Below are 56,260 nucleotides of genomic sequence, written 5' to 3'. Positions count from 1 at the left end.
TCGCTGCTCGACCAGGGGCACACCGCGACACAGACGGCGCTCCTCGCGGGCTTCCCGAGCTACGAGAGCCTGCGCCGGGTCTTCCTCCGCGAGGTGTCCATGAGCCCCGCCGCCTACCAGCGGCGTTTCCGCACGACGCGACGCGACGACTCCGGTCAGCGCCCGCACCGACGTGCAGAGGGCCCGGGACCTCAGCTGCCGCCCGCGGGGCGAGGACAATGTGCAGTACGAGCTTCTCCCGGGGAGCCGGAACTCTGAGAGTGAGGACGCTGAAGCCGAGCGAGCACAGCATCGGTGTGCTCGTGTTCGACGGCATGAAGATGCTGGATCTGTCCGGGCCCGCCGAGGTCTTCAGCGAAGCCGATCGGTACGGCGCCCGCTACCGGCTGACCATCGTGTCGGTCGGCGGGGGCCCGGTCGCCTCCTCCATCGGCGTCCGGGTGCCGGTCGACGCCGACGTCGCCCAAGCCTCGCCTTCGACACCCCGCTGGTGGTCGGGGGTGACCAGGTGCCCCAGGGCCCGGTGGACCCGGACCTCGCCGCCGCCGCGCGGAAACTGGCCTCCCAGGCCGGCCGGGTCGCCTCGATCCGCACCGGCACGTTCATCCTCGGCGCGGCGGGTCTGCTCGACGGCAGGCGTGCCACGACGCACTGGCATCACACCGAGCTGCCGGCCCGGCGCCGCCCCACGGCCCGGATAGAGCCCGACGCGCTCTTCGTCATGGAACGGAAGCTCCGAGCGAATACCGCGCGGGCAGTCGTCGGCCTCTCCGTGGGCGGACTCGGCGCGCTCCACTATGCGGGCCGGCACCCGGGCATGTTCCGCTACGCGGCCGGCTTCGGGCTCGTGCGGGCCGCCGGATGGGCGGCCCGCCTGAGGCCCCGAACCCTGTCACACCGCGCGTCGTTGGCCGCCCGCGTAGGGGCGGGGCTGCTACCACAGGTGCCATGAACGCAAGCCCGAAGCGGCGACGAGCCCGACCCCAGGTGGATCTCGTGCCGAGGGACAGGGTGCTCGCCCTCACCGACGGTGTGACGGCCATCGCCATGACGCTGCTCGTACTGGACATCGAGCTACCCGAGGGCCTCGACGGGGTCGAGTTGCGCCGGGCGCTGGACGACGTTCAGTCGCAGGTGGGCGCCTTCCTGCTGAGCGCGGTGGTGATCGCGCTGTTTTGGCGGGCCCACCATGCGGTGGTGCGGAACGCGGAGGGGATCGACCTGCACGCGTTCTGGCTCAATGTCGCGTTCCTTGTGCTGGTGTCCTTGATCCCGTTTCCCACCCACGTCCTGCAGACTTACGGCGACCGTTTCCTCGGTCCGGGTCTGTACGGGGCTGTCATCGGCGCGGCCGCACTGGTGCTGTACGGGCTCGACCTGCACGTCAGCCGTTCGGCGGGCGCGAACTGGCGCAGCGTCACGCTCCCCGCCCAGGCGATCGTGTTTCTGGCCTCGGTTGGGATTGCGCGCATCTCGCCCCTCGCCGCCATCTACAGCTGGGCTGCCAGCGTGCCTCTGTCCGTGCTGGCCGACCGAATTGCCGCACGTGCTCGCGAACGGCGCTGATCACAGCGTCCGCACGTCCGTGTAGGCAGGCGGCTGAGCGGGGGAAACGCCGGTGTGGTCAACGGGACGCGATGGGCACCGCCCCTACAGTCGGCTGATATGACGCCTGTGCCGAAGCACGTCGCCGACCCCGCCCGGCGGACGGCACTGACTGGGCTCGTAGTCGGCGCCGGGTCCGTGCTGGCGGCCGGCTGCACGCCTCTGGGCCATACCTCCGCGCAAGGGACCACCGGGAGTCCCACAAGGTCGGCCACCGGCTCCGCGGGCGGTGCCACACCCGGGGTGATGACCCTCTTCAAGGACCCGATGTTCAACTTCAACGCGCTTCTCGCCCTCGGCGGGTCCGGCCAGGGTTCCGGTGAAGTCGGTGAAGTGCTCACCGCGCTAAACGCGATCAACAAGGCCGGGCCCTCCGCACAGACGTATGTGGAGATCTTCGGGAAGCCGGCCGACCAGCTGTCGAAGGCGCCCAACCGACGGGCCGGAGCCGCCCCTCTCCCGGGGTGCGGCCCGGTCGCATCGCATCGCCGGAGCCCTGTCCCACCTCCCCGACGCTCTCCCTGGCGGGCCGGGGGTGCCGGTCACCGTCGACGGCACGATCGAGATCGAGGGCGGCACCAAGCCGGCCGCCGTGCTGCAGAGTCTGTCCCCGTTGTACGCCTGAACGTCAACGGGCGGCCGGCGCGGAAGCAGCGCGCCTGCCGCCCGACGGTTCACGGCCGGATCTCGTACACCACGTTGAACGGAGTCTCCGCGGCCCGGCGGAACCGGGTGAAGCCCGCCTCGGTGACCACCTCGCGGACCGCCGCCTCGCCGGCCTGCGCGCCCAGAGCGTAACCGCCCTGCTGAGACAGGGAGTTGGGCACGCACAGGAACGTGGAGCCGCTGTAGTACAGCCGGCCCACCGGGTTGAAGTTCTCCTCGACCCGGTCGGAGGCGAGCGGTTCCACCAGCAGCCACGTGCCGTCAGCGGCCAGCGCCTCGCGCACCCGCCGGGCCGCGCCGAGCGGGTCGCCCATGTCGTGCAGGCAGTCGAACATGGTCACCAGGTCGTAGTCCGTGCCGGTGAAAGTCTGCGCGGTGGCCACCTCGAAGGTGACCCGGTCGGCGACGCCGGCCTCGGCGGCCTTCTTGCGGGCCAGCGCGATCGACTCGCGGTGGTAGTCGGAACCGACGACCGTTGTCCGCGGGTAGGCCTCGGCCAGCAGCACCGACGACGAGCCGAGACCACAGCCCACGTCGGCGACCCGGGCCCCGGCGGTGAGCTTCGCGTCGACCCCGTGCAGCGCCGGGATCCAGTTCGGGATGAGCTCGGCCACGTAGCCGGGCCGGAAGAACGCGTCGACCCCGACGAACACGTCGTCGTCGTGTTCGTGCCAGCCGACGCCCTCGCCGGTGCAGAACGCCTCGGCGATACGGGGCTCGGCGCGCAGCATTCCCAGGGCGAAGCGGAACGCGGCGGCAACGTTGGGGCCGTTCGGGTCCGCCAGGCAGAATGCCTGCTCCTCGGTCAGCGCGAACCGGCCGGACGCCGGGTCGTATGCGACGTACCCTCCGGCGGCCTGGCCGCGCAGCCACTCGGTGAGGTAGCGCGGGTGGCAGTCGGTGCGTTCGGCGAACTCCTCGGGGGTCGCGGGGCCCTCGGCGAGTGCCTGGTAGAGGCCGAGCCGGTGGCCAATGGCGATCGAGCCGGCGGCCTCGGTCGCCCCCAGGTCGGTCACGAAGCGGCCCAGGAACTCGTTGATCTTCTCGTGGTCCATCTTTGCGCTCCCTTCCGGTCGGACCGGTTCGTGCCGGTCACATCAAGAAGGTTGGGCGCGCGTTCTGTCACGGCCCTCGCGCGGGCTACCGTCGCGCTAACACGCCCGATTCGTCGCTATCGTACGAGTGTGTCGGACACCGGGAGGTGCCATGACGGTCGGGCCGCTGCCGTCGTCGGTGCGGGTTGAGGTGCTCGGGCCGCTGCGTCTCCTCGTCGACGGCGCGCCCGTGGACGTACCCGGTCCGCGGCGGCGTGCGGTGCTCGCCCTGCTCGCGCTCGCCGAGGGGCGGACGGTGACGGTCGACCGACTGGTGGACGCGCTGTGGCCGTCCGGGGTGCCCGCTTCGGGGCGGCAGGCCCTGCACAACCACGTGTCCCGGCTGCGCGGGCACCTCGGTCCGGCGGCGGACCGGCTCATGACGGGGCGCGACGGCTACCGGCTCGCCCTCACACCCGGCGAACTGGACCTGGCACGGGCGCGGGCGCTGCTCGCGCGGGCGCGTGAGACGGCGGAGCGGGACCCGGCCGACGCGTGCGCACTGTTGCGGGAGGCGCACGGGCTGTGGCGCGGGCCGGTGCTCGCCGACCTCACCGACGTCGAGCCCGTCGCCGCCGCGGTCGAGGAGTGCGAGCAGCTGGGCCACGAGGTGACCGACGCGCTGATCGCCGCGGCCGTCGCCGCGGGGCAGGCTGAAAGCGTCGTGGGCCTCGCTGCCGCGTCGGCGGCCGCCGGCCCGCTGCGGGAGCCGGCGGTGCTGCTGCTCATGCGGGCGCTGGCGGCGACCGGGCAGGCACCGGAGGCCCTGCGGGTCGGGCGGGAGTTCCGGCGCCGGCTGATCGACGAGACCGGTCTCGATCCGTCATCCGCGCTGAACGATCTCGAGAAGGACATCGTGGGCGCCGGCGGGGCGCCCGTGCCCGCCCGGCCCGCAACACCGCTGATCGGCCGCGAGTCCGAGGTCGCCTCCCTGCACCGGCTGCTGGCGGCCGAGCGCCTGGTCACGCTCGTGGGGCCCGGCGGTGTCGGCAAGACCCGCGTCGCCCTTGAGGTCGCCCGGCAGAGCAGCACGGCGACGGTCCTGCATCTGGCACCGGTCACCGATGCCGCCGCCATCCCGCACGCACTGGCGGCGGCCCTGCAGCTGAAGGTCGACCACGGAGACGTCCTCACCGCGTGTGTATCCGTGCTGGGCGAACGCACCGGCCTGATGGTGATCGACAACTGCGAGCACCTGCTCGACGGGGTCCGGGACACGGTGGACGTGGTCCTCTCCTGCTGTCCCGGCACCACTGTGCTGGCTACCAGCCGCGAACCACTCGGCCTGGCCGCGGAACACGTCTGGCGGCTGCCGCCGCTCGCGCTGCCCCGCCCCAGCCGGGATCCCGCGAAGGCCGCGTCCGTGGCGCTCTTCCTGGACCGGGCCCGCCGGGTCCGCCCCGGCCCGCCTGCGACCAGGGAGGAAATGCATGCGGTCGCCGATATCGTGCAGCGTGTCGACGGGATTCCGCTGGCCATCGAACTGGCCGCCGGCCGGCTGTCCACGTTCTCGCTCGCCGACCTGCGCCAGCGCCTGGACCGCTCGCTCGACCTGCTCGGCGGCGGCAGTACCAGCGCGGAGTCCCGGCACCGGACCCTGCGCGCGACCATGGAGTGGTCGTACCGGCTCCTGGCGGAGGACGAACAACGGCTGTTTCGGCACCTGTCGGTCTTCGCCGACGGCGTGGACCTCGACACCGCCGAGCGGATCGCCGCCGACCTCGGCCTGGCGGGCGACCCCGGCAGCGCGCTGGCCCGCCTCGTCGACGCCTCCATGATCGATGCAAGCTTCGACGGGATCACCCGGTACCGCATGCTCGAGACGCTGCGGGCGTTCGGCCTGGACCGGCTCGCTGCCCTCGGCGAGGAGAAGGCGGCGGCCGAGCGGATGGTGCGCTGGGCCGTCGAGCTGACCGCGGGGATTTGCTCCGCCGTGATGACGCAGCGGGAGCCCGAGGCCGACGCTCTGCTGCGCCGTGAGCTGCCGAACCTGCGGGCCGCCTGGCGGCTGGTGCGCAGTCGGGGGTCCCTGGACGACGCCGTGGCGATGGTCGTCGGGCTCTTCGACGCGATCGCCTACCGTGATCTCGTCGAGATCCGGGACTGGGCGGAGGAACTGGCCGAGGATCCGGCGCTGGAGACTCATCCGGGCGCGAGCCGCGTCCTCGGGGCCGCAGGTGAGGCTGTCTACCACCGCGGCGACTATGTCCGTGCCGAACAGCTTGCCCAGGCCGGGGTGGAGAAATCGACCGAGGGCACGGCGCCCTGGCAGTGCCTGATGGTGCTGTCGGTGGCCGAGCTGGCGCGCGGCGACCACGATGCCGTGGTGGAGCACTCCCTGGCCGCCGGCGCACTCGTCGGCCCGCACCGGGAGAGCCTGGGGATCGCCGCCCTCGCGACGGCCTACGCCGGGGACGCGGACGCGGCGCGCCGACTCAACGATCAGGGGCGGGCCGGCGCGGTATCGCCCTCGATGCGCGCATGGGGCGCCTATGTCGCCGGAGAGATCGAGAACCTCGCGGGCCGCGGTGAACGCGCCGAACGGCACTACGTCGAGGCCATCGACCTGGCCCGCCTCTCGGGCGCGACATTCCTCGTCGGCGTCGCGACCGTCGGGCTGCTGTCGGTGCGGGCCGCGCAGGGCCGGGTCCGCGAGGCGCTGGACGGATACCGCGACGTCATCGGGTACTTCGCTGGCACCGGCAACTGGACCCACCTGTGGACCACCCTGCGCAACCTCGCCGACCTGCTGCGCCGACTCGGGGACGACGAGCCGGCGGAGCTGATCGACGCCGCGGCCGACCGGGCGCCGGACGCGCCGACGGCGGCCGGTTCCGGGCACACCGGGACGCGCCCTGGGCCGGTCCTCGGCCGGACCGCCCTCCTCGATGTGGCCCGGCAGGCCATCGACCGGAACCTCACCCGAGGACGGCAGGACGTTCCCTGAAGACTCATGAAGATCTTGTTGAGGGGCTGTCCGGCCGCAGGCCGGGCGGGCCCCGTATCCCCCTGGGGACCAGCAACGCAGAAAGCGGGGCCCTGGTTTACCCGGCTTGCAGCGCAGTCCGCGAGCCCACGACCTCAACAAGCGCGGATACCATTTCACCTCCAGCTCCCTGCGCGGCGGCGTCAGCCTCGGCTTCTGGGGCTGCAGCCGCCCCGCAACGAATGGTCGGCTCCCCCCGTCCCGCGTAGGAGAGCAAATCCCCGGCCCGAAGCCGGGGCCGAGGACTGAGCCTGACCCGTGGTGCGGGTGGAAGGAATGTGGGCCGTGGCCTTGACGGCGACGGCTGACCAGGAGGCGGCGAGGGAGGCTTTCGCCGCGGGCCAGGACTTGGCGTTGGTGGCCAGCGCCGGTACGGGTAAGACGTCGACGCTGCTGATGATGGGTTCGCGACGCGTAAACGGCGCTTGTACGGTGCCTTCAATAAGCCGATCGCGGAGGAGTTCAAGGGCCGGATCGGGCGGAACGTGGAGTGCCGTACGTTCCGTTCGCTGGCTCATCGGGCGGTAGGTCACCGGTTCCAGGGACGTCTTGACGCCTCTCGGCACAGCCATTGAAGCGTTCGGCGCAGTTTGGGGCTGGACCACGACCTGGCGGTGGGCAAGAGGCGGCTGAGGGCGACGACGCAGGCTCGGCTCGTGATGAAGTGGTCCGGCGCGTGGTCGTCTTTGCCTGGGGTGACGTTTACCTAGGGGCAGCGGGGGTTCGGGAGCCGGTGAAGGCCTTCGGCAGCCACCACCTTCAGCCCGCCGTCTCGATGGTGAAGTACGGGGTGGCGGCGGGAAAAGGTCGGGGCATGGCCGGTGCCGTCGTGAGGGATGCCTTCTATTCGGTCAAGTCGCCTGCCTGATCGGGGAGAAGAAACAGGGACGCGACTCTTTGATCTGCATGCGTCAACATGGCCTGCCGGGCGGAACATCATGTGGCGGCCTGGTAGGGCAATCCAACGGTGAGGGTGGGGTTCGTGGACCAGAGCGAAGACCAGATGTTGGCTGAGGAGCTTGCTGCTCTTGGCGCGGCGAGTGGGGGTAGTGGTGGTTTGGTCCGGGTTGTGGCCAAGCTGATGAGAAAGAACGTCCATGAGATCGACCTACTTGTACCCCCTGCCGTTCGATGATGCGGTGAAGCGCGTCTCCAGGGTGCTCGGGAGCGCGGGCCGAGCAGTCGAAACCGTGCCAGTTGGCTCTGACGAGGGCGAGACGATCCGCGTTGTAGCCAACGGCGGTGCTGGCGGTCTGAATCCTGTGATGGTGACGGCTCGGGTGCTGAAGGCCGATGAGGACAGCTCGGAGGTGTGGCTTCGTGCAGCTGCCAAAGAGGGTCTGATCAGGCAGCGAGCCGGGGAGAAGACCGCTGCTCGTCTTGCCGCCCTGCTGAGCGGGGCGACCGGAGCGGACAGTGCGGGCGGGTGAGCGGCGGGGTCGACGGCAGCCGAAATCATCTCAGGGCGACTGGCGCTTCCGGAGGCAGAGCCGGCGGCGCGAAGGCGAGTTGCGCGTCGAAGTGCTGCCGGGTCTTCAAACAGTGATGGAGCTGGCCGAGGAAGCGGTTGAGCAGGTGGCGCTCGGCGGCGTTGTGCCAGTCGCCGTGCTCGCGTCGGCGCCGGTAGTGGGCGTTCGCTCCGGGCGCGGCCTGGAGGGCTGAGAAGGCCCAGAGGGACCCGGCGTGCATGGAAGGCTCGCGACTTCCTGACGTCTGTACAGGCTGAGCACGGGTTGCCGGTGTCCAACCGGGCGATGGGCATGGTGCAGCTGGTGGTGAGCGAGCTGGTGACCAACGCCCGCCAATAGGCGCCGGGTCCGTGCCTGCTCAATCTGGAGATCAACGAGGGTGCCGCCCAGATCAGCGTGTGGGACAGCAGCACCACCCTGCCGTCGGTCCAGGCGGCCGACCCAGAACGGGTCGGTCAGCACGGCCTGGAGATCGTCATGGCGGTGTCCCAGACCTTCTGTGTCCACCAGGAGCCGGTGGGCAAGCGGATCACCGCGTCCGTTCCACTCGCCGACGACCCCAGCGGAGGCCCCGCCGGCCGCCAGGCCATGTGATCTTCAGCTGCGAGGTCCATTGGAACCGGCACCTGACTGATCACCCCGCTCGGCTTCGCCGCCCTTGTCGCCTCAACACCCAACGAACCTATGGGCCAGACCATGGGATCAGCCGAACTCGGCCGCGAACTCGGCGACGCGGGCGGCCCTCCGCTCGTCGCCGGCATCGCCGCCATTCCAACGCCCCTCACCGCCTACGCGGCCTTTGCCGTCCTGTTGGCAGCCGTTTCGCGCGGGGGCGAGGTCGGGAACTCCCCCTCACCGGTCAACAGAGAGCACACTCATCGACATTCTGCGGTCGCTTGCACTGAAGGACCGAAGCTTGTTCCTCGCAAACGATCACGAACTGCACACCAGGCTGCCCGAACGAGTGCCCTTGATCCTTCAGCTCCACGAGTGGCAGCAATCACACGATCTCGGTGATTCCATGCCGAGTGACCACGAGACCTTCCAGCGGATCGACGAAGTACTCGCCACCGGCCGTCCGTCTCGCTACCGACCTCTGGCCCCAACGAACACCCATTGGTCCGGCCTGGCCCGAAGCCGGAACACTGTGACGTGCAACCAGCCAATTGAGATGGCGTCTCAGCCGGATTCGCCGTGCGGAGTTCGACGAGGCCAGAAGCGGATGGCGTCTCAGGTCAGGTCACGACTCCCACGGAAATCGAGAAAGGATGCGGTGACCGTCGCACTGGACACATATCACGATCACAACCCGAGATCAATGAGGTCGCTAACCGAGACGGTGGTGGTGACGGTGGCGGTGTTCGTGTTGTTGTTGGTGGTGGTGTTGGTGTTGTTGTTCTCGTTGTTGATGACAATGGGCCTGTCGTCGCTGGGCTCCCCATCGAAGGCGCTGGCAGCCGAGGCGGATCCCGCGAGGAGGGCCACGGCAGCGAGGGTCATGACGGTACCCCGCTTCGTATTCTTGCGCATTTCATACCTCCGTTCGTTTCTTCCCTGTTGGAAGAACAAAACCGATGTTGCCCCGACGCCGAAGCAGGCACCACTTGCGATGGCCCCGGGCTCCCGAACTTCATCCGCATGGCCCTGTAGTGCAGGTAATGCGACACACCGATAGCCCCATGGAGTAAGGACGCACCAGTTTGCGCAACAGAGTTGCAAGCTCCGCCCCTCCCAGGGGTCCTTGCAGGCCAGCGGCGCCCTTTCTGCTACGGGGCGTCAAATCACCCAATTCCGTTCTGCATACCCAGGGATAGTGGCCAGGACCGTGTGGTGCTGGCTTGCACGGAGCTGTCGCTGATTGCCCCTACGGCGGTCAGCCGCACCCACGCGTCGACGTCACCGACGTGTTGGCGAAAGCGGTCCTCGCCCGCTGAGGTTCGGGTCCCGGCCCTGAGGTCACGTGGTGCCGTTGCGTAGTTCCTTGGCCAGCTGTCGCAGGCCGATGCGCCCCGTACCCTTGACCAGCACCACGTCCCCGGGCTCTAGAACCGATTCGAGCACCGCCCTGGCCTCGTGGCACCCGGGGACCAGGACGCTGTCCGCACCGTGGGAGCGCGCTGCTTGGTCCAGCCATCGTGCTGCTTCGTCCAGCCACGGGGGCTCCTGCCCTCCGACGACGATCAGTGCGGTGACTCCCAGCTCTGCGACCAGTCGGCCAATTTCGAAGTGTGCCTCTCTGGCGGCGTTGCCTAGATTGTGCATCGGGCCGAGGACCGCGATTGTGTCCCGGCCGTTCGCCATCGCGGCCAAGGCCTTCAGGGACGCCTGCACCGCTTCGGGTGTCGTGTTGAAGGCATCGTCGATGACGATGACACCGTCCTGTCGTTCGAACATCTCCATGCGGCCCGGGGACACTCCCTTGACGTCCCCGAGCGCGGTGGCGATCCGGTCGACCGACAGGCCGACGTGGCGCGCGATGGCGGCGCCGGTGAGCGCATTGGTGACAAAGTGCTCACCGACCAACTGAAGGACGACCGGTGCCGCCCCTTCAGGCGTGCACAGGGTGAAGTGAGCATGGCCGAACTCATCCAGGCGGACGCCCTCGGCTCGTACCTCGGCGTCCGGCGCACGGCCGACGAGAACCACCCGGGCCTCGGTGCGGTCGGCCATGCCGCGCACCAGGGGGTCGTCGGCATTGAGGACCGCTAGTCCGTCAGCGGGCAGGGCCTCAACCAGCTCACCTTTACTCCGGGCGATGGCCTGCTTGCTGCCGAACCGGCCAATATGGGCAGTGCCGACGTTGAGGACCGCGCCCACCGTCGGCCGGGCGATCTCAGCGAGGTACCGGATATCGCCGGGGCCGCCATGGCCCAACTCCAGCACCAGGTACTTGGTGGCGGGATCGGTCGAGATGATGGTCAGTGGTAGTCCGATGCGGTCGTTGCGGTTACCTGCAGTCGCCACCGTCGGTCCCACGTGTCCGAGCAGGTGAGCTGTCATGTCCTTCGTGCTGGTCTTGCCTGACGAGCCCGTCACCCCGATCACCATGGTCCTGGTGAGCCGACCGACCACGTATGCGGCCAGGGCTCCGAGAGCCGCCCGCGAATCCGGCACGACAATGGCAGGCTCCTCGGCCGGAAACTCAGTAAGTACCGCCACTGCGCCCGACCTGACAGCCAGGGCGGCGAACGGGTGGGAGTCGGCGGCCAGCGAGCCGTCAGGGCGTTCCACGGCCAGGGGAACGAACAGCCCCTTGCCGCTCTCTCCCGGGTCCACGCTGGGAGGCGCCGTAATCAGGGCATGGGGGTCCGGTACGTTGTGGAGTCTGCCGCCGACGACGGTCGCGACGTCTTGCAGGCTCATCGGGATCATGGCTGGTCTCCCATCGGGTCACGCCTGGTCTACTCGACTTTGGCGACCATTTCGGCATATTCCGTTCGGATGGTAGAGACCGCCTCCTGGGCGGTGCGCCGGACACACCGGCCTTAAGGCCGCAGGCAGGGCGACTTTTTGACGCCTGATAACGCCCAAGACGCCACCCGCTTATCGATCGCGGGGCTGGCCTGGTCGAACTGGAATGTTGATCGGGTGATTGTTCGAGCGCCGGCGCATACAGCAGGGCCTCCTGGTAATTCGGCGGTACGAACCGAACCGATCATCAGGAGGCCGTGTTGCAACTTCGACGCCGAGACGGTGTCAGTGATCAACACCGTGACCAGCACGGTGATCGACACCCTAACGGTCGGCGACGAACCGGCCAGGGTGACGCTGAGGTACTCCACCGCGCGGCGTTGAGCACCGGCCTGGCCTGCCGAGCGACTTGCCGGCCAGGATGAGCCGGGAGGCGGCCGGGCGTGAACGGTTCGCGCCGCAGCGCCAGGCCCGCGGCGAGTCATCCGCAGTGGACGGGCCGCCTGGCCACCGGAGCCGGCGTCAGTGGTGCTGCGGCTGTCGGGTGGGGCATCGCCCTGGCCGAGCGGGAGCCGCTCGAGTAGATAGCCCGCTGCCACCAGTACCAGGACGACGGCCAGCACAATCGACCAGATCTGCGGATGGACATACCTGGCGCCCGAGCCGGCTGCGAGGTCAGGAGCGGCGGTCCACTCCCACCGACGCCCTCCCCGCGCATCCGGCTGCATCCCTGGACCGTCCGCCTCGCCCCTGTCGCGCCGCCGGGGAAGAACCTGACTCTGCCGTCCGGCTGAGCCGCACCTGCGCGGACCGTCGGACGGCTGCAGACAGAACAGAGACCGCGGGGGTGTCAGCGCACCGTGAGCAAGACCGCGCGCCCGTGGTGGTTCATGTAGCTGAACAGCTCGGCGATGTGCTCGGGGTGAAGCTTGATGCAGCCCCAGGACTTGTAGTCCTGGACTCCGTCCCAGCGCTGCGGGCTGTCAGGACCGTTGCGCTGGCCCTGCTTCCTGTCCTTCGTCATCTCGCTGTGGATGAACAGGCCGGTGCGGATCGTGCCCTCGCCCGAACGGCACTTCGCGTTCGGCAGGCCGATGGCGTAGCCCTTGATGACCTTGTCGCGGTTGATCTCGAACGAGGTCGGCTCGTATGTGCCATCGGGAAGCCACCCGGCCTTGCGTGCGCAGTCGTTCCGGAAGCGCTTATTCTCGTCGCCTTCGTCGGCCGCTGTCCCCAGCCCGGAGCCTGCGCGGTACATGGTGACGAGCTTCTCCCCGTCGTAGACGTGCAGGACCGAGTTGGAAGGGTCCTTGGCGTTCTTCACGAACTCGAGCTTCACGCGGGACGCGGGCGCGCGGGAGTCCGGAGCGGCCTCGGCTCCAGCGGCCGGAGCGGTGCCCGCGACGAGCCCGGCCAGGGCAAGGGCAGAGGCAAAGGACCGCACAAGCACGTGATGTGAGGGCATGAAACTCCTTCAGGTCGTACGTGTGGTCATGGACCCAGGACCCGCGCCGACACGGGCGCTCACGCCTGATGATCTGCCGGAGGTAGACAGTACGACAGGAAACGGTCGATTATTTACACAGACGGGTGAATGCCGCGCAATGTAGGACCGATTCTCCGCAAAGCGACGACGTCGTCCCTTGACCACCCACCCGCTCATCACGCCACGTGACGATCAACAGGAGAAGCGCAACGGCTTCTCACCGCGCATCCGCGCTCGGCGAGCAGTGGTCGCACCTCTCCGATGGCCCGGTAATGGTGGGCGGTCCACGCCGAACCAGCAGGCCAGCACGTTATCGCTGAACCGGTCGCGGACCTGGGCCGCTCCCGGGTCGAGACGGTGCCGGTCACCGGCCGACATGGCCTCTCGCAGCCTTCGCCTTCAGGACGCCCGGGTGCCGGGGCCACCGGGTCGTCCACCGGTCCGTCGGCGCGCCATCACAGGCCGCCGACGAAGGGACGACGCCCGCGTCCGTGCCCGCCAGCAGGGTGATGTCTTCGGCGCGGTGGCCAGGGGTGGCCGTGCCGACGACCTCACCCGCCGCCTCCTTGGCCTGTACGGCCGTGGCCGAAGCCTCCTGCTTCGCTGTCTGCCCGGCCTGCTGAGCACGTCCGGTGCAGTGCGAATCGGACTTGAGTAGGGAGCGCGGTTGCGCCGTACGGCCGGCCGCCCAGACGTTGGAGAGCACCCGGCACGCGCGTGGGTGGTTGTGCTTCCCCGCGTGGGTTCTCAGCGCCACGCTTCCGGAGGGGCAGTTCGCTGCCGCTTGTTCGTTTTGCGCCCGGCCCTGGCTGCAGCCCAAACAGCCGAGCTGGCCAGGGGGCGAGTTCCGCTCCCCGGGCGGCGGACATCGGCATAAGCCTGCCGCTGGCCAGCTTCAACATGGATGGCGAACGGGCCGCATACCCACCTACGCCGCGTCCCTAGATGTCAGGACGTCTTCATGCGGCTTTGAGGGCTGCCAGGCGGGCTTCGATCTCAGCGCTGTCGCCCATGGCGTCGAGCTGTTCGAACTGGGCGTCCAGCGAGGACGCGGCCAGTTCCTCCTTGCCCATCACCCGTGCTTCTTCACGCCGTATCTTGTCCTCGAACCGACTCAGTTCGCTTGTTGGATCAAGGGCATCGATGCTCTTGACGGCGTCCATCATGCGGTTCTGTGCCTCCGCGGACTTGGCCCGCGCCACCAGCTGGTCACGCTTGCTCTGCAGTTCCCCGAGCTTGACCTGCATCTGGTCGAGCCCCGTCTTCAGCTTTTCCACGACGGCGGTGTGGGAGGCGATCGTCGGCTCGGCGACCTGTGCTTCCTTTTCGGCCTGCAGCTGCCTGCTAAGGGCCACCTTCGCCAGGCTGTCGAACTTGTCCGCCTCGGCGGTGCGTTGCGAGCCGCGCAGCTCGTCCGCCTTGCGGCTGGCAGCGAGCGCCTTGTGACCCCACTCCGTGGCGGCCTCCTTGTCCTCCCGGTAATCCTGCTCCATCAGACGCAGGTTGCCGATGGTGCTGGCCACCGCCTGCTCCGCTTCACTGATGTTGATGGTGTAGTCGCGGATCAGCTGGTCCAGCATCTTCTGCGGGTCCTCGGCCTGGTCGAGCAAGGCGTTGATGTTGGCCCGAGCGAGCTGTGCGACCCGCCCGAGGATGGTCAGCTTGGTCATGGCGTCTCTCCTTGGGAACTGCGAGGTGACAGATCAGCTGGTCAATGTCAGAAGAAGCCACCGCCCATCCGGCCGCGCGTTGCTCCACCCCCGAAGGTGACCGGCCCGCCGAAACCGCCCAGGACGATACCGCCGAGCATGGCGCCCGCGAGCCCCATCCCAGGGCCCGCAACTCCATACACAGCGGGCTCGTCGAGCATGTATCCCTCCACGTCCCGCTGCGCCAGCACCTGGGCCTCCTGGGCGAGCTCGTCCGCCCGCTGTGCTTCCGCCAGCGCACGGTGCGCATCACTGCCGCCCCCTCTACCGGAGAGCGATTCGGCCAGGGCCAGACGCCGCTGCGCCTCATTGAGCCGCGTGCGGGCCTCACTGCCGACGCCGCCGCGGTGCGTGATGATGTAGTCGCCGGCCTCGCCGATGCTGGAGCGCGCAGCCAGCAGCGCCCGCTCCAGCAGCGCGCTGCTGCGTCGCGTGCCCAGCTCGTTCTCCCGCGCCCCGGCAAGAGCCTCGTCGAGGCCGGCGTCGGCCTCTTCCACCCGCCGCAGCGCGTCGATGGGGTCGTACCGGCCCGCGTTCATGGCCTGGCGTACGGTGGTGGCCACGGTCTCGGCGCGGGCGATGCGCCCCTGCAGCGCGGCGGTTGGCACCTCCCTGGCGCCCTGCAGCAGGCCGCGTGCCTCCGCCAGATCCGTATCGGTCTCCGTCAGCGCCCCAGGCAGAGCCTCGGCCGCCTCGTGAAGTTCCCGCGCCCGCCTGTCGACGGCATCGATCAGCCGCCTCGCCTGTGCGACGGCCGCCTCCGCGGCCCGTACCCGGATCGCGGCCGCGCCGTTGTCGTTGCGTTCCACCGCCCTGCGGCCCTCGGGGAGGCTGTTTCTCGCGAACTCCAACCGGCTTTGCGCCTCGTGCAGATCGCGTTCGACGGGGGTGGTGGCCGAGGGAGTGTAGCGCTCCCGCATGGCAGCGACTGCGGCGTTCGCGCTCACCAGCCGCCCGCTCGCCTCCTCAGCGGCCGCCTCTGCTGCGGCCAGGGCATGGGGTGCGTTCCGTTCGAAGGCGCGCAAGCGGTCGAAGTCCTCCGACTCCGCGTCCAGCACGCGATTGGCTGCGGCGCACCTGACCATGATCTCGTCGAGCATCCGCCAGCGGGTCTCGTCGTCCTCCGGATAAGCGTCGTCCAGCTGCTGCCTCAGCCGGAAAGCCGCCGTGAGCTCTGCTTTCGCCTGCTCAAGAGCATGAGCGAACGGCCGGGTCGCTTCTTCACCGAATTGTGCGACGGCGAAGCCCAGCTCTTCCTGACTGGTGCGCACCGCGTCGTCGGTGTCCACCAGGGCCTTTCGTGCCTTCGCATCCAGTTCCGGCAGTGCGGCCGGCTGCTCAGGCCATCCGCCTTCCACATCCTGCGATGCCGTGCGGGCGGCCCTGCGCCTGACGCCTCGGACGAAGCTGAAGACGATGGCGAGAAAGACGGCGGCAAACAGAGCGAGCACGAACAGCGCAGCGCCTCCACGCTCACCGACCTCCTGGCCCTGGTCCGGGTCCGCGTTCCCGGGTGCGGCGTCAACCGCTGGCACCGGATCACCGGACAGCACCACGACCGCGTCATGCCCTTGCACTCCCCCGATCGAACCCGCCCAGGCACTCTGACGCAGCGCCGGCGCCCCAGCCCGCGCGTCGGTGACATGCATGGCAAGCCGGCTTCTCTCAGCCGTTTCCTGCACCCACGGCTGCACGAAGCGGCCGGAGAAATCGCGCCCATGAACGACGAGCCGGTCCAGCGCCCGACCCACCTGCTCGCCGTTGCCCAGCGCCCCCACACGGTCGATCATCTGCCCCTGCGAGAAGCCGACCGGGCCCTGGGCCACCGCTTCCTTCGCAGTCGGCATGACCAGCCACCACACCGCCATCAGCACGGCAAAAACGCATCCGGCACTGAGCCGTGTCAAATTTTTGACTCTATGCGGTGCAATGCCATCCTGCGATCGGGAGACTGCCGCGTGCGCCAGCCGACAGTCAGGCTGCCCCTTCACCAGACGCTCGGTCGATGGCCCGGCTCCTTCCAGGCCTCTTCCATAGCGCCGGCAAGCACCGACTCGCGGTCGCGTCCTGGAAACAGACCGCTGACCCAACCCCCGAATCGCCACGTCCAGCACCGAGGGGCACATCGAGATTTCGCTCGGCCCTCGCCCGCTGTGCCGACACCGCTGGACCGCAACACCAACCGCGCTGTGCGGCACAACGTGCGAGCCAAGCTGGGAAATCGAGACCGCAAACACAGGCATGCCGTCATGAATGGTCATCAGATGCCTTCGACCTGACTGGGCACGGCCGGAGAGTCGCAACTCCAGCCGGAGGGATGTCGGTCAGCCCACCTTCGCAACGCGGGTGACCAGCAATACGGTTTCCGGGTCATGCTCCAGCCGCGACGGAATCCCGTCGCGACGTACGAAGCACGAGGCTTCGCACGTCGCCGGAGACTGCTGCACCTGCGGCGAGCAGCTCACGCCACGGACGCCGGAAACTCTCACATGCCGGTGCTGCGACCGGTTGTACCAGCGGTGCCCCTGTGGTTCTGGCGCTCGCGGTTCTTCCGCCAGGGGATGAGCCCGGCCAGGCCGAGGAGACCGAAGAGGCCCCACAGTCCCTCATCGCCGTCGTCGTCCCTGTTGTCCTGCGCCTGAACGGTTGCAGTGGCCGCCGCGGGGCTCGCCTGCTCAGCGGCCTGGCTGAACGCCGCGCCCGCCGGGGCGAGGGCGAGAAGGACGGCGATGATAGCGGTGCCGGCGATTCTGCGCATTGCTGTCTCCTGTGGTCTCGGCAGTCGCTCTAACACCACCCGAAGTGCCCGATTAATCCTGTATCACTCTCTTTTGCCGACACATTTGCGCGGCTTTTAATTTCGCGTTTCAACGCTTCCAGCTTCAACATTCCGCGCAGACGAACAAATTCTTCTACGCGTCATCCGCGGTTCGATCGGACCCGTCTCTATAGCCTGGCCTACAGACTCACCTCCACCTCATACGCCGTCCGTACGGCTACACGGATGGCGACCAGCCACAGGCCAGGCGAACCGCCAGGGGGATGCAATCCTCGCACTGCCCCGCCGGCGCGCGAGACGGGACACCAGGCCCCCTACTCGCCGCCGAGCGCCTCTCCCCCGTCCAGGCCTCCGCCGAACCCAGGCCTGTACAACTGACTGCGCGCCGCGCCCCGGGAGCCGGCCACGACAACACTGCGCAGCCGCCCCCACTCAATTGCGCAGATACGCAGTCCCACCGAGCATGATTACGCATCCCTGCGCGGTCGGGTGCACAGTCCCCCGCTTCAAGCGCACCACGTCAGACATCCTGAGTTGAGCCGAGGCACGGTGACTGACACCCACGGGAGCGGACGACCTGCTGTTCTGCGGCGGCGAGGCACGGTGGTTGTCACCGGATCAGCACCCTTTACGACCAAACGGAAACCGATTCACCGGGCGAGTCGTCTTGGACAAGGAGCCGAGCGGATGGGATGTGAGGTGGAGCGAGCAGCCAACGGTAAGACGTCGACGGGAAAGGCAGCAGTGCCCCGGTTGGCGCGATGCTGGGCCGGGCAGGGGTGTCCGGGTGACGCCGGAAAGGGAGATGCAAGGCGCCAGTGGACCTGGACGCGGGGGCAGGTGCTGGCCGTGTTCGCGGTGCTCACGGCAGGGCTGCTGGCGTTCCACGGGGCGGTGCCCAACGCCGCGGGGCGTCTGGGCAGTTTGCTGGAAACCTTCCTGCCGTGGCTCGGCATGGTCGTCCTGGCGCAGCTCGGCCTGGCCCTGCTGCGTCGTTCAGCCACAGCACTGGTGGCCCTGCTCCTGCCCGTGGCCGCCTGGACCTATCTCTTCGGTGGGCTGCTCCTACCCATGGCGAAGTCCGGCCTGCACGACCTGGTCGTGGTGCAGCACAATGTCAGCGACGAGAACGCCGACCCGGCGGGCACTGCCCGTTCCCTGGCCGACGCCGAGCCCGATCTCATCGCGCTGCAGGAGCTGGTGCCTCCGGCGCTGCCGGTCTACGAGAAGACACTCGCTGCGGACTACCCGTACCACGCGGTCCGGGGCACCGTCGGGCTGTGGTCGAAGCATCCGCTCACCGATGCCCGGCTACTGAACATCAAGCCGCAGGAAATCGCGGAGCCCTGGAGTCGCGGGCTGCGGACCGTGGTCCATACGCCGCACGGCGATATCGCAGCGTACGTCGCACACCTGCCCTCGGTCCGCGTCCGAGCGAGCGGCCTGGCATCCTCCTGGCGCGACGAGAGCGCCGACTTGCTAGGCAAGGCCATCGCCGCCGAGCCGTTGAAGACGGTGATTCTGCTAGGCGACCTCAACGGCACGGTCGAGGACCGCGGGCTGGCCCCGCTGACCTCACGGATGAACGTCGCAGAGCGGGGCTTCGCCCTCAGCTTCCCCGCCGCCTTCCCGCTGGCCCGGATCGACCAGGTCATGGCCCGCTCGACAACCGTCGCCCACATCCGCACCCTGCCCGCCACCGGCAGCGACCATCTTCCGATCGCCGCGAGAATCACCCTGCGCTGAAGGAGTGGTCCCAGCGACAACAAACCTGCCGGCAGTTCTATCAGCGCCAGCGGATCTCTCGGCCTCGTCGAGGATCCGCTGCCGCGCGGACTCCGCGAGGCCGGGATGGCTTCGTTCGAGCAACATCCGTGCGTCCCGGAGGTTCAGCGGGGGCACGGCGAGCACGGGCAGCCCGGTGGGGTCGACGAAGCCGTTCCACCCGCTGCGCGCCGCCATGATGAACGCGACCCGGCAGCCGCCCAGTCGGCGGGCCACGAACATCAGAACCACGGCGCTGGACCGGTCGATCCAGTGGACGTCGTCCACCACGACGCACGGGGGCTCTCTTTTGGCCACCGCCTGCAGCAGGGCCAGAGCCGCTGCGGAAATCGCGAACCGGCCGGGTGTGGAGCCCTGGCGGATGGACAGCGCCTGCTCCAGCACTCCGCCCTGGAAGGCGGGGATACTGGGCAACTGGTCCAGCAGCGGGTGCAGAAGCTGATGCAGGGCGGAGAAGGCGAGGTCCTCCTCCGCCTCCACACCGGCCACCCGCAGCACGTTCACTCCATTGGCCTGTGCGGCGGTTGCCACGGCGTCCAGCAGCACGGTCTTCCCGACCCCCGGGTCGCCCAGGAGCAGCGTCCGAGCGCTGTCTGGAAGGCGAGCGTGTCCATGGCCAGGTCCCGGACGGTGCGGCACACCTGGCCGGTGCTGAGCCCCACCCCGGCGTTGTCGAAGGTGATGACGTCTCGTTCGGCGGTCAGGGCATCGACGAGCGCCGGGGCACGCGGGCTGGCCGAGCACAGGTGGCCCGAGCCGCCAGGGCACCGGTGCCGGCCGCGGGCACGGTCACCGCCACGCGGATCCGGCCCACCGACGCACTCCTGCCGGTGGTCCTGTCCGGTGGATCCACAGGTCGGCGAAAACTCCCGCTCAGCCTGCGGATGTCTTGCGATCACGCTGGGCGGTCACCCGCGCGAACGGCACGTCACTGGGCCCAACGGCCTACGGCCGTTAACCAGTCGATACCCGGGTTCAGCGACGCCGGGAACCTCCGCACCATCGTCTCGAAGCACTCTCGATCGGGTCATCGGCGGAGGAGGGCAGCGGTTCGACGGACCCTTGAACGCCGCTGTGCTCAGCGCTACGTCCCGCCGCTGTCCGGTGGCTCGTACGCTTCCCATTCCTTGTCCGTAAGGACGAGGAGTTGGTCGACGGAGCGGTGTGGCAGCAGTGGGCCGTGGTCTCCTGTCACCTTCAAGGCGGAGACCGCTGTGATGTGGCCGATGCGCAGGGCCCGATTCACGGGTTCGCCGCGCAGCAGGCCAGCGAGAAAACCTGCCGCGAAGGCGTCCCCCGCGCCGACAGGCTCGACCACGGCAACCCGCAGGGCCGGGACCGTTACGGCGCCCGAGGCGGTGAACGCCGTGGCCTCGCGGGAGCCGTCCTTGACGACGACGATCCGCGGTCCGGGCAGTAGCTCGCGTACGGTGGCGGCGGTCAGGTGCGCGCCCCACAGGTCCTGAGCCTCATCCAGTCCGACAAGGACGATGTCGGCACGCCTTGCGAGGTCGCGCAGCACCTCCGGGGCGGTGCCCTTGGGCCAGAGCGGGGCGCGATGGTTGACGTCGAAGCTGATCGCGTAAGGGCGTTCGGCAGCAGGGACGGCGAGGGCCCGGGTGACCAGCTCACGGCAGGACGCGGACAGGGCCGGAGTGATGCCGGTGAAGTGCACGAGGGCGGCGGTGCGCACCGCCTCGTGGTCGAGCACGTCGGGGCCGAGAGCGGACGCGGCTGAGCCCTTGCGATAGTAGTGAATGCGGGTGCCCGCGGGCGTCGGGTTCTTCAGCATCAGGCCCGTCGGACGGTCCGGGTCGGTGCGCACGTGGGCGACGTCGACCCCGGCGGCGGCCACGACGGCGCGTACCCGGGTCCCCAACGGGTCGTCGCCGAGAGCCGAGAGCCAGGTTGCCGGGATGCCGTGATCGGCGAGGTACATCGCCACGTTGGACTCGGCTCCCGCGACCGACAGGCTGAGGTGGTCGGCGTCGACGAGCGGCCCGGACGGGTCGGGGGCCAGAGCGGCCATGGTCTCGCCGACGCAGACCACGCGTCCTCGTGCCGGGCGCCAGGTGTCCATCACGCGAGGCCTCCCGCCACCGGCGCCAAGGGGTCGAGCCGGAAAGCCGGCGTCGGCGTGCCGGGCACATCGACGGGAACGGTGAAGACCGCGCCGTCATACGGACCGGGCGCGCCGAGGCCCACCGTGGCGGTGGTGACGTGCAGCAGCGTGCCTTCGAGGCAGACACCGGCAGGCTGTCTGGCGGGGAGGCGGACGACCCGGTCGAGGCTGCCGTGCGGGAGATACCGGCGGACCGTGCCCGTGCCCCAGACGGCACACCACAGGGCTCCCTCGGCGTCGACCGTCATACCGTCCGGGCTGCCCCCGTCCACGGTGAGGAAGTCCTCGGGGGTGCCCACCCGGCCGGTGTCGGGGTCGACCGGGTAGCGGCGGACGATCGCGTGGGCGCTGTCGGCCAGGTACATGGTGCGGCCGTCCTCGGTGAAGGCTGGGCCGTTGGGGATGGTGATGCCTTCCACGGCGGGGGTCACGGTGCCGTCGTGGTCGACGCGGTAGAGGGTGCCGGCGCCCTGGATGCCGTCGTAGGCCGTGCTGCCCGCCCAGAAGCGGCCGGAGGGGTCTGCGACCCCGTCGTTCATGCGCATGCTCGGTCCGGGGCGGCACTCGGGTGTGGCGAGCCATCGGGGGGTGCCGTCGGAAGCGAGGAGACATACGCCGGTGCCGGCGGCGGCGATCCACGTGCCGGGATGGTCTGCGACGGGTGCTACCGCGCCCAGCGGGACGGGGAGTCGGAGTATCTCGCGAAGCGGGCGGTGGGCATCGTCGGCGGTGGTGAGCAGGCGTCCCTCGAGGATGTCCACCAAGACGATGCCGTCGCCCGTCCAACGGATGCCCTCGCCAAGTTCGAGGCGGTCGGGGCCGGTTGGCAGAGGCTGTTGCCCGGTCATGCGGTGACCTCTTCGGCTGCGGCCCGGAAGGCGCGGGCGCGCTCACGCAGGGCGGTCAGGCTGCCGCCGTCTGCGGCATCGGCGACGAGCGGGGAGCCGACGCCGACGGCAGTGGCACCGGCAGCGAGGTAGGCGCGGGCGGCTTCAAGGTTCACGCCGCCGACGGGCACGAACGCCGCGTCGGGGAAGGGGGCGCGCAGGGCCTTGAGGTAGGCCGGTCCCCCGGCGTCGGCGGCCGGGAACAGCTTGAGCGCGTCGGCGCGCCGGGCTTGGGCAGTGATGATCTCGGTGGGGGTCATGACGCCTGCGAGGATCGGCAGGCCGAGGTCGCGTGCGGTGTCGGCGCCCGCTCCGAGACCGGGTGTGACGGCGAAGGCAGCGCCGGCATCGCGCGCGGCACGCGCGTCGTCGGCGGTCAGGACGGTACCCGCGCCGATCGGCCGGTGCGGCCCGAGTTCCGCGACGCTCCGTGCGATGACGCCGAGCGCGTCAGCGCCGCTGAGGGACACCTCGATCAGATCGATGCCCTCCTCGGCCAGTGCCAGTACGGTGCGCAGGGCGGCGTCCGGGTCACCTCCGCGCACGATGGCAACGAGACGGCGGTCGGCCAGGGTGGCTCGTAGGTCCACGGACAGGAAACTCCTTCGGTGTCGGTTCGCTGCTGTGGGGTGACCCGGTCGGGGGCGCCGAGTGCCGCTCGGCAGAGCAGCGGTCGGAGGGTCAGGGGCAGCGGCAGGTGGCGGTCAGAGTGAGCCGCCAGTGGACTTCGCCGGAGGCGGGGACGCATGCCGCGTCCCCCGGGCCGGCATCGGCGAGGTCGAAAGTGCGGCCGAGCATGGGCTCGACCCCGGTGCTGCGGTAGGGGGCCGCCGCGGGGAAGCCGCCGAGGTTGCGCCACAGGGCGATCGACACCGGCTGCCCCTCAGCCTCGACGGCGAGGGCGAGCCGGTCGGATCCGTCATGGACGCAGGCCCGGCCGTCCGCGACGATGGCACCGACGGCTGTGCCGTCATGGGGGCCGAACCGGTCAAGGCGCAGTCCGCGCGGTGCGGGCCAGTCGCCTTCCACCCAGGCAGCGCCGTCCGGCCAGGGGCCGTCGAGCAGGGGTGACGCCTCCGGGAAGACCCGGGTGGAGGTGCCCGCCCGGGCCCGGAGTTCGGCCCTCTCGGAGAGGTCGAGGAGCGCGTGGGCGGCCCACACGAAGCGGTAGCCGGGGTCGGCCAGGAGCGTGTAGTCCGCCTCAACGCCATCGGCGGTGGTCCGCACGGTGCGGGCGAGGGTGAACGCGTCGCACTCGACGTGCTCGGTGTCGCCGTCGCGTGTCCACTGCCGGGACCAGGCGTCGCCGTGATCGGGGGTGCCACGCACGGTGGGCACGCATTCCTCCAGGCCGCCCGCGTCCACGAAAGCATCGCCGGGTGCAACGCCCTGGCGTGCGGGGTCCGGGCGGTGCCACAGCCATTCGCGGTGGCCGTCACGCAGCGAGGTCCAGCGTCCGCCGTGTGCGGGGTCGGTCGTGAACACCAAGGGCATTGTCACCACTCCGTGAACGAGCCGTCGGGGTGCCGCCACACGGGGTTGCGCCAGGTGTGCCCGGTACGGTCGGCGGCGCGTACGGCGTTCTCGTCGATGGTGATGCCGAGGCCGGGCGCAGCACACCGGTGGGCCTGTCCGGCGGTGAACCGGAATGGCTCGGGGTCGACCACGTAGGAGAGCAGGTCGGCGTCCTTGTTGTAGTGGATGCCCCGGCTCTGCTCCTGGATCAGGAAGTTCGGTGTGGCGAAGGCGACTTGGAGGCTGGCCGCCAGGGCGATCGGGCCGAGCGGGCAGTGCGGGGCGAGCTGTGCGCCGTAGGTGTCGGCGAGGGAGGCGATGCGGTGGACCTCGGAGATACCGCCGGCGTGGGACAGGTCGGGCTGGGCGATGGCGACGCCGGCGGCGAGCGCGGGCAGGAACTCGGTGCGGGAGAAGAGGCGTTCGCCGGTGGCCAGCGGTACGGAGCTGGTGGCCACCAGTCCGCCCAGGAGGTGACCGTGTTCGGGAACGACGGGTTCCTCGACGAACAACGGGTGCAGCGGGGCGAGTTCGGTGAGCATGCGGCGGGCGCTCGCGGCGGTGAAGCGGCCGTGGAAGTCGACGGCGACGTCGCGGTCCGGGCCGAGGGCCGCGCGGGCGGCGGCCACGCGGGCGACGACGGCCGCCGTTTCGGTGACGGTGGCGACCGGTGAGGTCGGGCCCGCCGCGTTCATCTTGACCGCGGTGAAACCCGCCTCGACCTGTTCGGCGACCTGCTCGGTGAGCTGGGCGGGTTCGTCACCGCCGACCCAGGCGTAGACGCGCACGCTGTCGCGGACGGGGCCGCCCAGCAAGGCGTGCACGGGGGCGCCATAGGTCTTGCCGGCGATGTCCCACAGGGCCTGGTCGAGGCCGGCGACGGCGCTGGACAGGACCGGGCCGCCCCGGTAGAAACCGCCCTTGGTGAGCACCTGCCAGTGGTCTTCGATGCGCAACGGGTCCTGTCCCACCAGGTACTCCGCCAGCACCTCCACGGCGGACCGGACGACTTCGGCCCGTCCCTCCACGACGGGCTCGCCCCAGCCGACCACGCCGTCGTCGGTCTCCACGCGGCAGAACAGCCAGCGCGGCGGGACCAGGAAGGTCTCGATACGGGTGATCTTCACTGGGAGGTGGTGCCTTCCGTTTCGTCGGTGGTGTCGACCCGGTCCAGGTCACGGCCGGCCTGCTCCAGCAGGGCCCGCATGGCGGCCTCGGCGGCCAGCGGATCCTGGTCGCGCACGGCGTCCAGGACCGCTCGGTGGGCCGGGATGGGGTCTTCGCTGTGCGGGGAGCTGTGCACGATGCGGTCGCGGTGGGCGAGACCGTTCTCGATCACCATCTCCATGCGTTCGAGTAGCTCGTTGTGGGTGGCGGCCAGCAGCGCGCGGTGGAAGGCGAGGTCGGCGTCGACGGCGTGCGCGGGATCGGATCCGGTGCGATCCATCGCAGCGAGCGCGTCCTCGAGGGCAGCGAGGTCGGCGTCGGTGCGGCGCTCGGCGGCGAGGCGGACGGCGGCGGGCTCTATGATGGCGCGGACCTCGGCCAGATTTTGCAGCAGGGCCCGGTCGGCTTCGCCGGTGCGGCCGCCTTCGAACTGCCAGCGCAGTACGTCGGCGTCGAGCAGGTTCCAGTCGGCGCGGGCGCGGACGAAGGTGCCGCGTTTCTGGCGGGCGTCGACCATGCCCTTGGCGGCGAGCACCTTCAGGGACTCGCGCAGCGCGGTGAGACTGACGTCCAGCTCACTCTGGAGCGCCACCAGGTCGAGTGTGGCTCCCTCGGGGATCCGACCGCTCAGGATGCGGCGGGCGAGGGCCTCCACCGTCTGGCCGTGCACGCCGCGGCGGGCATAGGGCGTCATGTCGTACAGCCTTTCTGCTTCGTCTGCTGCCCGGGGTTCAGCGGGGCCCCCGAGGGCTTCGTCCGCGGCACGGCATGCGCGGTCATGCGGAGGCCTTCACGACACTCCAGCCGCCGTCCACGACGAGACTCGTGCCGGTGATGTAGGACGCCTCGTCGGCGGCGAGGAAGGCGATGGCCGCGGCCACCTCCTCAGGGGTGCCGAACCGCCGGGCGGCGGTCTCGGCAACGCTGCGCTCGCGCTCGTCCTCGGGCACCCTGTCCCAGGCCCCGGTCAGGATCGGTCCCGGTAGGACGGCGTTGACGCGCACCGCGGGCCCGTACTCGACGGCGAGCTGGCCGCACAGGGAGAGCAGGGCGCCCTTCGAGGCAGCGTAGGCGGGGTGGCCGGGGATGCCTCGGTGCGCGTGGACGGATGAGGTCAGCACCACCGCACCGCCCCGCGCCCGCAGATCGGGCAGCACCGCACGCAGGCCGAGGAAGCTGCCGGTCAGGTTGACGTCGAGCTGCCGCTGCCACGACGGCAGGGTCATCTCGTGGGCGGGCGTGACATCGACGGTGAACGCGTTGCTGACCAGGATGTCCACCGGCCCGAAGGCGCGGGCGGCGGCGACGACCGGCGCCCAGTCCTCCTCGGCCGCGACGTCGGCGGTCACGAACCGGGCTCTCCCGCCGTCCTTGGTGATCCGTTCCGCCACGGCCTCGCCGCGCTCCTCGGTGATGTCGGCGAGCACGACGGCGGCTCCCTCCTCGGCGAGGCGTGCGGCGGTCGCGGCTCCGATGCCGGAGGCCGCTCCGGTGACCACGGCCGTGCGGCCCGTGAAGCGGGCGCCGTGCCTTCGTGCGGACTGGTCCATCGTGGGGTCAGGCTCCTTCGTAGCTGACGGGGGGCGGCCGACGTGGCCGGCCGCGCGTTTACCGGCGGGCCAACACGACGAGGTGGGCATCGCGGTCCGCGGTCCAGGTGAACGGCAAACCGTAATGGAGCAGGTGGGCGCCGCTGTATTCGGTCTCGGTCTCCTCGTCCCAGTACACGGCGGCCGGGTCCAATCCGCTCAGCGGAAGCCGGGCGGGGCGGCCGGGCACCAGCGGGGCCCCGTCGAGCCGACCGGTGCTGAAGGCGGCGACGACGACGCGTGGGCCGTCGGGCTCGACGTACTGGACGCCGCAGGTCGGGTACTCGGGGGTGCGGAGCAGGCGGACCTCGCCGTGGTGGACCACGTCCCGGATCTCCTTGTAGCGGGCTATCCAGCGGGTGGCCTCGGTGCGCTGGTCCTCGCTCCAGGAGCGCAGGTCGGCGCCCACACCGAGGACGCCGCACATCGCCAGCACGAAACGGAAGGCGAGCGAGCGGGGGCGCGGGTCGAAGACGCCGGGTGCGTCGGTGACCCAGGAGCTCATGACGTGCGGGGCGTGGGCGTGCAGGAAGCCGTACTGGATGGAGAGCCGGTCCAGCGGGGCGGTGTTGTCGCTGGGCCAGACCACGTCGGTGCGGGCCAGAGTGGCGTGGTCGATGCGTCCGCCCCCGCCGGCGCAGCCCTCGATGGTGACGTGCGGATGGACAGCGCGCAGGTGGTCCAGGACGCGCAGGTATCCGGCGACGTGCCCGGCATCCAGGTCAAGCCGGTCGGCGGGTCCTGTGCCGGGTCGGCCGCGCTCGGTGGGCGGCCGGTTCATGTCCCACTTGAGATATTCGATGGGGTACTCGCTGAGCAGCCGGTCGAACGTGCCGATCACGAAGTCCTGCACGTCGCTCCGGCCGAGGTCCAGCAGGAACTGGTTGCGGACCAGCCGACGAGGGCGGTCATCGACACGGTAGACCCAGTCCGGGTGTTCGGCGTACAGACGGCTGTCGGGGCTGACCGCCTCCGGTTCGACCCAGAGACCAAAGCCGAGCCCGAGAGCGCGCACGTCGTCGATGAACCGGCCGAAGCCCTGAGGGAACTTCGCCGGGTCGGGGTGCCAGTCGCCCAAGCCGCCGGTGTCGTCGTCGCGCCCGATGAACCAACCGTCGTCCACGACGAACAGCTCGGCACCGATGTCGGCGGCCACCTTGGCGAGGTCGAGCTGGCCGGCGGCGTCGACGTCAAAGCCGGTGGCTTCCCAGGAGTTGTAAAGCACCTTGCGCGTGCGGTCCAGCCTCCCGCCGCTCAGGTGCCGCTCGTAGCGGTGCCAGACACGCGCGAGGCCGTCGAGCCCTTCCGGGCTGAAGGCACAGGCGAGGCTGGGTGTCACGAGTGTCTGACCGGCGGCCAGCAGTACGGCGCCCTCGTGCGGGACACGGCCGGCGCGGACGCGGACGGCGCCGCCGGGCTCGGCCTCGGCGGTGATGTGCCAGTTACCGGACCACTCCAGGGCGATGCCGTAGGTGGGAGTCGTGCCGTTGTCGGGCAGGGTCGCGTCCTGGACGGCGAGCCAGGGTGCGTAGGCGTGGCCGGGCACACCCTGGATGCTACCCATGGTGAACGTGCCGCGCTTCAAGTGGAGTTGGGTATGCGTGAACTCCTGTGACCACTGTCCGGTCAGGTAGGTGAGTCGGGCTCCGGAAGCGACGGGCACGTTGACGGCGCCCGAGTCCAACCGTTCCAGGCGCAGTTCGCCGTCGCCGGTGCAGGTCAGCTCGGTCCAGCGCAGGATGACGTCGGTGCCGGGCACGGTGGCGTAGCACAAGGTGATGCGCAGGCCGGCGACGTCGTCGGTGAACGCCAGCCGCAGCCCGTCCGCGTCCTGGGTGGCACCGGCGAACTCCCACCACACCCCGCGCTCGTGTCCGGAGTGCCCTACGACGAGGTCGGCACCGGTGAACGGGCGCTGGCCCTGCGGCACGTACTCGGCGGGGGCCGCGTCGGCGGGTGTGATGAAGTGAGTGCGGTGGGACCAGTCGAGGGCCGACGGCCCGGTCTCCACGCCGTGCGGTCCCCAGGCCTCGAGTTCGGCCCATGGACCGTCCGGCGACAGCCGGACGGTGTAGCTGGTGTGCTCCGTGCGGAGGATCCACCGTTCGTGGGAGGTCATCTCACCGCTCCAAGGTTGAGACCGGCCACGAAGTGGCGCTGGAAGCGCAGGAAGACGGCCACGGTGGGGGCGGCGGCGATGACGGAGCCGGCGGCGATCACGTTCCACATGGAAACGTACTGGCCCTGGAGACCGATGAGCGCGGCGGTGATCGGCATCTTGGTGTCGCTGCGCAGCACGGTGATCGCCCACAGCAAGTCGTTGAAGATCCAGGTGAACGACAGGGCGCTGAGCGCGGCGAGGGCGGGGCGGGTCAGCGGCAGGATGATCCGCCAGAAAATCTGCCAGGGCCCGGCTCCGTCCACGACGGCAGCCTGTTGGATCTCGTTCGGGATCGCCCGCATGAACCCGTGCAGGACGAAGACGTAGAAGCCGACGCCGAACCCGATCTGCACGCCGATCAGCGCCGGCAGCGTGTCGTAGACGCCCATCAGCTCGCTGAGCTTGGAGACGGGGATCAGCAGGATCTGCGGCGGGAGCAGGTTGCCGCCGAGCATGAGCAGGAGCAGGGTACGGCGCAGCGGCATCTCGTAGCGGCTGAGCCCGAACGCGGCCATCGCGGCGAGCGCCAGGGTGATCAGCACGCACGGAATGGTAACGATCAAGCTGTTGATCAGGGCGCGCTGCTGGCCGCCGTCGACCCAGGCCAGGCGGAAGTTGTCGAGGGTGAAGGAGTGCGGGAAGCTGCCGAGCCCGTTGGCGGCGATGTCGTCGAAGGAGCGCAGGCTGGTCACCATGACCAGGGCTATGGGGAGCAGCCAGAGCACAGACAGCAGTCCGGCACTGAGGTGAAATCCAGCGGTCGCGGCTCGTCTACGCTTCAGCGCGGTCGAGTTGGCGGACATCAGTCGGCCTCCCGGAAGGCGCGCACGAGGTAGGAGCAGATGACGCCGAACGCCAGCGCGAAGATGACGACGGCCAGCGCAGAGCCGTATCCGAGCCTCAGAGACTGGAAGGCGGTCGAGTACATGTAGGTGCTCAGCAGTTCGGACGAGTGGTAGGGGCCGCCGCGGGTCAGCGACCACACGACGTCGAAGGAGCGCAGCGAGTCGATGATGATGACCGACAGGACGACCGCGTTGACGCTGCGCAGTTGGGGCAGGGTGACGTGGCGGAAGCGCTGCCAGGCACTCGCGCCGTCGACCTTGGCGGCCTCGTACAGGGCGGGGTCGATGCCCTTGAGGCCGGCGAGGTACAGGACCATCACATAGCCGATTTGCCGCCACAGCGCGGGCACGATGACCGCGTACAGGGCGGTGTCCTGGTCGGCCAGCCAGGCGTGACGCAGGCTGCCGAGGCCGACGGACTCCAGGAGCTGGTTGAGGACCCCGTCGGGCTGGTAGATGGCCTGCCAGACCAGGGCGGTGGCGACCAGCGAGAACACGACGGGCAGGAAGAGGGCGGCGCGGTAGAAGCCGACGCCGCGCCGCTCCTGCTGGAGCAGCATCGCGGCGGCGAGGCCGAGCAGGGCGGACAGGCCGCCGAACAGCAACAGCCACAGGACGGTGTCGGTGGCGGCGGTCCAGAAGACCTCGTCGCCCGCCATCTCCCGGAAGTTGGCGAGCCCGATGAAACGGGGCGAGGAGACACCGTCCCAGGAGGTCAAGGCGAGGTAGAAGCCCTGGAGCGCGGGCCAGAACACCCACAGCGCCTCGGCGAGCAGCGGCACCAGGACGAACGCGAGGACGAGCGGTGGTACGCGGTGGAGGGGCCCCCGGCCGCGCCCACCGCTGGGCGTGACGGCCGGGGTCTTGCGTGCGGCGGTGAGCACTGCCACCTCAGGCACCCCAGATCTTCTGGGCGTCGCGCTGCCAGTCGGTGAGGATGGAGCCGATCGACTTGGGCCTGGCTATGAACTTCGTCAGCGCGGTGTCAGCGGTGGGCTGGAGGGCGTCGCTGGAGTCGCGGTTGAAGAACTGGGTGATCTCGGCCGACTCCTCGATGTGCTTGCGGCCCTTCTTCACCAGCGGGGTGCCCGAGTCCTTGGCGTCGGGGTTGCAGGGCAGAACGGTGCCCGAAGAGCCCTTGATGTAGATCTCCTGGGCCTCCGCGGTCGCGAGGTAACCCATCAGGTCGGCGACCCGCTCGGCACGACCGGTACGGGCGCTGGCGAAATAGCCGTCCACGGGAGCCTCCTCGACGAGCGGCACCTTGGAGTCGATGACCGGGAAGCGGAAGAAGTCGATGTCGTCGAGGGCGCCCTTGGGGGCCGCGTCGGCGAAGAAGGTGCCGATCAGCATCATGCCGGTGCGGCCGCTGAGCAGCGCGGTCGTGGCGTCCTGGAAGGCGATGGCGGTGCCGTTCGGGTCGAAGTACGGCAGCACCTCCTGCCAGCGGTCGAAGACCTTGCGGACCTCGGGGTCGTCGAAGCGGTGCCTGCCGGCGAGGAGTTCACGGTGATACTGGGCGCCGTTGATGCGGATGTTGAGGTAGTCGAACCAGGCAGAGGCCACCCAGGGGGTGTTGCCGCCGGCGCCGAGACCGATCGGCGCGACACCCTTGGACTTGAGCTTGTCGCACAGATCGAGAAACTCGTCCCAGGTCTTCGGCTCGCTCACGCCCCACTTGGCGAAGTTGGACTTCCGGTAGAACATGCCCCACCAGTAGTAGGTGGAAGGCACGAACACCTTCTTGCCGGAGCTCGACGTGCACAGCGAGTTCAGAGCCTTGGAGTAACGCTTGAGGTCGGACGAGGAGGCCCACAGGTCGTCGAGGTCGAGCAGCAGGTTCTTCTTGGCGTAGGCGTCCGCTACCGAGCCGGGGTACCAGGTGTAGACGTCCGGCGGGTTGGCGGAGGTCAGATACGTCGGCAGCTGGGTGCGGAAGGTCTCCGCGGCGACCGTGTTGAGGGTGACGCGTCCGGCGTCCTTCTTTCCGTAGGCGGCGATCAGGTCCTCCATCGCCGCCTTGGCCTGCGGCGCGGACAGGTTCGACTGGAGACTGACCGCGCCCGAGGAGGAGGACTTCGAGGACGAGGTCGAGGTGACGCAGCCGCTGAGCAGCGCGGCGGTGCCGGTGGCGCCGAGCCCGGCGAGGAAGCGCCTTCTGCTGGTGTGCGGGTTCAACATGGATGGCTCCCTGTGGATTCGCCGCGACGGGACGTGCGGACGGGACCCCAGCGGCGCCGTCGCGGCGAATCAAGGTTCGCGTGGCCCTGCGGCCACGTCAAGATAATTACTAATTAATGTGGGGACTGCCAGGTTTCGCGACAGCACCAGACGACCCTCGAACGCACGATGCGGGTCGACATCGAGGGCATCCCACAGCAACCGGTCGAGGGATCCGCCGGGCGACCTCGGCCGCCGCGCGGGCAACCAGCCCGCCGGCCGCCGATCAATCAGACGTTTCGCACCCGCTGTTCCGCGGCCCGCCGTGGACTCGCGCATCCGCGGCTGGATGCACCCTCTGTTCCGGCGGGTGCACCAAGGTCGCGGTGGGCGCCGGGGCCACGGTCCACCGCCGGGGCGGCTCGAGCTGACGGAGTCACGGTGGCAGCGGAGGCCACCACATGGACGGTCGTGAAGTCACGTGCCTCTCCCAGAAGTTCGGGAAGCAGAGCGTGTGACGGCGGGCCGCGCAGGGGCGAGGGCTCGCGGCGTCACGGCGACGACTGTGACACCCACCTGAAACCGTGTCAACATTTATTGGTAATTAAATATAAGTGGAGCGGAAGCCGCTCACCTCAGCTGCGGTCGAGCACGGCACGCACCTGACCGCTCCGCGCCGCGCATGCCTAATTTAGTAATTATTGTTGACGGGTGCCGGTGACGGCTGCAAGATCCTCGCAACCACCCCGCAGGCGAGCGGGCGTCGACTGGTCCTGGGTATACGACCGCCGCACCTTCGGCTGGGCAGCGGTACCGCAGACTCACGACCGGGACGGTTCACTCACAACCGGGACGGTTCAGCGCGCCTGATCGGACAGCGAAGGATCCGATGTGAAACGACATATCACGGTCTTGTTGGCTTTCCTGACCGGCCTGCTGGTCGTACAGGCACCCGCCTACGCCGCTCCCCCGGCCGGCGATGCCGCCGTCGCGGCGCCGGCGCCCCAGCAGATACTGAGCCCGACGCCCTACATGGGCTGGAACACCTACTATGCGCTGGGCGGTGATCCGACCGCTGCGGAGATCGAGTCCACAGCCGACTACCTGGTCAGCAGCGGACTGCGCGATGCCGGTTACCAGTACGTATGGATCGACGGCAACTGGGCTGCACCGACCCCGCGCAACTCGGCCGGGGACCTGGTGCCCAACCCCGACCAGTTCCCCGACGGGCTGAAGCCGCTGGTCGACTACATCCACTCCAAGGGTCTCAAGGCAGGCATCTACACCGACGCCGGCCCCTACATCCCGGGCAAGTGCGGACTCGGTAGCCACGGTTACTACCAGCGCGACGCGAACCAGTTCGCCGCCTGGGAATTCGACGCGGTCAAGGTGGACTACCTCTGCGGGATCGCCGCGGACCTCGACCCGAAGACCGTCTACACCGAGTTCGCCAAGGCATTGCGGAACAACGCCAGCGGACGCCCCATGATCTTCAACCTCTGCAACCCGGTCACGTCCCCGGACTGGGGCAACTACCCGCAGGAGCAGCAGTCGACGTACTCCTGGTCCTACGCGCCGGCGATCGCGCAGTCCTGGCGGACGTACACGGACGTCGGTTTCATCGGTGAGATCAAGTTCAAGGACGTGCTGCGGAACTACGACGCGAACGCACGGCACCCCGAGGCCGCCGGGCCTGGCCACTTCAACGACCCGGACTACCTCGGACCCGAACTGGGAATGAGCGACGAGGAGTTCCGTACGCAGATGACGCTCTGGTCGGTCGCGGCCGCTCCGCTGGTGATCGGCAGCGACATCCGCAAGCTCAGCCAGACCTCGCTCGGCATTCTCACGGACCGCGACGTGCTCTCCATCAACCAGGACAGCGCCGCTGTCCAGGCCGTACGCGTCGGCCCAGCCGGAACGACCGAAACCTGGGTGAAGCGGCTCGCGAACGGTGACCGTGCTGTGGTGCTGCTGAACCGCGGCGACAGCCCGGCGACCCTGACCACGACGGCGTCCTCCGTGGGCCTGTCCGGGAAGCGGTTCACCCTCAAGAACGCCTGGACCGACCAGGTCACCGAGAGCGCCGGCACCATCAGCGCCGCTGTCCCGGCCCATGGCGCGGCCCTGTTCCGTGTCGCCCGGGCAACGGGCAAGCCCGGCATTCCGCATGTCGTCGCCGGCCTGCCGCAGGTGACAGAGGTCGACGGTGACGCGGTTCCGGCCGGGGTCGCCCCGGTGGTCGCCGGCGGCGAACAAGCCCGGGTCAAGCTCACCGTGCGCAACGACAGTGCGCGGCCCGTCTTCCGACCACGGGTCGAGCTGACGGTGCCCGCCGGGTGGACAGCCCGCCCGATCGGCGAAACACCCACACCACTGAAGCCCAACCGTTCCGTGACCTTGACGTTCACGATCACCCTGCCGGATGTCGCCGCGCCGGGCAGCGCCACACTGTCCGCCACCACCTCCTACGAGGTGACCGGCAGCGGACGCCTGCGGCAGGAAACGGCTACGGCACTCGTGGTGGCACCCGCGCCGCCGCACGGCGACGTCGTCCTGTCCCACCACGACTGGATCAGCGCCACCAGCGGATGGATGACACCAACCATCGACCGAAGCGTCGGCGGATGGACGCCGATCAGCATGCTCGGCCAGATACACCCGACCGGCATCGGGGTCGCCTCACCCTCCACGATCCGCTACTACCTCGGCGACCGCTGCACCCGACTGACCACCACCGTCGGCATCGACGACGCGGTACGCAACGTCGGCCCGGAGGGCGGCACGTCGACCTTCCAGGTGCTCGGTGACGGCCAGGTGCTGTTCGACAGCGGTGTGGTCGGCCGCGACGACACCCGCCAGGCCGACATCGACCTGACCGGCGTCCGGGTCCTCGACCTGGTGGTCGGCGACGCCGGCGACGGCGGCTACAACGACCGGGCCAACTGGGCCGGTCTGAACGCCACCTGCTGACCCGGTGCGGCCGCACCCGGAGGAACGTCGCCCGGGTGCGGCCGCTTCACACCTGTGGCGACCGCTTGATGTCCTCGCTGCGGGTGTCGTACCACGCCCGGCCGGCATGGAACCCGTCATCGCGGCCGCTGTGTGGATGCCCCGCATCACCGCTCAAGGCCCCCTCGTCACCTCTCACGGCGCCGTCATCGACGAGGAAGCGCACCGTTCCATGGAATCAAGTGCCCCGGCCGGCCCCTGTCCCTGCTCCTGGCGGGCAGGGACAGGGTGTCCTGCAACGCAGGCCCCGCCACGCAAGCCAACGGGTGGTTGAGGCAGGCCACCCTCGCCACTCTGCGTCCCCCGCTCCCCGACACGAGCCTGAGTCCTGTCGCAGGGTGGGGGCGCAGCGAGTCAACCCTGCCCGGACAGGAGCTCGGGCTTCGACGCGACTGCTCGACGCTTGCGAGCGGCTGGCCGCCGAGCGCTGACTGGGTCAGTTGGATGCCGGAATGAACCTGGGTCGCCCGGATGCCTACCGGCGCATGATCGACCGCGGTTTCCGCACCTGGTTGCAGGGCGTGACCATGCAAAGGCCCAACGAACCCGGTTACAGCCACCCTGACGCGTATGTGATCGACGACTGGCGGTGAGACCACCGACGCGCTCGGTCCACCGGGGAGGCCCGGTGCTGTCAGAACCCGTGAACATTCCGAGCCAGTGGCGACGGCAAGGCACCTCCCGGACCACTGTCGAGGTGACGTCCGTTCTCGCGGACAAAGCCAAAGCCCCGGCTATCCAACCCGCCGTGGTGTCACGGAGCACCCGCGTTGGCCAGCGCGATCCGCACGTCGTGGCCCGCGGCCCGGGCCTCGGTCTCTGTCATGCCGACCCTGGCCAACTCGGGCGTGGTGAACAGGTTTCAGGGCACCAGGCGTCCCGTCGTCCGCCGGTCGCCGCCGGCGATGTTCGCCTTGACGATGCGGTAGTCGTCGAGCGAGACGTGCGTGAACTGGGGGCTGCCCGCGACGTCGCCCACCGCCCAGGTGCGCGCGGCCGACGTCGCCAGCCGGTCGTCGGCACACCTTCGCCGTGGTGACGCTGGAGCAGCTGCAGCGCGGGCACCTGGCGGCTTTGGCCGAGCAGCACCCGCGCCAGCGCGAGCACTACACCAGGGTGTTCGGTGACCCGCTGGACTGGGTGCGGCGCAGGCTCGGACATCGATCGGTGGTGACCGCGCTCGTCTATCTGCACACCCTGGCGGAGCTGGACATGGAAACCGGGATGGCGCTGGTTCCCGGCGGGTGGGACTTGCCGGTGGACGTGGTCGACGAGACGGCGGCGGTCGCATGAGCGCGCGGGAGCACCCGTCCCGGGGTTCGGGCGGCCCTGCCCGACGGCGACTACGACGTCCGCTCGGCGGTCTACCGCTCGCCCGGCGGCAGCGTGTGCGTGGACTTCGAGGGCGAGGACGGCCGGAGCCGCACCTTCGACTTCGCGGAATGCGAGCTGCCTGGCTGGCATGAGGATCTCGTGGTCGCGGTGGCCGCCCGGATCGGCCCCCACTGCGCACCACCTCCTCCGCCCTGGCGATGTGGAATCCGCTACAGCGGTTCCTGCGCACCCTCGCCGGGGTGGACGACGTGCCGCGGCGGCCGGAGCAGATGCGGGTAGAGCACGCCGAGTTCTTCGCCGACAGCGTCGCCGCGACCATGCAGGAGCTGTACGCATGGCGGTTCGTCGAGCATGTCGCGGACGTACTGCGGCTGATGTCGCCCACCGGCCGGGTGCCGAACACACTCGACGTCCTGCGGGTGCGCACCCCGGGGCAGCCTCGGCATGTGACCGGCCACTCGGAGGGTGAGCTACGGCGCCTGCTGGCCGCCGCCCGTGCGGACGTGGCCGCGATGCGCAAGCGGATCACACACGGGCGGGCTCTACTCGGACGATCACCAGCCTCGCCTTTATGGGCGAGAGCGACCCCGTGGGCACCATCGCCACCTGGATCATCGGCGGCCGCCCGCGCCGTCGCCGTCCTCGAACGCCTCCAGCCGCCCGCCACCGACCTGCTCCTGCGCAGCCTCTACCCGGCAGAGCGCATCCGGGCCTGAGCGATGACGCTGCGCTCCAGCAACGAGCTGAATAACCGCGTGATTACCTGGATCAACGCCTACTGCCATCACTACGGCCTCCGCGCGATCCCCGAGGTCAACGGCAAGCCCTGGAACCTGACCGCCCGGCAGTTCCGCCGCACCCTGGCCTGGTACATCGCCCGCCGCCCCGGCGGCGTCATCGCCGGAGCCGTCCAGTACCGCCACCTCGGCATCCAGATGGTCGAGGGCTACGCCGGCACCAGCGACTCCGGCTTCCGCGCCGAGGTCGAGGCCGAACAGTCCATGCGGCGCGGCGAACACCTTCTCGCCCTCACCACCGACCACCAGCAGGACCTGAGCGGCCCGGCCGCCCACGAGGCAGCCGCCCGGCTCGCCGACTTCCACCACCGCACCGGGTTCACCGGCTCCGTCGTCACCGACCCGGCCCGCCTGCGCCGCGTCCTGGCCCGCCACGACCCCGAGGTCTACCCCGGCCTACGTCACCTGCGTCTTCAACCCGGACAAGGCACTGTGCCGACCCCGCTCCGCCCCCGGAGGCCGAGCGGGTCCAGTCCCGCCGGCCCAGCGGCCGTAGCCGAGCAGGTGCAGGCGCGGTTTTTCCACGGACCGGGTTCCCGCGGTGGTGGCGGACCGCGCGGGCCGTGTAGGCCAGGGTGCCAGGTGAGACAAGGGGGGCGGAAGCCGGGAGCGCCCGACGGTGCCCGCGCGCCCCGGTGCGGCCATGTGTGGGCCGCACCGGGGCATCGTGACCGACGCGGTTCTGCCGCAGTTGGTGAGCGTCGACGATCGCGTCCACCACGGAGCCGATGCCGTCGTCGAACGTGGTCGTCGGGACCGCGGCGGAACCGGTGACGCCGACGAGTCCCCCGATCAGGGCGTGCGGATGTAGTTCAGCTCGTCGGTAGCCTCGTCGCCACGCGCGAGAATGTCCATGCCGATCTCGCTCATCGATCCGCCGACCGTACGTCCGGTGACCGTGCCTGCGATGGCGACGACGGACCTCTCCGGCCGACGGAAGTCGTGGACGACCACCTCGCAGAAGGACAAGCGTCGTGACGATGCCGTCGATGACAGGAGTCAGCGCCGCGATGATGGCGTCCTGCTTCTCAGCCGAGAGCAATTGCTCCAGATACCACAGGTATCCGGGCGAGAGCCTCGATCTCGATGCAGCCGCCGTACAGCATGTGCCGCCACTCCGACTCAACTCCGGCGGGGCCGCGGCGAGGTGAAGAACCGTGCGTACGCGGCGTTGAGCCGGGCGCCGTCGGCGACGTCGGTCAGATAGGCCACCTTGGTCCAGCGGCGGATGTCCGCGCTGGCGTGGGCGCAGAGGTCGTCCACGATGTAGATCCGGGTGCCGCCGGGCGACGCGGTGCGGATCATTGGTGCACAAGGTGGGATGCCGCACCGCCTGGTCCCAACTGCTCGCGCCGGGCGTGGAAGCGGCAAGGCGAAGACCGCGGACATTCGGTCCACGACGACCGCCGCTTCCGACTGCGGCCCACCGTTCAACCGCCGACCGGCTGTGAGGGATACCGGCCACCTCTGAAAGGTGGACAGTGAACCGCAGCGATTGTCGTGCCACTGTGCCTGGGCGGACGGCGACACAGCAGTTCCGATCCCAGTGCCGCCACGAACCGAATCGGCCAGCGGTTTCCTGCCGGGCCCTCCTGCATACCTGGCCATGTCCGGCGGCAGGATCAGTCACCGGAGGTGGGCCGGTCGTTGATGAAGGAGCACAGCAGAGCGTTGACGAGGCCGGGGCGGGTGGCGAAGGCGAAGTGGTCGGCGCCGGGGAGTTCGGCCAGACGGGCGTGGGGGATGGTCTGGCGCAGGTGGAGGGAGACTCCCGAGGGGACTTCCTGGCCTCTGGTGCTGCTCATCAACAGGGTGGGAGCGGTGATGGCGGGGAGCAGGTGGCGGTCGTCGTCCCGTGAGATGTTGTCGAAGAAGCCGAGCAGGGTCTCGACTCCCGCGTTGTAGCTCATCTCGCGGAACCGGGAGCCGAGTTCCGTGGCGCGAGTGGTGTCGACGTCGGCGAAGACCAGGCCGGGGTCGAGGACGGCGTCGGTGATGCCCTCGATGCCGCCGTCGCGGGCGGCGTCGGTGAAGTGGGCGATGGCGGCGTCGTCGAAGCCGTGGGGCCAGTCGTCGCCGCGGCGGAACTTGGGGGAGCCGTTGAGGACGGCGAGCTTGCCGAGCAGGTCGGGGTGCTGGGCGGCGAATCGCAGTGCGACGTGCCCTGCCGATGCGAAGCCGACCACGGTGGGCTTCTCCAGGCGGAGGTGGGTGATGAGGGCCGCGAGGTCGGCGGTGTACAGGGCGGTGACGCTCTCCACGCCGGGGGGTAGTTTGTCGGAGGCTCCGTAGCCGCGCAGGTCGAGGAAGACGTTGCGAGCGTGGGGGTCGAAGAACTCCTGCTGGGCGGCCCAGGAGCGGGAGTCCAAAGGCAGGCCGTGCACCCAGACGATGGGGCGGCTGCCGGTACCGGTCTCGTAGAAGGCGATCCTGCCTCCCTCTACGTCGAGGTGGCGGGCCTGGTCGAAGCTGAGCGGAGGCATGGTGGCGTGCTCCTGGCGTCGGGCGGGAGGTGCCGGGCGGCACCTCCCGCTGCGGGTGGTCACAGCCCGGTCGGGTAGGTGACGTTGTCCAGGCCGGGGACGGTCACCTTGGCGGGGTTGTTGTCGGCGGCGACGAGCTGGCTGACGGCGTAGTCCGTGACGGAGCCGGACAGGAGCTGGCGCGGGTCCTCCATGACCATTCGGAGGCGGGTGGTCATGGCGCGCCAGTCGTCGGGGCCGTGGATGACGGGCATCTCGCTGATCTCGGTGACGGACGGGTCGGAGATGTCGGGGACGGCGAGACGGCCGGGGGCGTAGCGGGGAAGCCCGGGGAACATCAGGTCGCCCAGTTCGACGGTGGCGCGGGTGTTGGACCAGATCTGGCGCAGGGGCTGTTCCAGGGCCGCCACCTTCGACAGGTCTCCGTCCAGCGGCGTGGTGAAGGTGGGGGCGTGGGGCGCCATGTAGAGGCGTTCGAGGGGGAGCTGGTAGCCGGAGGCGCCCAGGAGCATGGTGGCGACGCTGGAGGTGTTCCAGGTGACACCGGCGGTGGGGCGACCCTGCTTGCCGGCGATGACCACCATGGCCCGGCTCCAGTCGATCTGCTGCTCGCGGAACCAGTGGATGATGCGGCGGGAGATGTCCAGTCCGGTGAGGAAGAACGTGGCGATCATCATGTGGTTGACGGTTCCGTGCCCCTCGGCCGTGCCCTTTTCCAGGTAGTGGGTGCGCAGGGCGGTGGCGTTGAGGTGGGTTTCGTCCTCCAGGGCCGCGCTGAGGAAGCCGTCGGTGACGGCGAAGGTGTAGTCGGCCATGTCGGCGATGGCCTGCTCGCGGCCGCGGTACGTCTCGACGGCGATGGTGTCGCGCCACAGTTCGGCACTGTTGGCCTCGCGGCTGCGCCGCACCTCGGTCAGCAGCCGCTCTGTTTCGTTGCGCCAGCCGGGATCCGCGTACTTCTCCCGCAGCTGTACGAGGGTGGCGACGGCGGGGCCGAGGTGGGAGACGCCGGCGAGTTCCTTGAAGCCCTTGGTGGAGAAGCGGAAGCCCTCGACCGTGGGGGGCTTGCCACCGCCGGGGTAGAGCGCGAAGTCGGTGCCGGTGGCGACGATCAGGGGTGCGTCGGCTGTGTCGGCGGCGGCGGTACGGGTGAGGTGGGCGCCGATGCTGGTGGGGCCGGCCGTGTAGGTGGTGAACAGGTCGACGAGCTCGGGGCTTTCGTTGGCGGCCATGGCGGTTCCTTGTCGTGGAGCGGTGCGGAGCAAAGGGGCGGGGTTCAGGGGGTGAAGCGGTAGAGGACGGTGCGGGCGGCGAAGCGCACGTCGGCGGTGAGACTGTGGGAGACCGCGATCAGCAGCCCCTCCTCGTCGTCGTGGATGACGGCGACGTCGGTGGCGCCCGTGGTGGGGAAGGTCTCCGTGCGCACCAGCTGCCCGTCGCGCCACTGGTAGATCTCGGAGTCGAGGTCGGTGGTCGGGTCGGCCGGAGTGCCCAGGACGAAGTTCACGCGCACGACGTACAAGGTCCCGTCCGGGGTCGGCACGACGGCGAACTCGCGCGCTCCCAGCCCGTGCAGCGTCTGATGGACGACGAAGCGGGAGCCGTCCCAGCGCAGCAGCTGCGACTCGCTCTGCAGCCGGGCCACCAGCAGGAAGAAGTCGCCGTCGATGGCGAAGTGCACGAACGCGCGGCCGTGCCGGTCGGCCAGCTCCTGGTGGGGCTGGAACTTCTCTCCGTCGAAGCGGTAGAGCACCGACGGACCGACGTGCTCCGCGTGCGCCAGGAAGTGCTGGCCGTCGACTGCGAAGGCATGCCAGTTGTAGGCCCACTGGGAGTCGATGTCCTGGAAGTGGACGAAGCGTTCACCGTCCCAGACGAATATCGGGGAGGGCAGGTTGTCGTCCTCCTGCCCGGGGATGACCACTCCCTGGGCCAGGGCCAGGAAGTGACGGTCCTCGATCGTGAAGTGCTTCCACTGCTTGGCGGCGAAGCTGTCGAAGGACTGGAACTCGACGAAGGAGCTGCCGTCCCATTCGAGGACACGTGAGGTGGCGGCGAACTGATAAGGGCCTTTACCGGTACGGATGCTTGCCACGGCGAGGAAGGAGCGGTCGCCGATGCGGAAGAACTCCGCGTCCTCGCCGCCCGGCAACGGCACGCGTTGGAACGGCTCGTACCCCTGGTCGCCTCGCTTGAGCAGCAGCAGGTCGGTGTCGCTGTCTCCCCCGTTCATGTCCACCGGTGTGCCTGGCACGTCATAGGCGAGCTGGGGAATGGCGAGCAGACGCAGTCCGTCCAGGTCGAAGGGCTCTACGCCCCGGGCGCCCGAGGTGGGGATGGACTGGAACTCGGTGAGGTGTGTGCTGGGCATGGTTGTCGGGCCTCTCCGCAGGAAGTACGGGTGGTGGGTGCGTTGACCGGGCGCAGTCCGTGTCGACGTGTCGCCCCGGCGGCTGCCGTTGGGCCGGGTCACCCGGGAAGGTCCGCCGACGGCAGGGCGAAGTTGTTGTCGAAGACGTGGTCGGGGTCGTAGCGAGACTTGAGGACCATGAGCCGGTCGAGCACCGCTCCGGGGAAGGCGTCCTGCAGCTGTCGTCGTCCGGTGCCCGTTTCGAAGCTCAGGTAGAGCCCCTTCAGGTGCGGGTGGAGCCGTTTCCAGTGCCGGTCCAGGTCCTTGCGCCCCGCCGGCACGGTGGCGGCCATCAGCGAGAAGTTCTGCGTGCGGTGCGCGTAGGCCATCGCCGTCGAGGGCGTGTCGTTGACCGCTCCGCCGACGGACCGCAGCTGCACCATGGGTGCCCCTCCGGCCACCAGTACCGATGTGATGGCCGCGGCGGCGGGGTCGGTGATGTGCTCCAGCAGGCCGGACCGCGACACCGTGAGTGGCTGCTGCGCGTGCTGCGTCGCGTGCGTGGCCGGCAGCAGCTGGTGGTAGGGAGTGACGAAGGCCTGGTTCCGCAGCACGGGTCCGGCGGACAGCACGGGTGCGAGCGCCTCACGCGCAGTCTCGGTGTCCGCCCCCGCGTGCACGGTCATCGCCTGGGCGACGGGCTGTCCACCGGGGCCCGACATGAGCGTCAGGAAGCTGGTGACTGTTCGGGGCGCCGCCTCGACGGCGGCCCCCCACCGGGTCAGGAACGCGGCTGTGTCCCCGGCGTCGAAAACGGTGACCGCGGCGATCACGTCGCCCACCGGCTTCGCCTGGAACTCGAACGCCGTCGCGACCCCGAAGTTGGCTCCCGCGCCGCGTACGGCCCAGAACAGGTCCGGGTCGTGTTCGGCGTCGGTACGCACCACGGAGCCGTCGGCCAGGACGAGTTCGGCGGCGCGCATGTGGTCGATGGTGAGGCCGTGCAGGCGGGACATGAGGCCGATCCCGCCGGTGGTGGCCAGCCCGCCGACTCCGACGTCTCCGGTGTCTCCGGAGGAAAGGGCCAGGCCGTGGGGCGCGAGCTGGGCGGCGACGTCTCCCCAGCGTGCTCCCGCCTCCACGCGTACCAGCCCGGATCGGGCGTCGAGCACCTTCACGGCATTGAGTGCGAAGAGGTCGACGACGATGCCGCCGTCGTTGGTGGAGCGGCCGCTGATGCCGTGGCCGCCGCTGCGTACGGTGAGGGGAAGCCGTGCGGTGCGGGCGTGGGCCAGGGCGGCTGCGATGTCCTCATGATCGCGAACGCGTATCACGGCGGCCGGTGATCCGGTGCGGGTGTAGGTGTGCCGCACGGTGTCGTAGTCGCCGTCGCCCGGCCGGATCGCGACCGCGGCCAGACTGTCGGGCAGGGGCAGCCGAGACGCCGGCGGTGAGCTGTCGATGGTACGCATGGATGCCTCCGCGGTCTCCGTACGGGGACGGGGATCCGCACGTGTCCTTTACTGGGGTGGGGTGGTCCGCACGCCGTGGGCGCGGGTGATCAGGTACTGCAGCGGGGCGTCGGTGTACGGGCTGCTGCGGGCGACGAGCCGGCCCGCGTGCCTGCCGAGGTCCTCGGCGCTGAACCAACCGGGGTTGTCCGCGCCGATCGCGGCCCGCGGGCGGGTACGCATGGGGCCGATGATCAGCTCGTACACGCGCGGGCCCCTACCGCCCAGTTCCGCGTCCAGTGAGCGCACCAGCGACTTCTTCGCCGCGTTCGTGGCTCCCACTAGGGCGGCGAACGGATAAGGGATGTCCGCGCTGAAACCGCTCAGATGCACCAGCGCCCCGTCCCGGGACAGCAGGGGGGTGAGCGCGCGCAGCGCGTGGAAATGGCTCGTCAGGTTCGACGCGATCATTTCCTCCCACTCACGGTCGGAGATGTCGAGGACGCCGGTGCGTTCTGGGCTCCCCCAGTCGCCGATCGAGACGACGGCGCCGTCCAGCGCGCCGTAGGGCGACAACTGTGCGCGCACCTTCTCGCTGTCGGGATCGCCGACATCTACGGTTCGGGTGATCAGGGTGCCGGGCCCGGCTTCCTTCACGTAGTCGGCGAGGCCGGACAGTCGCTCCTCGCTGCGACCGGTGGCCACGACGGTGGCTCCCTGGCGAAGCAGCGCGAGGGTCATTCCCTCGCCGATGCCACCGGTCGCGCCCGCCACCAGAACGGTCCGCCCGGACAGCAGCCGGTCCTCCTGTATGTCGCTCATGGGGCGATCTCCTCTCTGTGTGGCAGGCCGAGACCCGCTGTGGGATGGGTGTGGTGACTGGCCGGTACTCGCGGTGCTCGCGTCGACAGCCTCAGGCGGCCGTGGCGGCGCGCTTGCCCAGTTCGACGGCGTTGAAGAAGGAGCGAGCGCTCATGGCCATGGCCGGCACGTTCTCCTGCATCAGGCGCATGCGGTGCGGAGCGTCGTGGAACTGGGGGTCGAGCTGGAATTCGGCGGCCAGGGAGAACCAGGTCACCGGGACGGCACCGGCCTGGACCATGCGCTGGATCGCCGCGTTGTGGGCCTCGAGCGAGGGGCTGGCGGAGGCGTCGACCGCCACGTGCACGCGGTAGCCCTCACGCAGGCCGCCGAGCACGGTCTGCAGCACGCACCCGTCGGTGGCGATGCCGCCGATCACCAGGTTCTGGCGGCCCTCCGCCCGGACCGCCTCGGCGAACGACTCGTCGAGGAAGGAGTTGAAGTCGACCGCGCGCTCGATGACCGGCTGGTCGCCGAGGGCCTCCAGCAGTTCCGGGTACAGCGGGCCGGACGGCTTGCTGGACTGGCCGTTGGTCACCACCAGGCCGCTTCCGTACCACTTCGCGGTCTTCGCCAGGCCCACGACGTTGTTGATGTGCTCCGCGAGGTCATGGGAGCGCAGGAGGTTCGCGAAACCGACGGCGTAGTCGACGAGGACGACGGTGGTGTTGGCCGGGGTGAGGGACTCAGGTGCCATGACTGGCCTTCTTTCTCTTGTGGTGAACGGCAGCGACGGTTCGGCTGCCGAGCAGACCGAGCGAGCCGAAGCCCACTCACTGATGACCGATTGGTCATTAGTGAAGGTAGTGCTTCGGGCCCCTAATGTCCAGGTGGTCACTTAAAAAGTTTGCCGGCTCGGGGTAAATGGGGCGGACAGGCGTAAATAGGCAGGCAGATCACCCCGTGTCTAATGACCAATGGGTCAGCACATTGGTGACCTTGTGTACACTTACGGGATGGACACGCCACCCACGAACCCCGTCGACCAGGGCGCTGCTCCGGTCAAGAAGCGCAGGCGGGACCCGGAAGCAAGCCGGGCCGCGATCCTCGAAGCCGCCCGGGCCGCCTTCGCCGAGCGCGGCTACGCCAGGACGACCGTCCGCGACGTCGCGCGCCGAGCCGGAGTGACCCACGGCCTTGTCCTTCGGCACTTCACATCCAAGGAACAGTTGTTCCTCGCCGCGGTCCCCAGCCCCCGCACGCTCATGGCGGAAGTGGCCGGCGACCCCAAGACCTTGCCGACGCGCATCGCCCGGTCCTACGTCCGGCGCATGGCCGAGAGTGGAGGCAGCGACCCGTTCGTGGCCATGTTGCGTGCGGTGGCCTCGGAGGAGGAGACCGCCAAACGGTTGTTCACCGCGATGCAGCAGGAGAGTCTGGAGATGTACCGGCAGGTGATTCCCGGCCCCGAACTGGAGGAGCGTGTGGCGTCTGTGGGCGCCTATCTCATCGGGGTGACGTTCTCCCGGTACGTCTTCAGGAGCGGGCCGCTGGCCGAGATGTCGGACGAACAGCTCGTCCGGCACCTCATCCCCAACCTGCGCAGCGTCCTGCTGGACTGACGACGGGTACCGCCCTGAGCACCTTCGCGTCCGCGAGGAGGCCCGCGCGGCGGGGCTGCCGTCGTCACCGCGGTGGAGCTGTCCAAGCGCCTCACGGCCGCGAAGAAGGCCCCGGAACGGGCCTGGCTGGGCCGAGGTGTCGGCGGTGGTCCTGCAGCAGTCCCTGCGGGACCTGGACACCGCGTATCGGAACTTCTTGGACGGCTTGAAGGGGCAAGCGCCCGCGCGTGGGTGCTCCCCGCTTCGAGTTGAAGCGGGACAACCGGCAGGTGATCCGGTTCACCGCCAACGCCGCCTGGCGGATCACCCCGGGCGGAAAGCTGCGCCTGCCGAAGATCGGGGACGTCCCCGTCCGCTGGTCCCGCACGCTGCCCTCGATCCCGGCCACCGTGACCGTCGTCAAGGACGCGGCCGGCCGGTACTTCACGAGTTCCGTCGTCGAGACGGACGCCACCGAGGTTCTGCCTCAGACGACGCCCGAGATCGGTATCGACCTCCGGGCTCGGGCAATTCGCCGTCCTCTCCGACGGCACCAAGGTCGACAGCCCGCGTTGCCTGCGCCGGGCCAACAAGCGCCTGCGCAAGGCGCAGCGGGACCTCTCCCCAGGCGGAAGGGCTCCAGCAACCGGGACAAGGCCCGACTGAAGGTCGCCCGCGCACACGCGCGGGCCGCCGACGCGCGCCGCGAGTTGCACCACCAGCTCTCGACGAGGATCATCCGCGAGAACGAAGCGGTTGCCGTCGAGGACCTGGCGGTGAAAGGACTCGCGCCCACGCGGCTCGCGAAGTCCGTGCACGACGCCGGATGGTCGGCGTTCGTCGGAATGCCGGAGTACAAGGCCGCCCGGTACGGGCACACCTCCATCCGGATCGGCCGCTTCGAGCCCACCAGTCAGGTGTGCTCCGCGTGTGGCGTCAAGGACGGCCCCAAGCCCCACAGCGTCCGCGAGTGGACGTGCAAGGCATACGGGGCCGTCCTGGACCGGGACATCCACGCGGCGGTCAATGTCACCAAGGCCGCCGGACTGGCGGTGTCAGCCTGTGGAGCGCAGGTAAGACGGGCACCCGTGCCCCCACCGCGCAGCGAAGCAGGAACCCACCCGAAGCGACCCACACGGCTTGTGCAGGGGCAGGCGGGAATCCCGGGCCTTCAGTGCTCCGGCCGTAGATCGTTAGTGCCCTGGCCTTGGGCTGTCTGCCACTGGCGGAAACTCAGGTGGCCTCAGCGCACGATCTGGGTAGAGTCGGGCGATGCCCGAGCTGAAGCGGCTGCATGCCGGCCACGCCCCGGCGGTCCTGGCCTTCGAGCTGGCGAACCGTACCTACTTCGCTGCCTCCATCCCCGACCGCGGCGACGACTTCTTCGACCAGTTCACCGACCGGTACAACGCCTTGCTGGCCGAGCAGGAGGCCGGCATCTGCGCCTTCTACGTGCTCGTCGCCGAGGAAGGCTCGTTACTCGGCAGGTTCAACCTGTACGACTTGGAGGACGGCACTGCCAGACTCGGCTACCGGGTCGCGGAGCAGGTCGCCGGCCGCGGCGTGGCGACCACGACCGTCCGGGAGCTGTGCCGGAAGGCGACAGGGGTGCACGGCCTGCGCACACTGCGGGCGGCCACCTCCCACGACAACGCCGCGTCCCAGAAAGTCTTGACCAAGGCCGGGTTCGTCCCGGTTGGCCCTGCCACCCCGGCCGATCTCGGCGGCAAGTCAGGCACCTGGTACCAGCGCGACCTCCAGCCATAGAACTTGGTCTTGCTCGTGGGTCGGCTGCGGGAAGGCTGCGGCCACCGCTGATCACCGGTGTGGGAGATCAACGATCTTGCGGTGGCCGCAGGTCACAACGTAGACACTGCCCGCTGGCAGGAAGCGTTCGAGGGCCTGATGAGCCGGATAGCCGACCGGTTCGTCCGGGTCGAAACCCGGCGTCGGGTACGGGAGCTGGCGCTGGGGCTGCTGTCGGACCTGCCACGCGAAACTGCTGGAGCATCGCCGAGTGGGCCGGAGAGGCCACCCCGGACGGCATGCAGCACCTGCTCGGCCGGGCTCATGGGACGCCGACGCCGTGCGCGATGACGTGCGCGAGTACGTCCCGGAGCTTCTACACGACGAGGGCGCAGCGTTGGTGGTCGACGAGACCGGGGACGTGAGGAAGGGCACGCACACCGTCGGCGTCCAGCGCCAGTACACCGGCACCGCCGGGAGGATCGAAAACGCGCAAGTCGCTGTCACTCGTCTACGCGGGACTGCGCGGGCACGCGGCGGTGGACCGGGGGCTGTACATCCCGCACTCCTGGACGCGCGACCCAGATCGATGCCGAGCCGCGGGCCTGGACGAGGACACCGTCTTCGCGGCCAAGCCGGAGCCGGCCGCCCGCATGATCGGCCGATTTCTCGATGCCGGGCACCGCGCCGGCTGGGTCGCGGCAGACGAAGTCTACGGCGGCAACCCAAAGCTGCGCTCCGCGCTGGAAAAGTGCCAGGTCGGCTATGTGCTCGCCGTCGCCTGCTCACATGAAGCCACCACCGGCGCGGGGAAGTTCCGCGCGGATGCCCTGGCCGCGCAGGTGCCCAAACCGGCCTGGCAGAAGCTGTCGGCCGGGGCCGGTGCCAAGGGGCACCGCTTCTACGACTGGGTCGTCATCGACCTGGCCGAACCCCGGCCCGGCAGCCGCCAGCTGCTGATCCGCCGCAGCCGCACCACCGGTGAACTCGCCTACTACCGCTGCTTCTCACCCGCCCCCGTGCCCCTGACCGCCCTGGTCCGCGTCGCTGTATCAAGGTGGCGGGCGGAGGAGACCTTCCAGTCCGGAAAGGGCCTGGCCGGACTCGACGAGCACCAAGTCCGCCGCTACACCTTCTGGTCCCGCTGGGTCACCCTGACCATGCTCGCTCACGCCTTCCTCACCGATGTCCGCGCCGACGAACACGCCCGGCACCCCGCACCTGACGGGCTCATCCCGCTCACCCGCAACGAGATCCAGCGACGGTTCATCACCTTGGTCGTCCGGCCCGTGCGCGAGGTAGCCACCGGTTCGCCTGGCCCGCCTGGCGACGCCGCCACCAGGCCGGGCCCAAGCCAGCCATGACCGACGACAAGCCGCGAATCAGATATGAAGATCACGATCTACGGCTGGAGTACTCAGGCCCGGGAGGATGTCAAGGCTGGAGTATGGAAAACGTCCCGTCCTGTGCCGGCGTGAGTAGCCGCGGTCAGGAGATTCCGTATCAGCGCTGGATCGCGAGAGCTTCGCTCCCCAGGGACCTCAACGCCTGCATGGCCTCGCGCTCCATTCGTGAGACATCGCCGAGGATGGTGCCTGCCTGCACGAGGCACTGCGCATTGCCTGATTCACCGGCTTTCGTGATCAGTGCTGCGGCTTCTGTCCATAGGATGGCTGCCTCGGTGTACAGCCGGTAGCCGGTGCGCAGGTGGCTGCTGTCGAGCAGTTGAGTGCATTCGGCGAGGAAGTCACGGTAGAGGTTTCGGAACAGGGCGCCGCCGGTGCCGGCCTTCTCCATCAAGAGGGCGGCCTGCGGTAGGTCCCGCTGCGGGTTGTCGGTCCGTTGGAGCCATGTGCGCACCAGCTTGCCGGCCTTCTCGATGCCCCGGTGGCCGAGGTTGGCGATGGGCGGGTTGAGGAACGCGTCGGCGCAGGTGGTGATGGCGGGGATGATGTGGGCCTGTGGCGAGGGCACTTTGCCAGGAGCGGTGAGGGTGAAGGAGCGGTGCTTGGCAGCCATCGGGCCGCGCGCTGCCCTGGCCTGGGCGAGGCTGGTCAGGCTGGTGGATACCTTTCCGCCTTGCTGGTCGGTGTCCACCAGAAAGGCGTCGTGGTCGTCGTATCCGTACATGGCGACGACGTGACCGCCGAAGTGCACCTTCGACCCGAAGTAGTCCAGGTAGTAGCTGTCGAGCTGCAGTCCGACGGGGTGGCCGGCGCCGACGGGTGCCGCCACGTTCTCCCAGGCCCTGCGCGGGGAGGTGGTCTCCTGGACCACAAGCTCGAGCCCGAGTCGGCCGGCCAGGTTTCTGGTGAGGTCGAAGGGCTTGACCCGTCCCCCGAGGAAGGGGAAGCCCATGTTCTTGCTGTCCCAGTAGACGAAGGACAGACCGGAGCCGAGGCCGAAGAGCATGGGCTCGGACAGATCGAGTCCCTGGTGCCGCAGTAGCACCCCCAGAGCTGTCGTCTCGCAGTGCTGCGTACCGCGGGCCTCAATGGCGATTACCGTGGCCATGCCATGCCTTCCTGGACGGTGATGATGGGCGGTAGTTGTTCCTGCGTTCCGGACCGGGGCCTGTCTGCACCAATGATTCCGGAGGATTTGCGGGGTCAGAGCGGAGCGTGGTGATGCGCGTTCCGGTTCGGTGACGGGCCGGAAGCGCGGCGGGGTGGGTGTCTCTCACTCGGAGCTCCTGTGCCGGGCTGGAGGACCCGCAGGCCGGCTGGGGTTCCGCGTCATGTGGCAGGGCGGGAGCCGGGAGTGTGGCAAAAGGTGCGGCGGAAGACGTCGATGAAGGTGCTGGCGGATGACCAGCCGCATCGGTGGGCGACTGTGGTGACCGGAGTGTCGTCGGCCAGGAGGATAAACGGCGGCGGGGGTCTCGGTCGGTGTAGAGGGCAGTGAGGACCACTCCGGCGCCGGCTCCGCCTGCCGACCTCCGCTCTAGGCACGTGATGGCCAACTGGGTCATGGAACGGCCGGCATCGTCTTCGACCCGGGCGACGTCAGAGGCAGGCTGCGAGCGCAGGCGAGGCTGATGGGCGTGGCGAACCGCGCCAGCGACAAGCTCGCTGACGAAGCGGATCTCCTGGGGGCCCGAGCCCAAGTTCATCCGGAGCCTTTGCGGCCCTGCGGAATGTACGGCAGTGAGGTACAGCAACCGCCCCACGATCACCCGTCGTGTCGGACAGCTTTGCCGATTGCGGCACACCTTTGCCCAGGCGCGGGGAGTCCCTGTGGTCCAGTGGCCACTCCCCCAGGGGCTCTCGCCCGGCTGCGGGGACCGTAGGACCAGGCGGCTGGCGGTTGGTCAGGCCGGATTGGCGCGACCGCTCTGCGGATCCCGGTTTCAGCGGTGTGTGCCGTGTCACGCACCCCAAAAGCCACCTAAGTTGTCTGCATCACAGCGCAAATGTCCATTTAGCGTCCATGCTCGAAACGGATGTCGGGTCCCGAAGTAGGACTCAACGGCATCTACTTGGGCGCAGATCCCAAAGTGACCCATGGCACAGCACTCGTGAGTGCGTTCCCCCGGCTTCCCCTCGGAAGGTGCACCCTTATGGCCGCTTTTCTCTGTCCTCCCGCCGTGATACACGGCGAGCACGCCGTGAAGACCAGCCAGATCGTGTCAGAGGTGCGCGACCGGCACCCGCACGCGGCGTGGGCGCCCCGGATCGACGGCATCGCGGCCAGTACGGGCATCGAGACCCGCGGGTGGATGCTGCCGCTGGAGGCCGCCGTCGCGCCCGGCAACGGCAGTGGCCTGCGGGCTGTCGGCATCGAGCCGGCCCAAGAGGCGCTGGCGCGCGAAGGGTTCACCCAGCAGGACGTGGACCGCGTGATCGCCGCCCTCGAGACCATACCCGCGCCGCAGACCATCCAGGAGCGCACCGCGCCGGCCTGGGAGGCCGTGCAGTCCTACGCGGAGCGTGCGGCGCGCGGGGCCCTGCAGACTGCCGGGCTGGACGCCGCAGACGTCGACTGTCTGATTACCAGTCACTCCACCACACCCGCACTGCCGGGTCTGGACATAGCCCTGGCCAACAAGCTTCCGCTCCGCAACGATGTGACGCTGCTGCCGGCCACGCAGTGGGCCTGCATCGCGGGCACCCGCTCCCTGGCACTGGCGGCGGATCTCGTGGCCGCGGACCCCGACCGGGTGGTCCTGGTCGTCATCGCGGAGGCGCTCAGCACGACCTACCAGCCCGCAGACGACACCCTCGAGTCCCTGATCGTCCGGTTGCTGTTCGCGGACACCGCGGTCGCCGCGGTGGTCACCGGTCGCCCGAGGCGCGAGTCGGTGCTGCGGCTGGACGCTGCCTGGCACCACACCCTGCCCGGCACCCAGGACCTGCACCGCCTGGAGACACGGGCGGACGGCAACCACTTCGTGATGGACCGGCGCGGGCCGCGCGCCGTACAGGAGACGGTCACCGCGATGTGGGAGTGGCTGCGTGTCCGCTACCAGGACGACCCCAACTCCTGGCACCCCGACGTCCTGCTCGCGCACCCCGGGGGGACCCGGGTGCTGGAGTACATGGAGCAGACGATGCCCGACGCATGGCCGCCGGGGCTGCTGGACTACAGCCGGGACAGCTACACCAGCGGCAACCGCGGAGGCGCCGCCGTGTTCGACATCCTGCGGCGGGCCCATGACGCCGGGCAGCAGAAGCCCGGCAATCGCGCCGTTCTGTACGCGGCGGCACCCGGCCTCACCGCCACCGCCTTGGAAGGGGAGTGGCTGTAGAGCGAGGCCGCGCCACCCGTACCGGCAGATGGGCCGCCCCCATCATCGGTCACGCCGCCGCTACCGCGGAGGCGCCGCCCGCACCCTCGCCGCGCCCTGTACGCCGGCCCCGCCCCCGTACGCCGGCCGCGTCCTCGAGGCGTAGCAGCGTCATCTCGCGACTTCCGCCCAGACCACCTTGCCGGTGTCCGTCCACCGCACCCCCCACCGGGTGGTGAGTCTGTGCACGATGTGCAGGCCACGACCGCCGTCGTCGAGCAGGCCACCCCGCCGCAGGCGTGGCCTGCCGTTGCCGGTGTCGCCCACCTCGCACAAGAGGCCGTGACCCGCCCTGATCAGCCGGACCGTGATGGGGCCGGTGGCGAAGTTCACCGCGTTCGTGACCAGTTCGCTGACCAGCAGCAGCACCTTGTCCCGGGTGCCGTCCCTGGTGCGCCATTGCCCCAGCAGCGCGGAGACCTGCGCGCGGGCACGGGCCGGGGCGTCGTCGCGGGCGGGCAGCCGCCAGGTCGCGGTGTCCCCCTTGCGGTACCCGATCATCCGAGCGAGCAGCAGGGTCACATCGTCGCGCTGGCGCACCGGTGCCAGCGCGGAGACGACGTGGCGTGCGGCCTGCTGCAGGGTGTCCCAGGGGTGCACCGTGGACACTGCGTCCGCCAGCCTGCCGATGCCTTCGTCGATCGGCACGGCGGGATCCTCCACCAGGCCGTCGGTGTAGAGGGCGAGCAGGGAGCCCGGGGGTGCTCGGAACGTGAGCACGTCGAGCGGTTCCCGCAGGGCGAACTCGGCGCCCAGGCCGGGATGGGGCCGGACCGCGAGCGGGCCTGCGTGCCCGTCCGGGGAGACCAGGACCGGGGGGAGGTGGCCGGCGCTGGACAGTGTCACGTGGTGGCTGACCGGGTCGTAGAGGGCGATGCAGCAGGTCGACCCGAGGGCGCTGTAGCCGGCCGTCAGCCCGGACTCCGCGTCGTCCAGCAGCGTCACGGTCTTGTCCAGGTGCTCGAGTACCTCGTCGGGGGCGAGCCCTGCGGACAGGAGCGCGCGGGCCTCCATGCTCAGCTGGCCCATGGTTGCCGCAGCTCCCAGCCCGTGCCCGACGACGTCGCCGACCACCAGCGCGGTGCGGCCGTCCGGCAGCGGGAAGCTGTTCACCCAGTCGCCGCCGACGCCCGCGCTGTCGGGGGTGGCAGGGTGGTAGACGCTCGCGATCTCGATCGTGTCGCCGCCGGTCCGGGGCAGGAGCCGCCGCTGCAAGGCCAGTACCTGCGTGTGCTCGCGCTGGTGCTGACGGGCGAGGTCGACGTGGTGGGCGGTCCTGGCCACCAGTTCCTGCAGGTCGAGCAGCTCGCTGTCGCGGAAGGGGCAGTCCGCCCGCCGCCAGACCTCCGCCACTCCCAGTACGACGGGCGGCACGGCGTCCAGGACCAGCGGTATGCACGCCACAGCTGCCGACCGGTCACCAGGCACCAGGGCCCGCACGAGTCGTGGACTGCCGAGTACCCGTTCGACCACCTCCCGGTCTGGTATCACGATGGTCTGTGGGGCATCGTCCCGTAGTACCGCCTGCGCCAGCAGGCGACTGGCGTCGCTGGGAAGATCGTCGCCCGGAGTCACGTAGCCCTCGGGCCACGCCCGGTCCGGTACCAGGGCCGCCCGCCGGAGTCGAATGCGTCCCTGCGCCTGCCCGGTGACTCCCTCGCCCGTCCACACGGCGAAGTCGAGGTCGACGGCGGCGACGTCTCCCCAGGCCAACAGAGACTCCGCCAGCGACTGCGCGGTTTCGCCGATGTCCAGCGAGGTGCCGATCGCAGTCTCGGCGGCGTACAGGTGCAGCCTCCTGGCCATGGCGATCAGGGAGACTGTCAGGCCCTCCGCAGGCGCCGCGGCGGGCAGGATGCTCATCGAGACCACCAGCTCCGATCCGTCGCCGCGCCGCAGGCGCTGGATCCGGGCGACATGCGCCTCACCGGTCTCCACGACCTGCCGCAACCGCCGTGTGACCGTCGGTACGTCGCCGGGGGGCAGAAGATCGACGAACGGCCTCCCGGCCACGGCGTCCAGGCCCGCGAACACGGGGGCGTCCAGATTACAGCGGGTGACTGTCAGATCCCTGTCCAGGTTGACCGCGCCGAGGATCTGCTCCTGACGGCCGGCTGCCGGGTCGTCGGGTACGCGTTGGCGCACGGTGGGGCCCTGCGCGTCGGCAGGACTGGCGGCCGCGGCATCTCCGCCGGGCGGGATGTACCGCCCCAGGGCGCTGCTGACCATGTCGAACGCCGAAGGGGACGAGGGGTGGGGTGTGGAGTCCATGCGGCTCTCTCGGCAATCCCCGGCGCAGCGCCGGGGCCGTACTCGGACTCGTGCGACGGGGCCCCGGAGATCCCTGCCCGCACACCTCATTGAATAACAGCGGGGATCGCTTCGCCCACACCAGCGAATCCCGCGGTGAACGCGGACCGAAGTCTGGCTCGCGTACACCGGCACCCGACGACGGCGTCGGGCTGAGGGTCGATCGCCGTGGCAGCGCCGGTCAGGGTCAGGCCTTCCGCCAGGAACGCAGCCTCTCGGCGACGCCGTACGAGTCCAGCCGCAGCGCCCGGATGTCGTAGATCAGTTCCCGCCAGAGCTCGAACTTCGTGTCGACGCGTTCTCCGGAGGCCTCGAGGTAGGCGAGGGCGATGCCGTATCCGTACACCTCATTGCGCGCCGGGAGCGGGCGTAGCAGCACGCACTCCTCCAGCATGACCGCAGCCCGCCAGAAGGCGTCGGGATGGTGCTGATCGTGCCGGGGCGGGTCGACCCGGTGGCGCTGGGCCAGGCCGACGAGGATAGAGAAGTCGTTGACGGTCAGGTCGTCCCGGAGGATTTCTTCCTGGCGCTCGAGGAACCATCGGTAGTCGACGTACACGACGGGAGGCACAGGTCAGGCCGCCCGCGAGGTGTCGTGCGCGCCGGACGGCAGCCCGCCGAACTCGGCATCGAAGGCGTCCATGACGCCGGGCTCGCTGATCGCACGGCGGAACGCGGCGGTCGCCGTCTGCAGGGCCCGCTCCTGTTCCTTCTCCGCAGCCACCTTGGCAAGGTAGGCCTTCACCGACAGACCTTCGGCAGCGGCGAGGCCCTGCAGGGTGTCCCTGGTGCTCGTGTCGACCTTGACAGTGGTTTCAGCCATACCCGCAAGTATCCCGCACGGTATACGCGCCGCGCTACCCGCTTGTGAGTGCATGCGCCGCTTCCCTGCTCACGGGCGGCACCAAGAGATCACATCCAGGGTGCTACTCGTGCGCGCTGGGAGGTGCACTGAGAGGTACGGCCAGGGGGTGCGCGGCTTGTGCGTCTTCTTCGCGGTCGATCTTCCATACCTCTTACGCGCAGGCGGTCGAGGACACGGTGAAGGCAGCTCGCGCTGGAGATGCTCGACGAGTTCGCCGCCCTGCGATTAGGGCCCGCGGTGCTGGTCGCGGACACCCGCTACGGCGCGAACGCCGACTTCCGTCACGCGCTGGAGGAAGGGGGCCCCGCCTACGCCCGGCAGGTGAGGGCGAGCCGTACGAGGACCCCGCCGGCTGCCCGCCCTGCTCGCCACCGCCCGGGGCACCAGCACCCTGCGCGACCTGCTGTCCGAGCCGTACGCCCATGATCGGGATCTGCTGGGCACGGCGGCAGTCGCCGACCTGCACGCATTGACGCAGGCGCATCTGGGGGGCGGGCGCGAGCCTGGGCGGCGCTCGATGCCCTGCTGCCCGAACACAAGGGAACCGTCGCGGAGCTGATCGCCGAGGCGGGGAGGGCCGCGCGCGAGATCGCCACTGAGACCGAACCGCCGGCCGCCGTGACGCCGCCCCGGCCGACCCCGAGCCGGCGTGAGCGGGCGCAGGCCGGCACGGCGCTCAACGCGCCGCCACCCGGACACCGCGAAACGGTCATGGAGCCGACCGCCGACGAGGACAGGGCCACGGCTGAGACCGTCGCCGAACCCCAACCGCCGGCCTCAACACCCCCACCGCCACCCGCCGCACCGACGCGCCACCCCAGACCGCCGAAGCTCACGCGATCCTCACGGACCTCATCCACACCACACTCGGCACCAACCCGGCAGCCTGGCACGGAGTCGCTGAATGGAATCCACTCACAACAGTGGAAGCGCTGCTCACCGACAGGACACGCTGACCGACCACACCGGACCGTCGGACGTTCTCACGGTATGGGTCTTCACGAGCGCAAGGGCATCTTCGACGAGTGCACGGCATCTGAACTGCGAAGACATGGGCCTGCTAGGCTATGCAGATCTTCTGCCAACTAGACTATACTGACTGCACGGAACAATGAGGACATGATCGATCGGCATTCGGCACCGTGAGGCAGGCGCGTCGATGCGGACACATCCTTGTCTTGCTCGCAGCAGGCACCGACTCTTTGCTCCGACCTGCACGACTTGGGAGGGCCTACGTGATGTCGAAACGCACAGATGCCCAAGCTGACTCGATGTCGGCCGCGCCGC

General features: G+C 69.7%; 48 protein-coding genes and 10 pseudogenes (2 of these 58 only partly in view). 21 read left to right on the top strand and 37 right to left on the bottom strand.

The features are described from left to right. The 5 genes and pseudogenes from ACIHAR_RS02830 to ACIHAR_RS02810 form a co-directional block, all read left to right on the top strand. Positions 1-258: the 3' end of a GlxA family transcriptional regulator gene (locus tag ACIHAR_RS02830; protein ID WP_400016200.1), read on the top strand. Its footprint begins 816 nt before the window's first position; 258 of the gene's 1,074 nt are visible here — the last part of the coding sequence; its start codon lies off the left edge, out of view; the stop codon is at positions 256-258. Continuing rightward, a pseudogene (locus tag ACIHAR_RS02825) lies at positions 219-416 on the top strand (hypothetical protein); the annotation flags it as partial. The gene ACIHAR_RS02830 and the pseudogene ACIHAR_RS02825, both read left to right, overlap by 40 nt. A gap of 92 nt (positions 417-508) precedes the next feature. Beyond that, complete coding sequence (locus ACIHAR_RS02820) at positions 509-952, top strand: alpha/beta hydrolase-fold protein (RefSeq protein WP_400016197.1); 444 nt, start codon at positions 509-511, stop codon at positions 950-952. Further along, a complete protein-coding gene (locus ACIHAR_RS02815) occupies positions 949-1,566 on the top strand; it encodes a TMEM175 family protein (protein ID WP_400016194.1) in 618 nt (205 codons plus the stop codon). Before ACIHAR_RS02820 ends, ACIHAR_RS02815 begins: the two co-directional genes overlap by 4 nt. Before the next feature lie 571 nt (positions 1,567-2,137). Next, a pseudogene (locus ACIHAR_RS02810) lies at positions 2,138-2,230 on the top strand (MaoC family dehydratase); the annotation flags it as partial. A 49-nt stretch (positions 2,231-2,279) separates the two neighbouring features. On the opposite strand, the gene ACIHAR_RS02805 reads toward ACIHAR_RS02810, so the two are convergent. Then, positions 2,280-3,326 carry a class I SAM-dependent methyltransferase gene (locus ACIHAR_RS02805; RefSeq protein ID WP_400016192.1) on the bottom strand — a complete coding sequence of 349 codons (1,047 nt, stop codon included), beginning with the start codon at positions 3,324-3,326 and terminating at the stop codon, positions 2,280-2,282. Positions 3,327-3,477: 151 nt separating this feature from the next. Between ACIHAR_RS02805 and ACIHAR_RS02800 the strand changes: the two genes are divergently transcribed. Next, on the top strand, positions 3,478-6,312 hold the full coding sequence (locus tag ACIHAR_RS02800; protein ID WP_400016190.1) for a BTAD domain-containing putative transcriptional regulator: 2,835 nt from the start codon (positions 3,478-3,480) through the stop codon (positions 6,310-6,312). 1,136 nt (positions 6,313-7,448) lie between these two features. Further along, positions 7,449-7,781: a hypothetical protein gene (locus ACIHAR_RS02795; protein WP_400016188.1), complete on the top strand. Its 333-nt coding sequence runs from the start codon at positions 7,449-7,451 to the stop codon at positions 7,779-7,781. A gap of 25 nt (positions 7,782-7,806) precedes the next feature. Here the strand turns inward: ACIHAR_RS02795 and ACIHAR_RS02790 are convergent. Beyond that, positions 7,807-8,040, bottom strand: a pseudogene (locus ACIHAR_RS02790) (IS110 family transposase); the annotation flags it as partial. Between ACIHAR_RS02790 and ACIHAR_RS02785 the strand changes: the two are divergent. Further along, a pseudogene (locus ACIHAR_RS02785) lies at positions 8,010-8,414 on the top strand (ATP-binding protein). The pseudogenes ACIHAR_RS02790 and ACIHAR_RS02785 overlap by 31 nt on opposite strands. A 64-nt stretch (positions 8,415-8,478) precedes the next feature. Continuing rightward, positions 8,479-8,931 (top strand): annotated as a pseudogene (locus ACIHAR_RS02780) (DUF7003 family protein); the annotation flags it as partial. A gap of 191 nt (positions 8,932-9,122) precedes the next feature. Here ACIHAR_RS02780 and ACIHAR_RS02775 read toward each other — a convergent pair. Together ACIHAR_RS02775 and murF are read right to left on the bottom strand one after the other, a co-directional pair. Next, positions 9,123-9,350: a hypothetical protein gene (locus tag ACIHAR_RS02775; protein WP_400016363.1), complete on the bottom strand. Its 228-nt coding sequence runs from the start codon at positions 9,348-9,350 to the stop codon at positions 9,123-9,125. Positions 9,351-9,776: 426 nt separating this feature from the next. Beyond that, a complete protein-coding gene (gene murF, locus ACIHAR_RS02770; protein WP_400016186.1) occupies positions 9,777-11,192 on the bottom strand; it encodes a UDP-N-acetylmuramoyl-tripeptide--D-alanyl-D-alanine ligase in 1,416 nt (471 codons plus the stop codon). Positions 11,193-11,408: 216 nt separating this feature from the next. Between murF and ACIHAR_RS02765 the strand changes: the two genes are divergently transcribed. Then, positions 11,409-11,615 (top strand): hypothetical protein, encoded by a 207-nt coding sequence (locus tag ACIHAR_RS02765; RefSeq protein WP_400016346.1) that lies wholly within the window; start codon positions 11,409-11,411, stop codon positions 11,613-11,615. 466 nt (positions 11,616-12,081) lie between these two features. Here ACIHAR_RS02765 and ACIHAR_RS02760 read toward each other — a convergent pair whose 3' ends face one another. The 5 genes from ACIHAR_RS02760 to ACIHAR_RS02740 all read right to left on the bottom strand — a co-directional run bounded on the left by ACIHAR_RS02760 (position 12,082) and on the right by ACIHAR_RS02740 (position 17,184). Continuing rightward, the gene (locus tag ACIHAR_RS02760; protein WP_400016184.1) at positions 12,082-12,696 is read right to left on the bottom strand and encodes a L,D-transpeptidase family protein; all 615 of its coding nucleotides are present in this window, start codon (positions 12,694-12,696) and stop codon (positions 12,082-12,084) included. Between the two features lie 385 nt (positions 12,697-13,081). Continuing rightward, on the bottom strand, positions 13,082-13,474 hold the full coding sequence (locus ACIHAR_RS02755) for a hypothetical protein (protein WP_400016182.1): 393 nt from the start codon (positions 13,472-13,474) through the stop codon (positions 13,082-13,084). A gap of 202 nt (positions 13,475-13,676) precedes the next feature. Further along, on the bottom strand, positions 13,677-14,387 hold the full coding sequence (locus ACIHAR_RS02750) for a PspA/IM30 family protein (protein WP_400016179.1): 711 nt from the start codon (positions 14,385-14,387) through the stop codon (positions 13,677-13,679). Between the two features lie 47 nt (positions 14,388-14,434). Beyond that, on the bottom strand, positions 14,435-16,333 hold the full coding sequence (locus tag ACIHAR_RS02745) for a TPM domain-containing protein (protein ID WP_400016177.1): 1,899 nt from the start codon (positions 16,331-16,333) through the stop codon (positions 14,435-14,437). Between the two features lie 578 nt (positions 16,334-16,911). Beyond that, on the bottom strand, positions 16,912-17,184 hold the full coding sequence (locus tag ACIHAR_RS02740; RefSeq protein WP_400016175.1) for a WGxxGxxG family protein: 273 nt from the start codon (positions 17,182-17,184) through the stop codon (positions 16,912-16,914). Between the two features lie 861 nt (positions 17,185-18,045). Here ACIHAR_RS02740 and ACIHAR_RS02735 point away from each other — a divergent pair. Continuing rightward, complete coding sequence (locus tag ACIHAR_RS02735; protein WP_400016173.1) at positions 18,046-18,951, top strand: endonuclease/exonuclease/phosphatase family protein; 906 nt, start codon at positions 18,046-18,048, stop codon at positions 18,949-18,951. 300 nt (positions 18,952-19,251) lie between these two features. Here the strand turns inward: ACIHAR_RS02735 and ACIHAR_RS02730 are convergent. The 12 genes and pseudogenes from ACIHAR_RS02730 to ACIHAR_RS02675 form a co-directional block, all read right to left on the bottom strand. After that, positions 19,252-19,521, bottom strand: a pseudogene (locus ACIHAR_RS02730) (hypothetical protein); the annotation flags it as partial. A 553-nt stretch (positions 19,522-20,074) separates the two neighbouring features. Continuing rightward, complete coding sequence (locus ACIHAR_RS02725) at positions 20,075-21,070, bottom strand: sugar kinase (RefSeq protein WP_400016170.1); 996 nt, start codon at positions 21,068-21,070, stop codon at positions 20,075-20,077. After that, positions 21,070-21,960, bottom strand: coding sequence for an SMP-30/gluconolactonase/LRE family protein (locus ACIHAR_RS02720; RefSeq protein WP_400016168.1), 891 nt, complete (start codon positions 21,958-21,960; stop codon positions 21,070-21,072). The genes ACIHAR_RS02725 and ACIHAR_RS02720 overlap by 1 nt, the downstream gene beginning before the upstream one ends. Beyond that, positions 21,957-22,589 (bottom strand): bifunctional 4-hydroxy-2-oxoglutarate aldolase/2-dehydro-3-deoxy-phosphogluconate aldolase, encoded by a 633-nt coding sequence (locus ACIHAR_RS02715; protein WP_365466922.1) that lies wholly within the window; start codon positions 22,587-22,589, stop codon positions 21,957-21,959. Before ACIHAR_RS02715 ends, ACIHAR_RS02720 begins: the two co-directional genes overlap by 4 nt. A gap of 91 nt (positions 22,590-22,680) precedes the next feature. Then, positions 22,681-23,493 carry a hypothetical protein gene (locus tag ACIHAR_RS02710; protein WP_400016166.1) on the bottom strand — a complete coding sequence of 271 codons (813 nt, stop codon included), beginning with the start codon at positions 23,491-23,493 and terminating at the stop codon, positions 22,681-22,683. A 2-nt stretch (positions 23,494-23,495) separates the two neighbouring features. Next, positions 23,496-24,641, bottom strand: a complete 1,146-nt coding sequence (gene dgoD / locus ACIHAR_RS02705; protein WP_400016163.1) for a galactonate dehydratase — start codon at positions 24,639-24,641, stop codon at positions 23,496-23,498. After that, the gene (locus tag ACIHAR_RS02700; protein WP_365466928.1) at positions 24,638-25,375 is read right to left on the bottom strand and encodes an FCD domain-containing protein; all 738 of its coding nucleotides are present in this window, start codon (positions 25,373-25,375) and stop codon (positions 24,638-24,640) included. Before ACIHAR_RS02700 ends, dgoD begins: the two co-directional genes overlap by 4 nt. 82 nt (positions 25,376-25,457) lie before the next feature. Continuing rightward, complete coding sequence (locus ACIHAR_RS02695; protein WP_400016159.1) at positions 25,458-26,231, bottom strand: SDR family NAD(P)-dependent oxidoreductase; 774 nt, start codon at positions 26,229-26,231, stop codon at positions 25,458-25,460. 58 nt (positions 26,232-26,289) lie between these two features. After that, the gene (locus ACIHAR_RS02690; RefSeq protein ID WP_400016157.1) at positions 26,290-28,389 is read right to left on the bottom strand and encodes an alpha-galactosidase; all 2,100 of its coding nucleotides are present in this window, start codon (positions 28,387-28,389) and stop codon (positions 26,290-26,292) included. Further along, complete coding sequence (locus tag ACIHAR_RS02685) at positions 28,386-29,234, bottom strand: carbohydrate ABC transporter permease (RefSeq protein WP_400016154.1); 849 nt, start codon at positions 29,232-29,234, stop codon at positions 28,386-28,388. Before ACIHAR_RS02685 ends, ACIHAR_RS02690 begins: the two co-directional genes overlap by 4 nt. Beyond that, entirely contained in the window at positions 29,234-30,166 is a 933-nt protein-coding gene (locus ACIHAR_RS02680) for a carbohydrate ABC transporter permease (protein WP_400016343.1), read from the bottom strand. Before ACIHAR_RS02680 ends, ACIHAR_RS02685 begins: the two co-directional genes overlap by 1 nt. A 1-nt stretch (position 30,167) precedes the next feature. After that, positions 30,168-31,457: an ABC transporter substrate-binding protein gene (locus tag ACIHAR_RS02675; RefSeq protein ID WP_400016151.1), complete on the bottom strand. Its 1,290-nt coding sequence runs from the start codon at positions 31,455-31,457 to the stop codon at positions 30,168-30,170. A gap of 894 nt (positions 31,458-32,351) precedes the next feature. Between ACIHAR_RS02675 and ACIHAR_RS02670 the strand changes: the two genes are divergently transcribed. Both ACIHAR_RS02670 and ACIHAR_RS02665 read left to right on the top strand, forming a co-directional pair. Next, a complete protein-coding gene (locus ACIHAR_RS02670; RefSeq protein WP_400016146.1) occupies positions 32,352-34,409 on the top strand; it encodes an NPCBM/NEW2 domain-containing protein in 2,058 nt (685 codons plus the stop codon). Between the two features lie 491 nt (positions 34,410-34,900). Next, positions 34,901-35,041, top strand: coding sequence for a hypothetical protein (locus ACIHAR_RS02665; RefSeq protein WP_400016141.1), 141 nt, complete (start codon positions 34,901-34,903; stop codon positions 35,039-35,041). A gap of 161 nt (positions 35,042-35,202) precedes the next feature. Here ACIHAR_RS02665 and ACIHAR_RS02660 read toward each other — a convergent pair whose 3' ends face one another. Next, positions 35,203-35,307, bottom strand: coding sequence for a hypothetical protein (locus ACIHAR_RS02660; RefSeq protein ID WP_400016342.1), 105 nt, complete (start codon positions 35,305-35,307; stop codon positions 35,203-35,205). A gap of 176 nt (positions 35,308-35,483) precedes the next feature. Here ACIHAR_RS02660 and ACIHAR_RS02655 point away from each other — a divergent pair, with 176 nt between their 5' ends. Then, complete coding sequence (locus tag ACIHAR_RS02655; protein WP_400016139.1) at positions 35,484-35,741, top strand: hypothetical protein; 258 nt, start codon at positions 35,484-35,486, stop codon at positions 35,739-35,741. A 251-nt stretch (positions 35,742-35,992) separates the two neighbouring features. On the opposite strand, the gene ACIHAR_RS02650 is transcribed toward ACIHAR_RS02655, so the two are convergent. From ACIHAR_RS02650 to ACIHAR_RS02605, 10 genes and pseudogenes are all read right to left on the bottom strand, one after another. Beyond that, positions 35,993-36,136 carry a hypothetical protein gene (locus ACIHAR_RS02650; protein WP_400016137.1) on the bottom strand — a complete coding sequence of 48 codons (144 nt, stop codon included), beginning with the start codon at positions 36,134-36,136 and terminating at the stop codon, positions 35,993-35,995. Positions 36,137-36,394: 258 nt separating this feature from the next. After that, on the bottom strand, positions 36,395-36,955 hold the full coding sequence (locus tag ACIHAR_RS02645) for a hypothetical protein (RefSeq protein ID WP_400016135.1): 561 nt from the start codon (positions 36,953-36,955) through the stop codon (positions 36,395-36,397). Positions 36,956-37,387: 432 nt separating this feature from the next. Continuing rightward, a pseudogene (locus ACIHAR_RS02640) lies at positions 37,388-37,631 on the bottom strand (PAS domain-containing protein); the annotation flags it as partial. Between the two features lie 71 nt (positions 37,632-37,702). Then, positions 37,703-37,885, bottom strand: coding sequence for a hypothetical protein (locus ACIHAR_RS02635; RefSeq protein WP_400016133.1), 183 nt, complete (start codon positions 37,883-37,885; stop codon positions 37,703-37,705). A 317-nt stretch (positions 37,886-38,202) separates the two neighbouring features. Continuing rightward, the gene (locus ACIHAR_RS02630; RefSeq protein ID WP_400016132.1) at positions 38,203-39,063 is read right to left on the bottom strand and encodes an alpha/beta fold hydrolase; all 861 of its coding nucleotides are present in this window, start codon (positions 39,061-39,063) and stop codon (positions 38,203-38,205) included. Positions 39,064-39,122: 59 nt separating this feature from the next. Then, complete coding sequence (locus ACIHAR_RS02625; protein ID WP_400016130.1) at positions 39,123-40,295, bottom strand: DUF5624 domain-containing protein; 1,173 nt, start codon at positions 40,293-40,295, stop codon at positions 39,123-39,125. A gap of 44 nt (positions 40,296-40,339) precedes the next feature. Then, positions 40,340-41,434 (bottom strand): hypothetical protein, encoded by a 1,095-nt coding sequence (locus tag ACIHAR_RS02620; RefSeq protein WP_400016128.1) that lies wholly within the window; start codon positions 41,432-41,434, stop codon positions 40,340-40,342. Positions 41,435-41,532: 98 nt separating this feature from the next. Further along, positions 41,533-42,885: an FAD-binding oxidoreductase gene (locus ACIHAR_RS02615; protein ID WP_400016127.1), complete on the bottom strand. Its 1,353-nt coding sequence runs from the start codon at positions 42,883-42,885 to the stop codon at positions 41,533-41,535. A gap of 48 nt (positions 42,886-42,933) precedes the next feature. Beyond that, the gene (locus ACIHAR_RS02610; protein ID WP_400016125.1) at positions 42,934-43,686 is read right to left on the bottom strand and encodes an SDR family NAD(P)-dependent oxidoreductase; all 753 of its coding nucleotides are present in this window, start codon (positions 43,684-43,686) and stop codon (positions 42,934-42,936) included. 91 nt (positions 43,687-43,777) lie between these two features. Further along, positions 43,778-44,422 (bottom strand): isochorismatase family protein, encoded by a 645-nt coding sequence (locus ACIHAR_RS02605; RefSeq protein WP_400016123.1) that lies wholly within the window; start codon positions 44,420-44,422, stop codon positions 43,778-43,780. 259 nt (positions 44,423-44,681) lie between these two features. Between ACIHAR_RS02605 and ACIHAR_RS02600 the strand changes: the two genes are divergently transcribed. The 4 genes and pseudogenes from ACIHAR_RS02600 to ACIHAR_RS02585 all read left to right on the top strand — a co-directional run bounded on the left by ACIHAR_RS02600 (position 44,682) and on the right by ACIHAR_RS02585 (position 48,404). Continuing rightward, entirely contained in the window at positions 44,682-45,287 is a 606-nt protein-coding gene (locus ACIHAR_RS02600; protein WP_400016121.1) for a TetR family transcriptional regulator, read from the top strand. 227 nt (positions 45,288-45,514) lie between these two features. After that, positions 45,515-46,243 (top strand): annotated as a pseudogene (locus ACIHAR_RS02595) (RNA-guided endonuclease InsQ/TnpB family protein); the annotation flags it as partial. Between the two features lie 295 nt (positions 46,244-46,538). Beyond that, positions 46,539-47,033: a GNAT family N-acetyltransferase gene (locus ACIHAR_RS02590; protein ID WP_400016119.1), complete on the top strand. Its 495-nt coding sequence runs from the start codon at positions 46,539-46,541 to the stop codon at positions 47,031-47,033. A 138-nt stretch (positions 47,034-47,171) separates the two neighbouring features. After that, positions 47,172-48,404, top strand: a pseudogene (locus ACIHAR_RS02585) (IS701 family transposase). A 111-nt stretch (positions 48,405-48,515) separates the two neighbouring features. Here the strand turns inward: ACIHAR_RS02585 and ACIHAR_RS02580 are convergent. Both ACIHAR_RS02580 and ACIHAR_RS02575 read right to left on the bottom strand, forming a co-directional pair. Continuing rightward, complete coding sequence (locus tag ACIHAR_RS02580; protein WP_400016117.1) at positions 48,516-49,526, bottom strand: BtrH N-terminal domain-containing protein; 1,011 nt, start codon at positions 49,524-49,526, stop codon at positions 48,516-48,518. Positions 49,527-49,747: 221 nt separating this feature from the next. Further along, positions 49,748-49,876 (bottom strand): annotated as a pseudogene (locus ACIHAR_RS02575) (helix-turn-helix domain-containing protein); the annotation flags it as partial. A gap of 695 nt (positions 49,877-50,571) precedes the next feature. Here ACIHAR_RS02575 and ACIHAR_RS02570 point away from each other — a divergent pair. Then, on the top strand, positions 50,572-51,759 hold the full coding sequence (locus tag ACIHAR_RS02570) for a type III polyketide synthase (protein ID WP_400016115.1): 1,188 nt from the start codon (positions 50,572-50,574) through the stop codon (positions 51,757-51,759). A gap of 150 nt (positions 51,760-51,909) precedes the next feature. On the opposite strand, the gene ACIHAR_RS02565 is transcribed toward ACIHAR_RS02570, so the two are convergent. The 3 genes from ACIHAR_RS02565 to ACIHAR_RS02555 all read right to left on the bottom strand — a co-directional run bounded on the left by ACIHAR_RS02565 (position 51,910) and on the right by ACIHAR_RS02555 (position 54,931). After that, positions 51,910-54,069 carry a SpoIIE family protein phosphatase gene (locus tag ACIHAR_RS02565; protein ID WP_400016113.1) on the bottom strand — a complete coding sequence of 720 codons (2,160 nt, stop codon included), beginning with the start codon at positions 54,067-54,069 and terminating at the stop codon, positions 51,910-51,912. Between the two features lie 226 nt (positions 54,070-54,295). Further along, positions 54,296-54,679, bottom strand: coding sequence for a toxin Doc (locus ACIHAR_RS02560; protein WP_400016111.1), 384 nt, complete (start codon positions 54,677-54,679; stop codon positions 54,296-54,298). Positions 54,680-54,682: 3 nt separating this feature from the next. Further along, positions 54,683-54,931 carry an antitoxin MazE7 gene (locus tag ACIHAR_RS02555; RefSeq protein WP_365466954.1) on the bottom strand — a complete coding sequence of 83 codons (249 nt, stop codon included), beginning with the start codon at positions 54,929-54,931 and terminating at the stop codon, positions 54,683-54,685. A 234-nt stretch (positions 54,932-55,165) separates the two neighbouring features. Here ACIHAR_RS02555 and ACIHAR_RS02550 point away from each other — a divergent pair, with 234 nt between their 5' ends. Together ACIHAR_RS02550 and ACIHAR_RS02545 are read left to right on the top strand one after the other, a co-directional pair. Beyond that, entirely contained in the window at positions 55,166-55,399 is a 234-nt protein-coding gene (locus ACIHAR_RS02550; RefSeq protein ID WP_400016340.1) for a transposase, read from the top strand. 812 nt (positions 55,400-56,211) lie between these two features. Further along, positions 56,212-56,260 carry the 5' end (the start) of a MarR family winged helix-turn-helix transcriptional regulator gene (locus ACIHAR_RS02545; protein WP_400016108.1) on the top strand. 512 nt of this gene lie beyond the right edge of the window, so the window shows 49 of its 561 coding nt (coding positions 1-49); its start codon is at positions 56,212-56,214; its stop codon lies off the right edge, out of view.

This window comes from Streptomyces sp. NPDC052016, from assembly GCF_044548445.1.
Classification (GTDB): Bacteria; Actinomycetota; Actinomycetes; order Streptomycetales; family Streptomycetaceae; genus Streptomyces.
This window is presented reverse-complemented; position numbering and strand designations above follow the sequence as displayed.

Excerpts from the sequence above, each read along its gene's own strand:
- ACIHAR_RS02815 (WP_400016194.1), top strand. The coding sequence starts at position 949 with ATGAACGCAAGCCCGAAGCGGCGACGAGCCCGACCCCAGGTGGATCTC.
- ACIHAR_RS02805 (WP_400016192.1), bottom strand. The coding sequence starts at position 3,326 with ATGGACCACGAGAAGATCAACGAGTTCCTGGGCCGCTTCGTGACCGAC.
- ACIHAR_RS02800 (WP_400016190.1), top strand. The coding sequence starts at position 3,478 with ATGACGGTCGGGCCGCTGCCGTCGTCGGTGCGGGTTGAGGTGCTCGGG.
- ACIHAR_RS02795 (WP_400016188.1), top strand. The coding sequence starts at position 7,449 with ATGAGATCGACCTACTTGTACCCCCTGCCGTTCGATGATGCGGTGAAG.
- ACIHAR_RS02775 (WP_400016363.1), bottom strand. The coding sequence starts at position 9,350 with ATGCGCAAGAATACGAAGCGGGGTACCGTCATGACCCTCGCTGCCGTG.
- murF (WP_400016186.1), bottom strand. The coding sequence starts at position 11,192 with ATGATCCCGATGAGCCTGCAAGACGTCGCGACCGTCGTCGGCGGCAGA.
- ACIHAR_RS02760 (WP_400016184.1), bottom strand. The coding sequence starts at position 12,696 with ATGCCCTCACATCACGTGCTTGTGCGGTCCTTTGCCTCTGCCCTTGCC.
- ACIHAR_RS02750 (WP_400016179.1), bottom strand. The coding sequence starts at position 14,387 with ATGACCAAGCTGACCATCCTCGGGCGGGTCGCACAGCTCGCTCGGGCC.
- ACIHAR_RS02740 (WP_400016175.1), bottom strand. The coding sequence starts at position 17,184 with ATGCGCAGAATCGCCGGCACCGCTATCATCGCCGTCCTTCTCGCCCTC.
- ACIHAR_RS02725 (WP_400016170.1), bottom strand. The coding sequence starts at position 21,070 with ATGGACACCTGGCGCCCGGCACGAGGACGCGTGGTCTGCGTCGGCGAG.
- ACIHAR_RS02720 (WP_400016168.1), bottom strand. The coding sequence starts at position 21,960 with ATGACCGGGCAACAGCCTCTGCCAACCGGCCCCGACCGCCTCGAACTT.
- ACIHAR_RS02710 (WP_400016166.1), bottom strand. The coding sequence starts at position 23,493 with ATGCCCTTGGTGTTCACGACCGACCCCGCACACGGCGGACGCTGGACC.
- ACIHAR_RS02700 (WP_365466928.1), bottom strand. The coding sequence starts at position 25,375 with ATGACGCCCTATGCCCGCCGCGGCGTGCACGGCCAGACGGTGGAGGCC.
- ACIHAR_RS02695 (WP_400016159.1), bottom strand. The coding sequence starts at position 26,231 with ATGGACCAGTCCGCACGAAGGCACGGCGCCCGCTTCACGGGCCGCACG.
- ACIHAR_RS02690 (WP_400016157.1), bottom strand. The coding sequence starts at position 28,389 with ATGACCTCCCACGAACGGTGGATCCTCCGCACGGAGCACACCAGCTAC.
- ACIHAR_RS02685 (WP_400016154.1), bottom strand. The coding sequence starts at position 29,234 with ATGTCCGCCAACTCGACCGCGCTGAAGCGTAGACGAGCCGCGACCGCT.
- ACIHAR_RS02675 (WP_400016151.1), bottom strand. The coding sequence starts at position 31,457 with ATGTTGAACCCGCACACCAGCAGAAGGCGCTTCCTCGCCGGGCTCGGC.
- ACIHAR_RS02665 (WP_400016141.1), top strand. The coding sequence starts at position 34,901 with ATGAACCTGGGTCGCCCGGATGCCTACCGGCGCATGATCGACCGCGGT.
- ACIHAR_RS02650 (WP_400016137.1), bottom strand. The coding sequence starts at position 36,136 with ATGCTCGACGAACCGCCATGCGTACAGCTCCTGCATGGTCGCGGCGAC.
- ACIHAR_RS02635 (WP_400016133.1), bottom strand. The coding sequence starts at position 37,885 with ATGATCCGCACCGCGTCGCCCGGCGGCACCCGGATCTACATCGTGGAC.
- ACIHAR_RS02630 (WP_400016132.1), bottom strand. The coding sequence starts at position 39,063 with ATGCCTCCGCTCAGCTTCGACCAGGCCCGCCACCTCGACGTAGAGGGA.
- ACIHAR_RS02625 (WP_400016130.1), bottom strand. The coding sequence starts at position 40,295 with ATGGCCGCCAACGAAAGCCCCGAGCTCGTCGACCTGTTCACCACCTAC.
- ACIHAR_RS02620 (WP_400016128.1), bottom strand. The coding sequence starts at position 41,434 with ATGCCCAGCACACACCTCACCGAGTTCCAGTCCATCCCCACCTCGGGC.
- ACIHAR_RS02615 (WP_400016127.1), bottom strand. The coding sequence starts at position 42,885 with ATGCGTACCATCGACAGCTCACCGCCGGCGTCTCGGCTGCCCCTGCCC.
- ACIHAR_RS02610 (WP_400016125.1), bottom strand. The coding sequence starts at position 43,686 with ATGAGCGACATACAGGAGGACCGGCTGCTGTCCGGGCGGACCGTTCTG.
- ACIHAR_RS02605 (WP_400016123.1), bottom strand. The coding sequence starts at position 44,422 with ATGGCACCTGAGTCCCTCACCCCGGCCAACACCACCGTCGTCCTCGTC.
- ACIHAR_RS02600 (WP_400016121.1), top strand. The coding sequence starts at position 44,682 with ATGGACACGCCACCCACGAACCCCGTCGACCAGGGCGCTGCTCCGGTC.
- ACIHAR_RS02590 (WP_400016119.1), top strand. The coding sequence starts at position 46,539 with ATGCCCGAGCTGAAGCGGCTGCATGCCGGCCACGCCCCGGCGGTCCTG.
- ACIHAR_RS02580 (WP_400016117.1), bottom strand. The coding sequence starts at position 49,526 with ATGGCCACGGTAATCGCCATTGAGGCCCGCGGTACGCAGCACTGCGAG.
- ACIHAR_RS02570 (WP_400016115.1), top strand. The coding sequence starts at position 50,572 with ATGGCCGCTTTTCTCTGTCCTCCCGCCGTGATACACGGCGAGCACGCC.
- ACIHAR_RS02565 (WP_400016113.1), bottom strand. The coding sequence starts at position 54,069 with ATGGACTCCACACCCCACCCCTCGTCCCCTTCGGCGTTCGACATGGTC.
- ACIHAR_RS02555 (WP_365466954.1), bottom strand. The coding sequence starts at position 54,931 with ATGGCTGAAACCACTGTCAAGGTCGACACGAGCACCAGGGACACCCTG.